The following is a 55,832-nucleotide window of genomic DNA, read 5'->3' on the forward strand; positions in this document are numbered from 1 at the left end:
GTCCCCGCCGGGGCCGTCGCGGTGCCGGGCGTCGCCGCCGGCCTCCCCCGGCCCGCCCCGGCGCCGGTCCCCGCGGGCGCCGGCGTGCCGACCGCGCCCGCCGCGCTGCCCGGCACCGCCGTCCCGGCCCCCGCGACCCCTCCGCCCGCGGCTCCCGCCGCGGCGGCGCTGCCCGCGGGGCTCGTCGTCGTCGCGGCCGACCCGCAGCCGGCGTCGGTCCCGGCGGCCGCCCTGCCCGTCCCCGCCGAGGCGGCGGCCGCACCGGCCGCCGCACCGGTCCCCGCGGCCGCGGACCCGGGCGCGCAGGAGCGCGACCCCGGCACCTCCGGTGGGACCCCGCTGTCGGCGGTCCCGGCGCCCGCCCCGGTACCGGCTCCCGCATCGGCGACCCCGGCCGCGGCCCCGGCCCGGCCCGACGTGCCCCAGCCGCCGGTGGCCGCCCAGGTCGCCCCCACCGTCGCCACGCTGGCCGCGGGCCCCGACGGCACCCACACCATGACGCTGGTGCTCACCCCCGAGACGCTCGGCCCGGTCGAGGTCCGGGTGACCGTCCACTCCGGCACGGTCGAGCTCAGCCTGCGCGGCGCCTCCGACGCCGGCCGCGCCGCCCTCCTCGACGCCCTGCCCGACCTGCGCCGCGACCTGGAGGCCTCGGGCCTGACCTGCTCGCGGCTGCAGGTGGACCGCGACGCGGCCGGCTCCGGCTCGTCGCAGGCGCAGGCCGGCTGGCAGCAGGCCCAGCAGCAGGCCGGCGAGCACGGCCGCGGGTCCGCGCAGGGCGGTGCCCAGGGTCGTGGCGCCGCCGACGACCGCGGCCGGCCGTGGCTGCGCACCCCCGACACCGACGGGAGCCGCCCGGCTGCCGCCGCCGACCACCCCGCGTCGAGCGTCCTCGACGTCCGGGCCTGAGAGGAGCCGACGATGACCGAGCCCGTGGGCGGCGTGGGCGGCAGCCCGGCCACGTACACGGCCACCACCGCGGTGGACCGCAGCGACCAGATGGGCAAGGACACGTTCCTGCAGCTGCTGGTCGCGCAGATGCGGTACCAGGACCCGAACAGCCCGACGAGCACGACCGAGTTCATGTCGCAGACGGCGACGTTCACCCAGGTCGAGAAGCTCGAGGAGATCGCCGCGCAGAACGCCGAGCTGCTGGCCCTGCAGCGCTCGCTCTCGGCCGGCGCGCTGGTCGGCCACAGCGTCAGCTGGACCGCCGAGGACGGCACCACGCGGACCGGGACGGTGTCGTCGGTCCGCTTCGGCGGCGACGGGCCGACCGCCGTCGTCGGGGGCACCGAGGTGCCCCTCGGCCGCCTCAGCGAGATCTCCCTCCCCGCCTAGCCCACGCTCCCCCCCTCCTGAGAGGACCTCCCCGTGCTCCGCTCGATGTTCTCGGCCATCTCCGGCCTGCGCGCGCACCAGACCAAGCTCGACGTGACCGGCAACAACATCGCCAACGTCAACACGGTCGGCTTCAAGAGCAGCCAGACCGTCTTCGAGGACACCCTGTCCCAGGTGATCCGCAACGGCTCCGCGCCGACCGCCGAGACCGGCGGCACGAACCCGGCGCAGGTCGGCCTCGGCGTCCGGGTCGCCGGCGTCACCACCAACTTCGGGCAGGGCTCCACCCAGAACACCGGCCGCGCCACCGACTTCATGATCAGCGGCGACGGCTTCTTCGTGACCCGCGCCGGCAACGAGAACCTGTTCACCCGCGCCGGGTCCTTCGACTACGACGGCGCCGGCAACCTGGTCACCCCCGACGGCGCCCAGCTGCAGGGCTGGACGGTCGGCGCGGACGGCACCGTCGACGCCAACGGCCCCATCGGCCCGCTGCGCATCCCCTTCGGCCAGGTCATGGCACCGACGGCGACGACCGGCGGGACGCTCGCCGGCAACCTGTCGACGTCGACCGCGGTCGACGGCGAGATCGAGACGCAGGTCACCGTCTACGACTCGGTCGGGACGGCGCACGAGATCGCCCTCACCTTCACGAAGGACGCCGCCAACCGGTGGACCGTGTCCGCGCAGGAGGGTGAGTCGGCTCCCCTCGCCTCGCAGGTCCTGTCCTTCGACCCGGGGACGGGCGAGCTCCCCCCGGACACGACGTTCTCCTTCACGGTCGCGGGTCAGAGCGTGGGCATCCGCCTCGGGGGGCTGACCGAGTACGGCGGGAAGACCTCGCTCACCCCCAGCGGCGTGAACGGCAACGCCATGGGCACGCTGCAGTCGATCTCGCTGAGCAACGACGGCACGATCATGGGCGTCTACTCGAACAGCCTGCGCGAGCCGATCGGCAAGCTGGCGCTGGCCACCTTCGCCAACCCCGGCGGCCTGTCCAAGGCCGGCAACTCCAGCTACCGGGTGGGCGACAACTCCGGCCAGGCCGTCATCGGCGAGGCCGGCACCGGCGGGCGCGGCTCGCTGACCGCCGGCGCGCTGGAGATGTCCAACGTCGACCTCGCCGAGGAGTTCACCGGCCTGATCGTCGCCCAGCGCGGCTTCCAGGCGAACAGCCGCGTGATCACCAGCTCCGACGAGATCCTGCAGGACCTGGTCAACCTCAAGCGCTGAGCGAGGACCTCCCCCACCAGGCCGCGGCCCGGCACCCGTTCCCCGGGGTGCCGGGCCGCGCCGCGTCGTGCCCCGGTGCGCGTGTGACGTGCGGGAACGCGGTGCCGGGCTCACCCCCGGGGGTGGTGCGGCGGGCCGGGTTCGGCTCAAGCAGTCCCCGCGCGGGACCGATGGTCCCTGTAGCCGGCGCCGCGCCGTCGCGGCCCTCCCCCTTCCCGAACGAGCCAGAGGACCCACCCGTGATCCGAGTGACGCGCCTGAACGGGGAGCACTTCGCGCTCAACCCCGACCTGATCGAGCGGGTCGAGGGCCACCCCGACACGGTCGTCTTCCTCGTCGACGGCACCAAGTACGTCGTCAGCGAGGACGTCGACGAGGTGCTCGACGAGATCCGCGAGTACCGGGCCAGCATCCTCGCGACCGCCTACGCCATGGACCGCGGCACCTACCGCTCCAGCACGACCGCCGGCCCGGGCGCCCCGGCGACCGACCCGGCCGGCGACACCCGCCGCGCGTCGGTCGTCCCCTTCCCGGCCCGTGAGGAGCGCTGACCCGTGGACCCGTCGACCCTGATCGGCTTCGTCATCTCGCTCGTCGCGCTCCTGGTCTTCATGGTCATGGAGGGCGCCGACCCGACGTCGCTGATCTTCCTCCCGGCCATCGTGCTGGTCATCGTCGCCACCTTCGGCGCGGCGATGTCCGGCCAGACGATGGGCGACCTCAAGAAGATGGGCGGCTGGTTCAAGGCCGGCCTGATGCCGGCCAAGGTCCCGGCGGCCTCCGAGCAGATCCAGACCCTGGTCACCCTCGCCGAGAAGGCCCGCAAGGAGGGCCTGCTCGCGCTGGAGGCGCAGGTCAAGCAGATCGAGGACCCGTTCCTCAAGCGCGGCCTGCAGATGGGCATCGACGGCACCGACCCGGAGGAGCTGCGCGCCGTCCTCGAGAGCGAGATCGCCGCCAAGAAGGCCGAGGACAAGGTCGCCGCCAAGTTCATGACGACGATGGGCGGCTACGCCCCGACCATCGGCATCGTCGGCTGCATCGTCGGCCTGATGAACGTCATGGGGAGCCTCAGCAACCCCGAGGCCCTCGGCCCGATGATCGCCTCGGCGTTCGTCGCGACCCTGTGGGGCGTCATGGCGGCCAACTTCTGGTTCCTGCCCATGGGCGCGAAGATCCTGCGGGTCAGCGAGCTGCAGGCCGCTCAGATGGAGCTGCTCGTCGAGGGCATCGCCGAGATCCAGGCCGGCACCAGCCCGCGCGCCGTCCGGCTCAAGCTCAGCGCCCTGATCCCGCCGAGCGAGGCCGCCAAGGAGGCGGCGTGACCACCCCCGGGGGCAGCGCGTGAGCGCCGGCGGCCACGGCGGCGGCAAGCGCCGCGGCAGGAAGCACCCCGAGCACGAGGAGCACGAGAACCACGAGCGGTGGCTGGTGTCCTACGCGGACATGATGACGCTGCTCCTGGTGCTCTTCGTGGTCCTCTTCGCGATGAGCCAGGTGGACAAGGAGAAGTTCGCCGCGCTGGCCAGCGGCCTGTCGGAGGCGTTCGGCGCCCCGGTGAGCGCGCTGAGCAGCGCGGGCACGAACTCCGACGCCTCGGTCCTCGACTCCCTCGACGCCGCCGTCGACGTGCAGATCCCGCCGGCCCCCGCCGCGGAGTCCGACGTCGACGCCGCCGCCGCGCAGGCCGCCGCCCAGGAGGCCGCGAACGTCGCGGCCGAGGCGCGGGCCGAGTACGACCAGCTCGCCGCCGCGCGCGACGCCATCGACGCCGCCCTCGCGGCGGCCGGTCACGCCGGGACGGCGCGGTACGAGATCGACGAGCGCGGCCTGACCGTGCACATCGTGTCCGACCCGGTGCTGTTCGGCCCCGAGGAGGCCACGCTGCAGCCCCAGGGCCGCACCATCCTCGACGCCGTCGCCCCGACCCTGGCCGCGCTGCCCAACGACCTCGCGATCGAGGGGCACGCCAACTCGCTGCCGGTGACCCCGGGCGGGCCGTGGCCCTCCAACTGGGAGCTGTCGGCCTACCGGGCCACCACGGTGGTGCGCCACCTGGCCGCCGCCGGCGTCCCGCAGGACCGGATGTCCGGGACCGGCTACTCCGACACCCGCCCGGTGGTGCCGGCGAGCGACCCGGACGCCCTGTCCCTCAACCGCCGCGTCGACGTCGTCGTGCTGTCCGACGCCTCCGCCGAGGCCCGGCAGCTCCTGCCCGGCCTCGACGCCCCCGCACAGGCCGCGCCCGCACCGGCCGCCGCCCCTGCCCAGGAAGGCACCCACGAGTGAGCACCAAGAGCAAGGCCAAGGAGAAGGAGAAGGACGCCCCGGCCGAGGGCGAGGAGGCGAAGGGCGGCGGCAGGAGGAAGCTGCTCGTCGTCGCCGCCGTCCTGCTGGTCGTCCTCGGCGCCGCGGCGTACCTCTTCCTGTTCGCCGGCGGCGAGGCCGAGGCCGAGGAGCCCGAGCACGGCGGCTACACCGCGCTGGAGCCCATCGCGGTCAACCTGGCCGGCGGCGGCTACCTCAAGATCGGCATCACCCTGGAGTACACCGCGGCCGCCGCCTCCGGCGGGCACGGCAGCGGCGGCGTCGACGGCTCCAAGGCCCTCGACATCCTCATCTCCACCTACTCCCAGGCCCAGCCGGCCGACGTGACCGGCGCCCGCGAGGCCCTCAAGGAGTCCCTGGAGCACCAGATCGTCGAGGCCTACACCGAGGACGGCGTCCCGATGGTCATGCACGTCTACCTCACGGAGTACGTCACCCAGTGACGCACCAGTCCCACTCGTCCCACACTCCCCGGCTGACCGGCGGCGCCCCGCGCCGCCGGTCAGTTCGCGTCCGGGCCCCGCCGATGAGGGGACCGTGACCCGCCCCGACACCGCGACCGCGCCCGCAGGGCCCGGGCCGCAGGCGCCGGCCGGTGGCGGCCGCAGCCGGCGCGGTGCGCCCCGCACCTACGACTTCCGCCGCCCCACCAAGCTCTCCCGCGAGCACGTCCGCGTGCTGCAGATCGCCCAGGAGGCCTTCGCCCGCCAGGCGACGACGGTCCTCACCACGATGCTGCGCACCGGCGCCCGGATGGAGCTGCACGGCATCGAGCAGCACTCCTACGACGACTTCCTCGCCACGCTGCCCGACCCCTGCTTCCTGACGACGTTCACCATCGAGCCGCTCGGCGGCAAGGGCCTGCTGGCCTACCCGCTGGACATGGCGATGGCCGGCGTCGACCACATGCTCGGCGGCTCCGGCGCCGCCCACCAGCCCGAGCGGCCGATGACGGCGATGGAGACCACCATCACCACGTCGCTGCTCACCCGGCTGCTGCAGGAGTTCGCCGCCTCCTTCGCGCACGTCACCGAGCTGCAGCCGGCCATCGACGGCATCGAGTACAACCCCGCCCTCGCCCAGGCCGCGGCCGGCTCGGACACCGTGATGGTGGCCCGCTACACGATGTCGATCGGCAGCCGCGAGGGCGCCGCGTCGCTCGTGCTGCCCTTCAGCTCCTTCCAGCAGGCCCTCGACAGCGCCGCCTCCCCGCAGCTGTCGGAGTCGGCCCAGCGCACCCGGCAGCGCGCCGCCGAGTTGCTCGCCGCCCGCCTGGAGCTGGTGCCGGTCGACGTCAGCGTCCGGTTCAGCCCGCTCGAGGTGTCCTCGGAGGACCTGCTCTCCCTGACCGTCGGCGACGTGCTGCTGCTGCGCCACCCGCGGGACGCGCCGCTCGAGGTCACCACCAACGACGCCGTCTTCGCCCACGCGATCGCCAGCAACCACCGGCGCCGGCTGGCCGCCGCCATCGTCCCCGCCCCGTCCGCCGTGAAGGACCCCGCATGACCGCCACGCTCGACACCACCCAGGCCGCCACTCACGCCGCTGCAGAGACCATCACCGCCGTCGTGGTGGCCGCCGCCCGCGCCGCGGCCGCGCTCGTCCCCTCCGGCGCCGAGCTGGTCCCGGGGCCCGCGGTCACCGACCCCGACGCCGTCCCGGTCCCGCCGGCCGCGGCCGCCGCGGTCGGCGCCCGGCTCTCCGGCGAGATCACCGGCGACGTCGTCCTGGTGCTGTCGGCGGAGGTGGTCGAGGCGCTCGACAACTCCCCCGTCGGCCCGATGGACGTCGCGACCGCGCTGCGCCCCGCGCTCGAGGCCGCCGCGGCCACCCTGGGCCGGGTCCGGGTCGACGCCGAGCGCACCGAGGACCCGGTGACCGCGCTCGACGGGCTGCGCGACAAGGGCATGTTCGTCGCCGTGCCGCTGGTCGCCGGCGCGGGGCACCCCTCCGCTGACCACATCGCGACGCTCGCGCTGCAGGTCACCCTGCCGACGGCGCCGCGCACCCCGCGCAACAGCCTGGACCTGCTGCGGCACGTGGCCATGGAGGTCACCGTCGAGATCGGCCGCACCCGGATGACCGTGGGCGAGCTGCTCTCGCTGCACCCGGGCGAGGTGGTCGAGCTCGACCGCGCCGCCAGCGCCCCCGCCGACCTGCTGGTCAACGGCACCCTCATCGCGCGCGGCGAGGTCGTCGTCGTCGACGAGGACTTCGGCCTGCGGATCAGCGAGATCGTCAGCGACGCCGCCGCCGAACTGGGGGCCGCGCAGGCATGACGTGGATGCTGATCCGGCTGGTGCTGTCGCTGGCCTTCGTCGGCGGGGTGCTGTGGTTCGCCGCGCGCCTGGCGAAGAAGCGCGGGCTGGGCTCCAGCGGCGGCCTCGTCGAGGTCGTGGCACGCCAGCGCATGGGCCGCGCCAGCACGGTCAACGTGCTGCGCATCGCCGACCGGGTGCTCATCGTCGGCGCCACCGAGGAGCAGGTCACCCTGCTCGCCGAGCTCGACGGCGACGCCGTGGAGGCCACGCTCGCGGAGCGCGCCGCCGCCGCGCCGACGGCCGCGGGCGGCCCGGCCGTCCCGGCGCCCCGCGTCGGCGGCGCGCTGGCCGGCTCGGTCTTCGACCGGTCGGGCTGGCAGGGCTTCGTCACCCAGCTGCGCGAGCGGACGGTCCGCCGCTGATGACCGCCACCGCCCCCGCGCGCGCCCTCGCGCGCCGGGCCGCCACCCTGCTGCTGACCCTGCTCGGCTGCGCGCTCGCCGGCGTGCTGCTCGCGGGTCCGGCCGCGGCGGCGCCCACCGCGCCGACCGCCCCCACGGCACCGACCGTGCCGGCGGTCGACGGCGGGGTCGACATCTCGGTCGGCAACGGCAGCCCGAGCACCTCGATCACGCTGATCCTCGCGGTCACCGTGCTGTCGGTGGCGCCGGCGGTGCTGCTGCTGTGCACGTCGTTCACCAAGATCGTCGTCGTCCTGTCGCTGACCCGGAACGCGCTGGGCCTGCAGTCCTCGCCGCCGAACTCCGTGCTCACCGGCATCGCGCTGTTCCTGACGCTGTTCGTCATGGGGCCGGTGCTGTCCGACGTCAACGACGTCGCCGTGCAGCCGTACGTGGACGGCGCGATGACGGTCTCCCAGGCCTACGACGCCGGCGTCGTGCCGCTCAAGGAGTTCCTGCTCGACAACACCCGCGACGACGAGCTGCAGCTCATGGTCGGCCTGTCCGGGGAGGAGCAGCCCGAGGACCGCGCCGCGGTGAGCATGACGACGCTGGTCCCGGCGTTCGTCCTCTCCGAGCTCAAGAGTGCCTTCATCATCGGGCTGGTCGTGTTCATCCCGTTCCTGGTGATGGACATGCTGGTCAGCGCCGCGCTCATGTCGATGGGCATGATGATGGTGCCGCCGTCGATCGTGTCGCTGCCGTTCAAGCTGCTGTTCTTCGTGGTCGTCGACGGCTGGGCGATGATCACCACGTCCCTCGTGGGGTCGTACGGATGACCGACGCAGACGTCACCGACATCGCCGTCCAGACCATGATGGTGGCCGCGAAGGTCGCCGCCCCGGTCCTGCTCACGGCCCTGCTGGTCGGTTTCCTCATCTCGCTGTTCCAGGCGGCGACCCAGATCCAGGAACCGACGCTGTCGTTCGTCCCCAAGATGATCGCGGTGAGCATCGCCCTGCTGGTCACCGGCAACTGGGTGCTCTCCGAGCTGGTCGACTTCACCCACACCCTCTTCGACCAGCTGCCGCGCCTGCTCGGGCGGACCTGACCGTCATGGACCTCGAGGTCCCGGCGGTCACCCTCGCGGCCCTGCTGCTGGCCACCGCCCGGGCGGCCGGCTTCGTCCTGCTCGCCCCGCCGTTCACCACCCGCACCATCCCGGCGCCGGTCAAGGGGGCGCTGGCCCTGGCGCTGGCGGTCGCCCTGGTCGACCGCGTGGCGCCGGGCCTGCCCGAGCCGACCACCGGGTTCCTCGTCGTCACCGCCGTCAGCGAGGTGGCCATCGGCGCGGCGCTGGGCTTCGTCGTCCAGCTGTTCTTCACCGCGGTGCAGTTCGCCGGCGAGCTCATCGACCTCACCGGCGGCTTCTCCCTGCAGCCGGCCTACGACCCGCTGGCGATGACCACCAACTCGGTCATCGGCAAGCTGCACTACCTGCTCGCGACGACGCTGCTGTTCACCAGCGGCGGGCACCTGGTGATCGTGCGCGGGTTCGCCACCTCCTACGAGGGGCTGCCGGTCAGCGGCGGGTTCCCGGCCGGGGACGTCGGCCAGGTCGTGCTGACGGCGTTCTCGATGATGTTCCTCGCCGCGCTGCAGATCGCCGGCCCGATGGTGGCCGTGCTCCTGCTGGCCGACGTCGCCCTCGCCCTGCTGTCCCGGGCCGCCCCGGCGCTGAACATCTTCGCCATCGGCTTCCCCGTCAAGATCATGCTGACCCTCGCGCTGCTCGGGCTGACCTTCCCGCTGCTGCCGCCGGCGCTGGACGCGCTGGTGGAGCAGGCCACCCGCGCGATCGTCGGCTTCCGGAGCGGGTGAGGCCGGGTGGCCAAGGACGGACCGGGCGGTGAGAAGACCGAGAAGCCCACTCCCAAGCGCCTCAAGGAGGCGCGCAAGGAGGGGCAGATCCCGCGGACCCAGGAGCTCGGCACCTGGGCGGGCGTGGCGGCGGCGAGCGTGTTCCTACCGGTGCTCGTCGCGAACGCCTTCGACGCCGTGGGCCGGTTGTTCGTGCGGTTCGGGTCGGTGGTCGAGCACCCGGAGCCCGACGCCGTCGGCGCGCTGCTCGGGGAGGCGCTGACGACCTTCCTCGAGACGGTGCTGCCGATGGCGCTCGCGCTCATGCTCGTCGGGGTGCTCGCCTCGGCCGCGCAGGGCGGGGTCGCGCTGGCCACCAAGGGCATGAAGCCGACGCTCAAGAAGCTCAACCCGTTCCCCGGGATGAAGCGGATGTTCGGCACCCACGGCCTGTGGGAGGCGGTCAAGGCGGTCGTCAAGACGGCGGCGCTCGGGACCGTCGTCGTCGTGACCAGCGGAAGGGCGCAGGCGCTGGTGTCGGCGTCAGGAGCGCTGCCGCTGTCGGCGGTGGTGGCGACGTTCGCCTCCTCCGCCGTGCTCATGTTCCGCGTCGTGGCGATCACCGGCCTGGTCATCGCGATCGCCGACTACGTCGTGGTGCGCAAGCAGACGATGACCAGGCTGAAGATGACCAAGTACGAGATCCAGCAGGAGCACAAGCAGTCCGAGGGCGATCCCCACGTGAAGGGCCAGCGCCGGTCGATGCAGCTGGCCCTGTCGCGCAACCGGATGATGGCCGAGGTCGCCACCGCCGACGTGCTGCTGGTCAACCCGACGCACGTCGCCGTCGCGCTGCGGTACGAGCCGGAGAAGGGCGCGCCGCGGGTGGTGGCCAAGGGCGCCGACGAGATCGCCGCGAGGCTGCGCGAGCGGGCCGCCGAGGCGCGGGTGCCGATGGTGCAGGACGTGCCGCTGGCCCGGGCGCTGCACGCCTCCTGCGAGCTCGGCCAGGAGGTGCCGCCGCAGCTGTTCACCGCCGTCGCCCGGGTGCTGGCCTTCGTCATGCAGCTCGGCGCCCGCGGCGTGCGCGGCGGCTTCCACCGGCCCGGGTTCGAGGCGCCCGACGTCGCCGGCCTGCCGCGGGCCGGCCGCCGGAGGACCCCGGTCGCCTCCTGACCCTGGGACGGCTGTGACTCGTGCGCCGTCAGCGGTCGGCCGGGCACCCCCGGCTGCCGATGGAGTGCCCGTGCGAGGGATGACCAAGGCCGCCGTGCCGATCGGCGTGGTGGCCATCGTCCTCATGCTGGTCGTGCCGCTGCCCGCCGCGGTGCTGGACCTGCTGCTGGGCCTGAACATCACCGCGTCGCTGCTGATCCTGCTCGTCGCGATGCAGATCAGGCGGCCGCTGGACTTCGCGGTCTTCCCGTCGCTGATCCTCGTCGCGACGCTGTTCCGGCTCGCCCTCAACGTCTCCTCGACGCGGCTGGTGCTCACCGACGGCTACGCCGGCAAGGTCATCGAGGCCTTCGGGCACTTCGTGATCGGCGGCTCGCTCGTCGTCGGCCTGGTGATCTTCGTGATCCTCACGATCATCCAGTTCGTCGTCATCACCAACGGCGCCGGCCGCGTGGCCGAGGTGGGCGCCCGCTTCACCCTCGACGCGATGCCCGGCAAGCAGATGGCCATCGACGCCGACCTCAACGCCGGCCTGATCAACGAGCAGCAGGCGCGCAAGCGGCGCACCGAGGTCACCGCCGAGGCCGACTTCTACGGCTCGATGGACGGCGCCTCGAAGTTCGTCAAGGGCGACGCCATCGCCGCCATCATCATCACGCTGATCAACCTCGTCGGCGGGTTCGCCGTCGGCGTCATGCAGCGCGGCATGGCGCCCGGCGACGCCGTCTCCACCTTCTCGCTGCTGACCGTCGGCGACGGCCTGGTCTCGCAGATCCCCGCGCTGCTGCTGTCGACCGCGACCGGCATCATCGTCACCCGCTCGGCCAGCGACGGCGACATGGGCAGCGACCTGCTCGCCCAGCTCGGCCGCTTCCGCCAGCCGGTGCGCATCGCCGGCGGCGGGGCGCTGGCGCTGTGCCTGATCCCCGGTCTGCCGAAGCTGCCGTTCCTCCTCATCGGCGGGCTGTTCCTGCTCATGGCCGCGCGGATGACGGAGGCCCCGGCCGAGGACGACGGCACGCCCGCGCTCGCCGCCGCCGAGGAGCCCGCGCCGGACTCCCCCGAGGCGATCGCCGAGCGCATGCGGGTCGACCCGCTGGAGCTCGAGGTGGCCTTCGACCTGGTCGACCTCGTCGACTCCTCCCGCGGCGGCGACCTGCTCGACCGGGTCAAGGCGCTGCGCCGGAAGGTCGCGATGGAGACCGGCCTGGTCATCCCGCTGGTCCGCACCCGCGACAACCTCGACCTGCCCTCGTCGCAGTACGTCATCTGGCTCAACGGCGTCCCGGCGGCCAAGGGCACCTCCCCCGCCGGCACCGTGCTGGCCATCGGGGACGCCCTGGACGGCCTGCCCGGCCGGCCCACCCGCGAGCCGGTGTTCGGCCTGCCCGCCAAGTGGGTGCCGGTGGAGCTGCAGCGGCAGGCCGAGATGGCCGGCGCGACCGTCGTCGACCGGTCCTCGGTCATCACCACCCACCTGGCCGAGGTCGTCCGCCAGAACGCCGCCGAGCTGCTCGGCCGCGAGGACGTGCGGCTGCTGGTCGAGATGGTCAAGCGGACCCACCCGGTCGTCGTCGAGGAGCTCACCCCGGGGCTGCTCACCCTCGGCGAGATCCAGCGGGTGCTGCACGCGCTGCTGGCCGAGAACGTCTCCATCCGCGACCTGGTGCGCATCTTCGAGGCGCTGTCGCTGCGCGCGAAGACCTCCACCGACCTGGACGGGCTGGTCGAGGCGGTGCGCGCGGCGCTCGGCGCGGCGATCAGCCACCCCTACGTCACCCCCGACGAGCGGCTGCACGTGCTCACCCTCGACCCCGCCTTCGAGCAGCGGCTGCTGGAGGCGGTGCGGCAGGGCGACGGCGGCCAGGTGCTGGCCCTGGACGCCGGCTCGGTCGACGCGCTGGTCACCGGGTGCAGCGGGCTGCTCGAGGACGCCGAGCAGCACGGCCTGTCCCCCGTCCTCGTCTGCTCCCCCCAGGTGCGGGCCGCGCTGTCCCGCCTGGTGCGTCAGGTCCTCCCCCGCCTGCCGGTGATCTCCTACTCGGAGGTCTCCCGGACGGCCCAGATCGAGTCACTGGGAGTGGTGAACGGTGCCGTTGCCATCCGTTGAGGCGCCCACGCCCGAGGCCGCCGTCGCCGCGGCCCGCGAGCGGTACGGCAACGCGGTGCGGATCACCGGCGTGCGCCGCATCCGGTCCGGCGGCGTGCTGGGCTTCTTCGCCACCGAGCGGTTCGTCGCCGAGGTGGAGGACGTCGAGCCGGCCCGGCGCGGCCCCGCGCCGAAGTCCGAGTCGGCCCGCCGGATCGAGGCCGCGCTCAGCCGCGACCCCGGCCCGCTCGCCGACACCGGCGCGTTCCTGCGCGCCACCGAGCTGCACCGCAGCCGGCCCGCGGCGGCCCGGCCCACCGCGCGCCCGACCGTCCCCACCGAGCGCCCGACCATCCCGACCGAGCTGCCGGACCCGGTGTCCGAGCTGGCCGGCCTGCTCGGGTCCGGCGACGGCGACCCCGGCATCGACCTGTACTCCCGGGCGTCCGTGGGCGCCACCCGCCGGCCCGCCGACGGGACCGCCGCCTTCCGCCCGGCCGCCGCCGTCCGCACCGCTGCCCCCCGCGCGGCCGCCGGCCCGTCCGCCGCCGCGCCCTCGGCTGCCCGCCGGCCCGCCCGGGCGGCGGTCCGGCCGCCGGCCGGGCCCGCCGGTCCCTCGCCGTTCACCGCCGCGCTGGCGCAGGTCGTCGCCGGTGACCGCGAGGTCCGCGAGGCGGTCGACGACGCCGTGCGCTCGGCGCCCGCGCTCGCCGGCGCCGAGGCGCTGCGGGCGGTCCAGGCGGTCGCCGCCGCGACCGCCGAGGCCACGGACGAGGAGCTCGCGCCCCCGTCGGTGCTGCGGACCCCGGAGCCCGCTCCGGCCGCGCCCGCGATGCCGCTGGCCGCCGCCCTCGCCGCCGCCATGGCCGCGCCCGCCCGCGCCGCCGCCCCTGCCCCGGCAGCTCCGGCTCCCGCGCCGGTGCCGGAGCCGGTCGCGCCCGTCGTCGAGGTCCCCGTCGTCGCCGAGCCCGTCGTCGAGACCCCCGTCGTCGAGGAGCCCGTCGCCGAGGAGCCGCTGCCCGAGACCCTGGACGCTCCCGCGGTCCCCGGGTCCGCCGAGGAGTCCGGACCCGGTGTGGACATGTGGGCCGACCCCGTGCCCGTGTCCCGCCCCGTCGCCGTCGCCGAGCCCGTCGTCGAGGAGCCCGTCGTCGAGGAGCCGGTCGTCGAGGAGCCCGACGTCGAGGAGCCTCCGGCCGACGAGGACCCCGAGGACGCCGAGGAGTCCCTGCTCACCGAGCTGCTCGGCCCGGAGGCGGACGAGACCGCCGCCGAGGACCCCGTCGCCGTCGAGTCCGCCGTCGAGGACACGGCCACCGAGGACACCGCCGCCGAGGCGCCGACCGCCGTCGCGCCGGTGCCGGAGGACGAGCCGGTCACCGACGTGCTGCCGGCCGTCGTCGCGGAGCCGATCGAGGTGCCGGCGCCCCAGCCGGTGGCCGCCTGGGCCGACCCGGACCTCACCGGCCCGGTCACCGGGCGCGAGGAGGCCATCGCCGAGGTGCTCCGCGCGGCCCTGGCCCACGACACCCCGGACGACGCGCTCACCGACATCCTCCGCGGCGTGCTCGCCAGCGCCTCCACCCAGGGCGGCGCGCACCGCGGCCGCCCGCCGGTCCCCGCGCCCTCGCAGCGCGTGGACCAGGAGCCGGGCTGGGTCGACGCCTCGGCCGAGTCCGACGAGTGGGAGGCCGACGAGGCGGTGCTCGCGCCGACCGCCAGCGACCCCGCCCCGCTGCCGCTCGACTCCACCGCCGTCCTGCCCCCGCTGTCGCTGCTGCCGCCGCCCACCCCCGGTGCCGAGCTGGCCGTGCCGCGGCTGCTCGGGCGCCCGCCGGTGCCGCCGGCGCGCCGCCTGCCGCCGGTGCCCGGTCAGGCCGTCGCCCGCGTCACCGCCCCGGCGCCGGGCCTGGCGACCGTGACCCGCCTGCCCGTCGACGCCCGCGCCGCCCGCGGGTGGACGCCGGCCCGCGTCGTCGTGCCGTCGGTGCGCGAGGCCGGTGCGGTGGCGCCGGGCCGCGGCTGGGTCGACCCGCGGATGGTCGAGGCCGCCGGCACGGTCGCCCGCCTGCGCGCGCTCGGCGTGCCGGTGGATCTGCTCGGCGGGGGCTTCCCCGCCGAGGTCGCGCGGTCCGGCACCTACGCGGCGCTGACCCGGGCGCTCGGCGCGGCGCTGCCCGCGGCGCCGTCGGCCCCGGCCGGTGCCGGGGAGGTGCTGCTGGTCGTCGGCCCCGGCGTCGAGACCCTCGCCGCCGCGCGCTCGCTGGCCGCCGGCATGCGGCTCGACGGCGACCGGCTGCAGTGGGCCACCCGCGGCGACCTCGCCGCGCTCGCGCCCGAGTCCAGCCGGATCACCTCGGTCGACACCGCGATCGCGCGCAAGCAGGAGGCCGCCGCCGCGGGGACGCCGACCGTCGTCGCGGTGGACGCCCCGATGCGCGCCGGGGGCCGGACGTGGCTCGAGCAGGTCATGGCGATCTTCTCGCCGGTCGCCGTCTGGGCCGTCGTCGAGGCGACCCGCAAGCCCGAGGACGTCGGCCCGTGGCTGGACGCCCTGCCCCGCGTCGACGCGCTCGTCGTCCAGGACTCCGACCTGACCGCCGACCCCGCCGCCGTGCTGGGCCGGACGACGGTGCCGGTGGCCCTCCTCGACGGCGTGCGGGCGACCGCGCACCGCTGGGCGTCGCTGCTGTGCGAGCGGCTGGAGACCGCTGAGGCATGAGCCCGCTGCGCTGGGACGTCCTCACGGCGGGGTTCGTGCTGGCCCTGCCGGTGCTCGCGCTGTACCTGCGCGGCGACTTCACGCTCGACGACGTCGCCACCCGGCTGCCCTGGTGCCTGCTCGCCGGCTGGGGCGCCGTCGCGCTGCTGCGCTACGCCGCGACGCCGCGGACCCGCCCGGCCCCGCAGCGCGCGTCCCGGACGCCGGCACTCCCGGACGAGGACCCCACCCCCGCCGCCTGACCCCGCTCCTGGGACGTTGTCCGGACCACTGGGGCCCTGCAGCACCCCGGTACCGCGAGGACCACCCCAGGAGCGGCCGTCCACAGGTAGGGCGTCGTCCACGACCGGGTCCGGTGAGCCCTGCCGGACGAGTGAGGACGCCACGGTCGCCCGGTGACCGACGTACCGCCCCGCCTCCTCCTCCGCCGCGACGCGCTCGACGAGGGCTTCACCGACGACGAGCTGGGCCGCCTGGCCCGGCGCCGGGAGTGGACCCGCCTGCGCCGAGGCGCCTACCTCGACGGCGCCGCACCGGACGCCGCGGCCGCCCGCCACCGCCTCCTGGTGACGGCGACACTCGGCCAGCTCCGGCGGCCGGCCGTCGTCAGCCACCAGTCGGCGGCGGTCCTGCTCGGCATGCCGCTCTGGGGTGTACCGCTGGGCCGGGTGCACGTCACCCGGCGACCGCCCGCGTGGAACGACGCCGGCCGCGTCCTGTTCGTCCACGTCGGAGGCCTGGACGACGACGAGGTCGTGGAGGTCGGCGGCGTTGCCGTCACCTCGCCGGCCCGGACCGCCGTCGACCTCGCTCGTGCGGTGCCGTTCGAGCCGGCCGTCGTCGTGCTCGACGCAGCACTGCACGCCGGACTCTGCACCGAGGCCACACTGACCGACGCCCTGGGACGGTGCCGCGGGCGGCCGGGCGCCCGGTCGGCCGGCCGCGCCGTCCGGTTCGCCGACGGCCGCAGCGAGAGCGTCGGGGAGAGCCGCAGCCGGGTGGTCCTGCACGCACTGGGTCTGGACCCCAGCGGCCTGCAGTTCCCGGTGCGGACGGCGGAGGACGTCCTGCTCGGCCGCACCGACTTCGTGTGGGAGGACCGCCGCGTGGTCGGCGAGTTCGACGGGCAGGTCAAGTACGGGCGGCTGCTCCGGCCGGGCCAGCACCCGGGCGACGCCGTGTTCGAGGAGAAGCGCCGGGAGGACGCCATCCGCGGCGAGGGCTGGGGAGTGGTCCGCTGGACCTGGGACGACGTGCAGGACCGGATCCTCCTGGGGGCACGGGTCCGGCGAGCACTAGTCCGCGGCGGAAGGTGAGCCCTCCTGGGGTGTTCTTCGCGCTCGAGGGGTGCTGCAGGACCCCAGGAGGACGAGGAACGCCCCAGGAGGGCCGCGCGGTCAGAGCTCGAGGTCCTCCAGCATCTCGGTGACCAGGGCGGCGATCGGCGAGCGCTCGGACCGGGTCAGCGTCACGTGGGCGAACAGCGGGTGCCCCTTCAGCTGCTCGACCACCGCGGCGACGCCGTCGTGCCGGCCGACCCGCAGGTTGTCCCGCTGCGCGACGTCGTGGGTGAGCACCACCCGCGACCCGCTGCCCAGCCGCGACAGCACGGTGAGCAGCACGCCGCGCTCGAGCGACTGCGCCTCGTCGACGATCACGAACGAGTCGTGCAGTGAGCGGCCGCGGATGTGGGTCAGCGGCAGCACCTCGATGAGGTCGCGCGCGGCGATCTCGTCGAGGACGTCCGTGGACACCAGCGCGCCGAGGGTGTCGTAGACCGCCTGCGCCCAGGGCGACATCTTCTCGCCCTCGCTGCCGGGCAGGTACCCGAGCTCCTGCCCGCCGACGGCGTACAGCGGCCGGAAGATCACGACCTTCCTGTGCGCGCGCCGCTCCATCACCGACTCCAGCCCCGCGCACAGCGCCAGTGCAGACTTGCCGGTGCCCGCCCGCCCGCCGAGCGAGACGATGCCGATCTCGGGGTCCAGCAGCAGGTCCAGTGCCACCCGCTGCTCGGCCGAGCGCCCGTGCAGCCCGAACGCCTCGCGGTCACCGCGCACCAGCCGCACCTGCTTGTCCGGGGTCACCCGTCCCAGCGCCGACCCGCGCGAGCTCAGCAGCACCAGCCCGGTGTGCGCGGGCAGCTCCGCGGCCGCCGGCACGTACACCTCGCCGGTGTCGTAGAGGCCCGACAGCTCGGCGTCGTCCAGCGACAGCTCGGCCATGCCGGTCCAGCCCTCGTCGACGGAGTCCAGCGCGCGGTACTCGTCGGTCTCCAGGCCGACGGCGGCCGCCTTGACCCGCAGCGGCACGTCCTTGGTGACCAGGCAGACGTCGCGGCCCTCGGCCCGCAGGTTCAGCGCGACCACCATGATCCGGCTGTCGTTGCTGTCGTTGCGGAAGCCGGCGGGGAGCACCGCGGCGTCGCTGTGGTTGAGCTCGACGTGCAGCGTGCCGCCGTCCTCCCCCACCGGCACCGGCGCGTCGAGCCGGCCGTGGGTGACCCGCAGGTCGTCGAGCAGCCGCAGCGCCTGGCGGGCGAACCAGCCGAGCTCCGGGTGGTGCCGCTTGTCCTCGAGCTCCCCGATGACGACCAGCGGGAGCACCACGTCGGCGTCGCCGAAGCGCAGCAGCGCGCGGGGGTCGGACAGCAGGACGGAGGTGTCGAGGACGTACGTGCGGCGAGTGGTCACGGGTCGTCTCCCCTGGGGCGCGAGACCGCGCCCCGCCTCGAAGGTGGCCGGGCCCCGGCGCAGGGGCCGGGCACCGGCCCCCCTGGTCGACGAGAACGTCAGCACCAACCGGGCCTCCCGTGGACGGCGGGGCGGGCCCGTCGTCCACCCCGGACGCTAGAGGCACGGACCGACAGGAGCGCGCGGTCACAGCGCGCCGAAACCCACTGTTCACCCGATGGGGTCCCACCCGTACCGCCCGTCCCGGCGACGGCCGGGCGCGCACGGCTCAGTACCGCTCGCGTCCCCGCGCGTCCGGCGGCCGGGGCAGCGGGCGCGACGCCGGGAGCTCCCACGTGGGCGGCGGCCCGCCGCGCTCCGGCGCCTCCCAGGTCTCCGGCCGCCGTCCCCGCCGCGGCCGCGCAGCCGCTGCCGCCCACAGCGCCGGCACCAGCAGGACCGGCCACTGGACGGCGAGGTCTCCGATCCACAGCAGGCCCGCGAGCAGGAGCGCGAACAGCCATCCCGCCGTCCACAGGCCGAGGGCGCGGGCCTCCCGGGGGTCGCGGCGGGGCACCGGTCAGGCGTCCGAGAGCTCGGCGGTGACGACGGCGGGGGTCAGCGGCTCGTCGAGCAGGCGCACGAAGCGGTCGGCGACGTCCTGGCCGGCCGGGCGGGCGCCGAGCCAGCGGTGCAGCAGGTCGTAGCCCTCGACGTAGGTGGTGATGTACGCCCGCCACAGCGGGTGGGTGAGGAACCGCAGCTGCTGGCGGGCCCGGTCGGGGCTGACCAGCGACCAGTGCTGGATGTAGGCGGCGACCTCGTCGGCGTCGGCCCCGCGGTCGTGCAGGAGCACGGCGGCGTCCTGGCGCACCCGGTTCAGCGGCGCGGCGGCCGCGGCGATCCGCTCGGCGAGGTGCCCGTCGAAGCGCAGCCCCAGGTCGCCGAGCACCTCGGCCGACCACGGCCCCCAGCCGTCGCCGACGGCGGCGTCGACGCCGAGGTCGGCCAGCCCCTCGGCCATCAGGCACTCGGGGGTGTTGACGAGGAACACCGTGTGCTCGAGGTGGCCGGCCCGCTCGACCAGCCCGCGTTCCTTGCGGCAGTGCTCGGTGTGGTGGCCGGGGTAGGACTCGTGCGCCACCAGGTGCACCAGCTGGCTGAGCCGGTGCGGCAGGTCGGCGTTGATCGCCACCCGGGAGCGGTAGTCGCCCTCGTAGTAGTTGAAGCCCGACCACGGCTTGTCGGTGACCACCTCGTAGCGCACCGTCTCGGCCTCGGGCAGCCCGTAGCGGCCGCGCACCCGGTCGCGCAGCGCGCTGGACAGCGCGTGCACCGCGGCCTCCAGCCGCTGCGGCGGGCACTCCTCGCGACGGCGGTGCGCGGCGTAGCGCTCGGCCAGCGACCCCTCGCCGGGCAGCAGCGCGTCCAGCTCGGCGTGCGCGGCGGCGTAGGCGGCCGGGTCGCCGAGGGTGAGGTCGACCTGAAAGTAGCCGCGGACCTCGTCGAGGAAGCCCACCGGCTCCCCGCTCATCTTCCGGGCGCTGCACTCCAGGCCGGTGAGCTGGCCGCGCAGGAACGCGGCGCGGTCGGCCGGGAGCACGGTCGAGTCCAGCTCCTGCAGCAGCGCCCGGGCCTGGGCGCGCAGCCCCTGCGGCGTCGGGGCCGGCTCGCTCTCGACCTCGGCGCGGATCCGCTTCTCGCCGGTGTAGGCGTCGACGAACCCGGACTCCAACCGGTCGAACCGCAGCCCCAGCCGCACGTACTCGAGGGGGACGTCGACCGCGCCGAGTGCCATGGGCCCGAGTCTGTCACCCACCGAAACGGCGGTGCCGCGCCGCGTAGGCCCGCAGCGCCCGCAGGAAGTCCACCCGCCGGAAGTCGGGCCAGTAGACGTCGGTGAAGTAGAACTCCGAGTGCGCCGTCTGCCAGAGCAGGAAGCCCGACAGCCGCTGCTCGCCGCTGGTGCGGATGACCAGGTCCGGGTCGGGCTGGCCGCGGGTGTAGAGGTGCTCGGCGATGTGCTCGACGTCGAGCACCTCGACCAGCTCGTCCAGCGACGTCCCCCGGCTCGCGTGCTCGGCCAGCAGCGAGCGGACGGCGTCGGCGATCTCCCGGCGGCCGCCGTAGCCGACGGCGAGGTTCACCGTCGCGCCCGGCCGGTCGCGGGTGGTCTCCTCGGCCTCCTTGAGGACGGTGACCGTCTCCGGCGGCAACAGCCCCAGCGCGCCGACCGGGTGCAGCTGCCACCGGCGGTCGGGCGCCGACAGGTCCTCGACGACGCCCTCGATGATCCGCAGCAGCGGCGTGAGCTCGGGCTCGGGCCGGGACAGGTTGTCGGTGGAGAGCAGGAAGAGGGTGACCACCTCCACGCCGGCCTCGTCGCACCAGGCGAGGAACGAGGCGATGCGGTCGGCGCCGCGGCGGTGGCCGGCGTTCGGGTCGAGCAGCCCGGTGGCGCGTGCCCAGCGGCGGTTGCCGTCGATGATCGCGCCCACGTGCCGGGGGACGTCGGCGCCCACCAGCTGCCGGGCCAGGCGACGCTCGTACATCTGCGTCAGGACGTCGCGGACCCACTGACGCGCCCCCACGGGGCCACACCCTAGGCGCCCGGGGACGCCGCCGTTCCGCTGCCTCCCGCCCGCGCGCCGCCCCTCCGGGGCGCTGCCGGGGAACTCACAGGTCGCTGGCGCTGCGGCCCCACCTACGCCTCCGTAACCTCGGGTGTGTGACCTCTGCTCCCGACGAACTCGAGCCGGTCCGGGTGGTGGCCGACGGGGCCGAGATCGAGGCCCCGCGCGGCCCCGCCCTCGCCACCGTCCTCGAGGAGGACGAGCGGGTCGAGCGGACCTGGACCGCCGCGGACTTCGCCGACGGCGACTGGGAGCACCCCGACACGCGACCGCGGATGCGCGGGTGGCTGCACCTGTTCGCCTTCTTCGGCGCGATCGTCGCCGGCGCCGTCCTCGTGCCGCTGGGCTCGGTGCTCGGCGCCCGCGCCGGCTTCTCGGTCGCCGTCTACTGCCTGACCATCTGCGGCCTGTTCGGCATCAGCGCGCTCTACCACCGCCGGCGCTGGTCACCGCGCGGCTGGAAGGTCATGAAGCGGCTCGACCACTCGATGATCTTCCTGTTCATCGCGGGCACGTACACGCCGTTCTCGCTGCTCGCCGTCGACCAGCCGCTGGGCTACTGGGTCCTCGGCGGCGTCTGGGCCGGCGCGCTGGCCGGCGTCTGCCTCAAGCTCACCTGGCCGACGGCACCGCGCTGGGTGGGCGTGCCGCTCTACGTGGGCCTGGGCTGGGTCGCCGTCTTCATCCTCACCGACATCCTGCACATCGCGGGCGTGACCTCGCTGGTGCTGCTGGCGGCCGGCGGCGTGCTCTACACCGTCGGCGGCGTCGCCTACGCGATCAAGAAGCCGAACCCGTGGCCGGGCGTCTTCGGCTACCACGAGGTCTTCCACGCGATGACCGTCGTGGCCGCGATCTGCCACTACATCGCCGTCTACTTCGCGATGTACAACAGCCCCTTCGTCTGAGCGCCGGTCAGCTGAACGGCGGCCGCCCGTCCCACCGGGTCGAGGCCCGGCCCGCCGCGCGCCAGGCGCGGGCGACGACGTCGCGGTCGGCCTCGGTGACCAGGTTGCCCATCACCCGCAGCGCCACGGTCATCAGCGACCGGGACCGCATCCCGACCGGGCCCGCCGAGGGCAGGAAGCGGGGCACCGTGAGCAGCCCGGCGAGCCGCCGGGCGATCGAGAAGGCCTCGCCGTAGTGACGGCGCAGCGTCGCCGGCCAGGCGCACGACCAGTCGTCCTCGGCCAGCAGGTCGACGACGGCGCGCCCGGTCTCGAGGCCGTAGTCGATGCCCTCGCCGTTGAGCGGGTTCACGCAGCCGGCGGCGTCACCGACCAGCGCCCAGTTCCGGCCGGCGACACCGGAGACGGCGCCGCCCATGGGCAGCAGCGCGGACGCGACGTCGCGGACCGGCCCGTCGAGCTGCCACTCCTCGCGCCGTGACCCGGCGTAGAACTCCAGCAGCGACTTCAGCTGCACCCCGGCGGGCCGCCGCGCCGTCGCCAGGGTCCCGACGCCGAGGTTGACCTCACCGGCGGCGGCACCCAGCGGGAAGACCCAGCCGTACCCGGACAGCAGCTCGCCCTCCTCGCCGCGCAGCTCGAGGTGGGAGGAGATCCACTCGTCGTCGCTGCGGCCGGAGCGGACGTAGCTGCGTGCGGCGACGCCGTAGGCGGTGTCGCGGTGCCACTCCCGGCCGAGCACCCGGCCCAGCGGCGAGCGCACGCCGTCGGCGACGACCAGCCGGCGGCAGGCGACGCTCACCCGGCTGTCGTCGGCGAGCTCGAACACCACCGCGCGGACCCGGTCGCCCTCGCGCTCCACGTCGACCGCCCGCGCGCCGTCGACCGGGACCGCCCCCGAGCCGACCGCCACCTCCCGGATCCGGGCGTCGAGCTCGGTGCGCGGCACCGCGCCGCCGTGGTCGGGGAAGGCGCCACCCGGCCAGGGCAGCTCCCACACCTGCCCGAACCCGGCGGCGCGCAGGCCGCGGTTGCGGGCGTGTCCGCGCACCCAGTCGCCGAGGCCGAGGTGGTCGAGCTCGGCGATGGCGCGGGGGGTCAGCCCGTCGCCGCAGGTCTTGTCGCGCGGGAAGACGGCGGCGTCGGCGAGCAGCACGTCGTGACCGGCGCGCGCGGCCCACGCGGCCGCCGCCGAGCCCGCCGGCCCGGCCCCCACCACGAGGACGTCGGTCGCGGCGGGGACGGCGGCAGCTGCTGGCACGCCCTCCAGTGTCCCTGCTCCGCGGCGGCCTCCCTGCCGGGTCCCGCCGCGAGCTCGCGAGGGGCGGGGGGGCAGGGAGGCCCTCCAACCGAACAGGGGGAACCGGGCGGCGGCGTCCCCAGCGCGGCGCGGTCGGCGTCGGACAGCGGCCCCCGGCCGGCGGCCACGAGCACCGCCGCGGCGGCCTCGGCGTGGCCGCGCTGCACCGCCGCGGAGCCGCCGTGGAGGCCGGCCCCCGCGCGGGTGGCCCACGGGCCGTCCTCGTCGTCGGGCGCCGGCGGGCGCCACGAGCGCCAGTGGTCCACCGCGGTCGTGTCCGGCGGGCCGCCCGCCGGGGTCGCCGGCGCGACCGGCGCCCGGCGGGCGTCCTGCGGCAGGTGGTGGGTCAGTCGACCACCGCCCGGCCGGTGCAGCCGGTCGGCGCCCACCGCTCGGCACGGGTGAGCGTGAGCAGCACCCGGGTGAGGTCCTCGTACGCCGTGTGCAGCAGCTCCCGCGGGCTCACCCCACCAGCCTGGCAGGGCTCACAGCTCCGGGCCGCGCGCCCGGACCTCCTCCACCGAGGCCATGGCGTCGCGCAGCTCGGTCAGCCAGGCGTCGGCGTGCTGCCCGACCAGGCGCACGGCCCAGACCAGCGCCTCCGAGCGGGAGCGGGCGACGCCGGCGTCGACGAGCGTGTCGAGCACCAGCCGCTCGGGCTGGCGGAGCCGGGTCATCACCGGCACCGAGGCGTTGGTGAACACCTCGCGGACGTCGCCGCACGAGGCGCCCCAGGCCACCGAGCGGCCGTAGCGCTCCTGGGCGGCGTCGGCGATGGCCATCCGCTGGCCGCGGGTGTCCTCGCGGAAGCGGGCGATGCGGCCGGCGCGGGCGGCGGTGGGGTCGCCCTCGCCGGCGTCGGGCTCGGCGAGCGGGCCGACGACGGTGATCTCGTCCCGGTCGACGGTGATCTCGGCCGGCCCGGTGAACCAGCCGTCGGGCAGCCGCCCGGCGAACCAGCCGGCGACCTCGGCGCGGTCGACCGGCGGGGTGTCGCCCCCGCGGCCGCCCGGGCCGCGGCGGCGCCAGCCGGGGGCGCCCATGCGGGCGAAGGGTGAGTCGGCGAAGCGGTGGTGGTGTCCGTGCACGACGGCCTCCTCCAGTGAGGTGCTTACGTGATTACACGGTAAGACCGCCGGGCGGGGTCAGGAAGGGGCCATCGCTGCGCTGAGAGCGGACACGTCCGTGACCGGCGCGGAGCAGACGAAGCCCCGGCACACGTATGCGGCGGGGCGCCCGCCGACGGGCGGCCGGTCGGCCAGCAGCGGCACCCCGGGGGTGTCCGGCTCCCCCACCACGACGACGGCGCCCGGGCTGGCCGAGCCCCGCGCGGCCGCGGCGAGCGCGTCCCGCTCGGGCCCGGCCGGGCCGCTGACGGCGACCTCGAGCGGCCCGGCCAGCAGTGCCTCCCCCACCGCCGCGGCCCAGCCCGCCGCCCGCGGCGCCCGGCGCACCAGCACGCCGAGCTGCCCGGTCGCGGCCTCGCCGAGCTCGCGGTGCCGCGGCGACCCGGCCAGCGCCGCGTAGGTGACGAACGCACCGGCGGCCGCGGCGACCCCGGCCGGCGTCGGCCCGTCGGCAGGGTCGAACGGGCGGTGCACCAGCGCCTCGGCGTCGGCGGCGGTGTCGTGCCACCCGTCGGCGTCGAGGAACTGCTCCGCGACGACGTCGAGCAGGTCACCGGCCCAGTCCAGCCACCGGCCCTCCCCGGTCGCCTGGTGCAGCGCGAGCAACCCCTCGGCGAGGTCGCCGTGGTCCTCGAGCACCCCGGCCGGCGTCCCGGCGACGCCGTCCCGCGAGGCCCGCCGCAGCCGCCCGCCCACCCAGTGGACGTCCGCGAGGAGCTCCGCCGCGCGGCGGGCGGCGTCCACCGACGCGGGGGTGCCGGTGAGCACGCCGTGCTCGGCCAGCGCGGCGACGGCCAGCCCGTTCCAGGCGGTGACCACCTTGTCGTCGCGGGCGGGCTGCGGGCGCCGGGCGCGGGCGGCGAGCAGCCGCTCGCGCACGGAGGCGAAGCGGGCGGGGTCGTCGGGATCACGAGGCAGCTGCAGCGTGGAGGTGCCGTGCTCGAACGTGCCGCGCCCGGTCACCGCGAACAGCTCTGCGGCCCAGCGGCCGTCGTCGTCGCCGAGCACCTCGGTGAGCTGGGCCGGCGTCCACACGTAGGTCAGGCCCTCGACGCCGTCGGTGTCGGCGTCTAGCGCGCTGGCGAAGCCGCCCTCGGGCGTGCCGAGGTCGCGGACGAGGAAGGCGGCGGTCGCGTCGGCCACGCGCCGCGCCCACTCCTCGCCGGTGGCCCGCCACAGGTGCAGGTAGACGCGCAGGAGCAGGGCGTTGTCGTAGAGCATCTTCTCGAAGTGCGGCACCACCCAGCGCTCGTCGACCGAGTAGCGGGCGAAGCCGCCGGCCAGCTGGTCGTGGATGCCGCCGCGGGCCATCGCCTCCAGCGTGCGGCGGGCCACCTCCAGCGAGCGCGCGTCCCCGCTGCGGGCGGCGTGCCGCAGCAGGAACTCCAGCAGCATCGACGGCGGGAACTTCGGGGCGCCGCCGAACCCGCCATGCCGGTCGTCGTGGTCGGCGGCGACCGCGGCCGCGGCGCCGTCGAGGTCGGCGGCCGACAGCGGCGTGGGCGGCCCGAGGTCCAGGCGGCGGGAGATGCCCTCCGCGATCCGGGTGCCGGCCTCCTCGAGCTGGTCGCGGCGCTGCGTCCAGGCCTCGGAGACGGCGGTGAGCACCTGCCGGAACGCCGGCACGCCGCCGGCGGGGCGCGGCGGGTAGTAGGTGCCGCAGTAGAACGGCCGCCCGTCGGGGGTGGTGAAGACCGTCATCGGCCAGCCGCCGGAGCCGGTGAGCGCCTGGGTGGCGGTCATGTAGACGCTGTCGACGTCGGGCCGCTCCTCCCGGTCGACCTTGACGCACACGAACCCGGCGTTCATCTGCGCCGCGGTCGCCTCGTCCTCGAACGACTCGTGCGCCATCACGTGGCACCAGTGGCAGGCGGCGTACCCGACGCTCACCAGCACCGGGACGTCCCGCTCGCGCGCCTCGGCGAAGGCCTCCTCGCCCCACTCGCGCCAGTCGACCGGGTTGTCCGCGTGCTGCAGCAGGTAGGGGCTGGTCGCGGCGGCGAGGCGGTTCGGCACGGTCCGGGGATACCCATCGTCACCCGGCGGCAACGGGAAGGCGATGTGCCATGTCGTGTCGCGCCCGGGACGCCGTTTCCTGTCACTTCTCCACATCGGACGGTGTCCCGGATCGACGCCCGTGGGCGATCAGAGCCATGGCATCTGCGCCGCCGTCGGCGCATCCTCCCCGCGTCCGCATCCCCCTGACCCCGGGAGCCCACCATGAGCACCACCCGCACCCGCACCGCCGTCGTCCTGGCCGCCGCCACGGCCGCCCTCGGCCTCGCCCTGCCCTCCGCCTCCGCCGCCTCGTGCAGCACGGCGTGGGGCTCCCAGCCGGAGACCGTCTCCGACGGCGGCGGCGGCACCCTCGACGACGTCCGCGCCGGCCGCCACGACTGCTACGACCGGCTGGTCCTGGACCTCGACGGGATCGACGCCGCCGACGTGGGCTACGACGTCCGGTACGTGCCCCAGGTCGTGCAGGACGGCTCGGGCCGGCCCGTGCCCCTGCGCGGGGCGGCCGACCTGCAGGTCGTCGTGCACACCCCCGGGCACACCGACGCCGGGGCGGCGACCTACGACCCGCGCACCGACGCCGAGGCCGTCGCCGTCGGCGGCTACCGCACCTTCCGGCAGGTCGCCTACGCCGGCTCGTTCGAGGGCAGCAGCACCGTCGGACTCGGCGTCCGCGCCCGCCTGCCGTTCCGCGTGCTGGTCCTCGACGGTCCCGGCGACGGCTCGCGCCTCGTCGTCGACGTCGCGCACACCTGGTGAGCACCACGACCGGGCCGGGACCACCCCCGGCCCGGTCGGCCCGCCGGCGTCAGCGCGCCGGCGGGTCCGTCCGGTCGTCGCGCCCGGGGGCGCTCCGCTTCGGTCCCTCGATGGCGCGGGGCGCGCGGCGCAGGTCGTCGAGCAGGTCCTGACCGGGCCGGCGCGGCGGGTCGACCAGCTCCGCCGGGGTGTCGGGGACGACGACCTGCGGGTGGTCGTCCTCCGGCTCGAAGCTGCGCGGGATCCGCTTGAGGTGCCGGTTCATCGACCGGACCAGCAGGAACACGGCGAGCAGCAGGACCAGGGTGAGGAACAGCCCGAACGGGCCGGACTTGCCGACGTCCTCGGGCAGCTGCTCCTCGGCGGCCAGGACCGCCCCGGCCAGCGCGCCGCTCACCAGCCCGGTGGTCACGGGACCGGCACCTCGCTGCGGATGCCGGCGAACAGGTCGTCCTCCGGCAGCGTCGAGTCCACCAGCGAGCGGGCCAGCTCGTAGTCCTCGGTCGGCCACACCCGCTGCTGCAGGTCCATCGGGCAGGCGAACCAGCGGCCGTTCGGGTCGATCTGGGTGGCGTGCGCGATCAGCGCGGCGTCCCGCACCGGGAAGTACTCGGCGCACGGGACGCGGGTGGTGACGCGGTGGCTCATGTCGCGCTCCGGGTCCCAGTTCGCCAGCCACTCGGCGTAGGGCGACTCGGCTCCGGTCTCGAGCATCGCCTCGTGCAGCGCCCGCGTCCGGGTCAGCGTGAAGCCCATGTGGTAGTAGAGCTTACTCGGCTGCCAGGGCTCGCCCAGCTCGGGGTAGCGCTCCGGGTCACCGGCCGCCTCGAAGGCGTGCACCGAGACCTCGTGGGTCTTGATGTGGTCGGGGTGCGGGTAGCCACCGCGCTCGTCGTAGGTGAGCACGACCTGCGGGCGGAACCGGCGGATCAGCGCCACCAGCGGCGCGGCCGCCTCCTCGGTGGGGACCAGCGCGAAGCAGCCCTCGGGCAGCGGCGGCAGCGGGTCGCCCTCGGGCAGGCCGGAGTCGACGAACCCGAGGAACTCCTGCTGGACGCCGAGGATCTCCCGGGCCCGGGCCATCTCCTCGACGCGCAGCTGCGGCAGGCGCTCCCAGATCTCCGGGCGGTCCAGCGAGGGGTTCAGCACCGAGCCGCGCTCACCGCCGGTGCAGGTCGCCACCATCACCTCGACGCCCTCGGCGACGTACTTCGCCATCGTCGCCGCGCCCTTGCTCGACTCGTCGTCGGGGTGGGCGTGCACGGCGAGCAGGCGCAACTGGTCGGCGTCGGTCACCTCCCCAGTGTCCCCCGACGCGCCGACGGAACGCCGCCGACGGGTCCCCCGGAGGGCTGGATGTGGTGCCTGTCACGGGATGCTCCGGTACCGTCCGCTCCCCGGCAGGGAGCGGATCGCGTCCCTGCACGGGCCGCCCGGCCGGTGTTAGCTTGGCCGGATCGACGTCGCCGCCTCCCGACCGGGACGCGGCTCCCGAGCTGTGCAGGAGTACCCCGCGTGACCACCCCCACTGAGAACGAGCAGGGCATCTGGCTGACCCAGGAGGCCCACGACCGGCTGAAGGCCGAGCTCGACCAGTTGGTGGCCGGCCGGCCCGCCATGGCCGCCGAGATCAACGCCCGCCGCGAGGAGGGCGACCTCAAGGAGAACGGTGGCTACCACGCCGCCAAGGAGGAGCAGGGCAAGCAGGAGGGCCGGATCCGGCAGCTGACCGACCTGCTCCGCAAGGCGCGCGTGGGCGAGCCGCCGACGACGGCCACCACCGCCGAGCTCGGCACCGTCATCACCATCCGCTTCCAGGGCGACGACGAGACCGAGAAGTTCCTGCTCGGCTCCCGCGAGATCGCGGGCACCACGGACCTCGCCGTCTACTCGCCGGAGTCGGCGATGGGCTCGGCGATCCTCGGCGCGAAGCCGGGCACCTCGGTCACCTACCAGGCGCCCAACGGCCGCGACATCACCGTCGAGGTCGTCGCCGTCGAGCCGTTCGTCCCCTGACCCGGCCCCGCGTCGTGGCCCGCTCCCGGCGGGCGGAGAACACCGGCTTCGTCTGCGTGCACTGCGCCGCCGACGTCCCCGCGAACACCGACGGGCACTACCGCAACCACTGCCCGGTGTGCCTGTGGTCGCTACACGTCGACGACCTGCCCGGCGACCGCGCCAGCGACTGCCGGCAGCCGATGCAGCCGATCGGCCTGGTGGAGAAGTCCGGCAAGGGCTGGCAGGTGGTGCACCGCTGCACGGCGTGCGGTCACCGCCAGCCCAACCGGCTCGTCCGCGACGGCGACGCCCCCGACGACCTGGACCTGGTCCTCTCGCTCCCCTGGTTGTAGGCCGCCGCTCCCGGGGCGTTCCTCGCGGTCCGGCGGTGCTGCAGGACCCCCGGAGGACGAGGAACGCTCCAGGAGCGGACGCGCTCAGGCGGGCGCCAGCCCGCGGCGGCGGAGCAGGGGTGCCGGGTCGGCGTCGCGTCCGCGGACGGCGCGGAAGGCCTCCAGCGGATCCACCGACCCGCCGCGGGACAGCAGCCGCTCGCGGAAGACGTCGCCGTTCTCCCGCCGCAGGCCCCCGTTCTCCCGGAACCACTCGACGGTGTCGGCGTCGAGCACCTCCGACCAGATGTAGGAGTAGTAACCCGCCGCGTAGCCGCCGGCGAAGACGTGCTGGAAGTACGTCGTCCGGTAGCGCGGCGGCACCAGGTCGGAGGCGACGCCGGCCGCCTCGAGCGCCCGCCGCTCGAACTCCGCCGGGTCGCCGATCTCGGTCTCCGGGGTGATCCGGTGCCAGGCCTGGTCCAGCAGCGTCGCGGCGAGGTACTCCAGCGTCGCGAACCCCTCGCCCCACAGCCGGGCGGCGTCGAGCGCCTCGACGGCGGACGACGGCAGCGGCTCCCCCGTCTCGACGTGCCGCGCGTAGTGCGCGAGCACCTCCGGCCACAGCGCCCACACCTCGTTGACCTGGCTCGGGAACTCGACGAAGTCCCGCGGCACCGCGGTCCCGGCGAAGCGCGGGTAGGTCACGGCGGAGCTCAGCCCGTGCAGCGCGTGGCCGAACTCGTGGAACAGCGTGTCGACCTCGTCGAGGGTCAGCAGCGTCGGCCGCCCCTCGGGCGCGCGGGCCACGTTGAGGTTGTTGACGACGACCGGCCGGGTGCCCAGCAGCCGCGACTGGGAGACGAACGAGCTCATCCACGCGCCGCCGCGCTTGCCCTCGCGCGCGGTGAAGTCGCCGAGGTAGAGGCCGACCGCCTCGCCGTCGGGACCGCTGACCTCCCACACGCGGACGTCGGGGTGGTAGCCGGCGAGGTCCGGGCGGGGGGTGAACCGGAAGCCGTAGAGCAGCTCCGCGGCGCGGAAGACGCCGTCGACGAGCACCCGGTCCAGCTCGAACCACGACCGCAGCGCGGCGGTGTCGACCGAGTACCGCTCCGCGCGCACCCGCTCGCTGTAGAAGGCCCAGTCCCAGGGCGCGAGCTCCGCGACGCCGTCGCGGGCGGCGACCTCGGCCAGCACCGCGGCCTCCGCCCGCGCGTTCGCCGTCGACGGGCCGACCATCGGGGTGAGCATCGCGTCGACGGCGGCGGTGCTGCCGGCGGTCTGGTCGGCGAGGACCAGGTCGGCGTGGGTGGCGAAGCCGAGCAGCCGGGCGCGCTCGGCCCGCACCCGGGCGATCCGGACGGCCACCGGCCCGTTGTCGTGCTCTCCGGACGACGCGCGGGTCACCGACGCCTCGAACACGCGGCGGCGCAGCTCCCGGTCCCGCAGCTTGGCCAGCACCGGCTGGCCGGTGGGCAGCAGCAGCGGCAGCACGTACCCGTCCAGGCCGCGGTCGGCGGCGGCGGCGACCTCCTCCTCGGACAGCCCGTCGAGCTCGGCGGCATCCGCGACCCGGACGGCGGCGGCCTCGGTGGCCAGCTGCAGGTTCTGCCCGAACTGCGTGGACAGCTCCGACAGCTCCCGGTTCAGCCCCGACAGCCGGGCGCGGCCGGCCCCGTCGAGCCGGGCGCCGGCCAGCACCCGGTCGAGGTGGTGCCGCTCCACCAGCCGGACCGCCTCGGGGTCCAGGTCCGCGGAGTGCCGGTCGGCGTGCACGGCGTCGACGCGGGCGAACAGCGCGGGGTCCAGCCGCAGCGCGTCGGCGTGCGCGGCCTCCAGCGGCGCGAGCTCGCGCTCGATCTCCCGCAGCCGCGGCGAGGACAGCGACGAGGACAGGTTGCCGAACACCGCCTCGGCCCGGCGCAGCAGCGCGCCGGAGCGCTCGAGGGCCTCGATCGTGTTCGCGAAGGTCGGCGGCTCGGCCGAGCCGGTGATCGCGGCGATCTCCGCGCGCTGCTCGGCCATCCCGGCCAGGACCGCCTCGCGGCAGTGCTCGAGGGTGATGTCGGCGAACGGCGGCAGCCCGTACGGCAGCGGCGACTCGGCGAACAGCGGGTTGTCAGCGGACACGGCGGGGGCGGACTCGGCGCTCATCGCCGTCCATCCTGCGCCGCCCCGGAGCGTCGGACACGGGTGACCCGGAACCGGCGAGGTCCCGGGCCACCCGTGTCCAGGCATGACACCGCGGTCCTGACACCGCGGTCCTCCCGGACCGCACCGCGACCACGTGCCGTCCCGGCTGCCGCCGAGCCGGACCCGCCGCTCCTCGCGGAGGCCTCCGGCCCCCACGCGTCCCGGCGACGGCGGCTCCGCCGCCGGGACGAGCGCGCGGATCAGCGGCTGGCGGTGCGCTGGTAGAGGCGGACCGACAGCGGCACGAACACCGCGAGGATGACCGCCGTCCAGATCAGCGTGTACAGCACCGGGTTCTGCAGCGGCCACGCGTCGGGCACCGGGTAGCCGGCGGGCACGTTGCCGAACAGCTCCCGCGCGGCCAGCGTCACCGAGGAGACGGGGTTCCACTCGGCGAAGGTGCGCAGCACCGCCGGGAAGGTCTCCAGCGGCACGAAGGTGTTGGCGATGAACGTCAGCGGGAAGATCACGATGAAGCTGGCGTTGTTCACCACCTCCGGCGTGCGTACCAGCAGCCCCACCACCGCCATCAGCCACGAGATCGCGTAGGCGAACACGAGCAGCACGAGGAACCCGCCCACCGCCTCGCCGATCGAGGAGTTGATCCGCCACCCGACCACCAGGCCGGTCAGCGCCATCACCGTGATCGAGATGACGTTGAGCCCGGAGTCGGCGATCGTGCGCCCGACCAGCACCGCCGACCGGGACATCGGCAGCGACCGGAACCGGTCGATCAGCCCCTTCTGCAGGTCCTCGGCGATGCTCGCGCCGGTGACGGTCGACCCGAAGACGACGGTCTGCGCGAAGATGCCCGGCAGCAGGAACTCCGCGTAGCTGATGCCCGGCGGCAGCCCGCCGATGGCGCCGCCGAACACGTAGCGGAACAGCACCACGAACATGATCGGCGACAGCGTCGCGAACACGATCAGGTCGGGCACCCGCTTGACCTTGATCAGGTTGCGCTTGGTGATGACGACGCTGTCGGACAGCGTCGCGGCCAGCGAGGTCATCGCACGCCTCCCGTGGGGACCGGCTCGGCCGGGGTCTCGTCGGTGGCGCCGGCGTCCCCGCCCTCGGCGGCGTGGCCGGTCAGCGCCAGGAACACGTCGTCGAGGTCGGGGCGGCGCAGCCCGACGTCGAAGATGTCGGCGGTGTGGCCGTCGAGCCGGCGCAGCGCGTCGGCCAGGACCTCCGCGCCGCCGCTGACCGGGATGCTCAGCCGGCGCGCCTGCTCGTCGACGTGCGGCTCGTCCACCGCCAGCGGCCGCAGCCGCGCGACCATCTCCGGCAGGGCGCCGGCGTCGGTGACCGCGAACTCCAGCCGCTGCCCGCCGACCTGCGCCTTGAGCTCGTCGGCCGTGCCGCGCGCGATCGCCCGGCCGCGGTCGATGACCACCATCCCGTCGGCCAGCCGGTCGGCCTCCTCCAGGTACTGGGTGGTGAGCAGGATCGTCGTCCCGCCGTCGGCGAGGTCGGCGATGAACTCCCACATCGCCAGCCGGCTGCGCGGGTCGAGCCCGGTGGTGGGCTCGTCGAGGAAGAGCACCCGCGGCCGGGCGATGAGCGAGGCGGCGATGTCCAGCCGCCGGCGCATGCCGCCGGAGTAGGTCTTCGCCGGCCGGTTCGCGGCGTCGGTGAGGTCGAACCGCTCGAGCAGCTCCCCCGCCCGGGCCCGCGACTCCCGCTTCCCCAGCCGGTACAGCCGGCCCACCATCTCCAGGTTCTCGAAGCCGGTCAGGTACTCGTCGACCGCGGCGTACTGCCCGGTCAGCCCGATGACCGAGCGCACCCGGTCCGGCTCCCGGACGACGTCGACGCCGGCCACCTGCGCGCGCCCGCCGTCGGGCTGCAGCAGCGTGGTCAGGATGCGGACGACGGTCGTCTTGCCCGCGCCGTTGGGCCCGAGCAGGCCGAGCACCGTGCCCTCGGGAACGGCGAGGTCCACCCCCGCCAGCGCCGTGTTCGACCCGAAGCGCTTCTGCAGTCCCTCGACGAGGATCGCGTCGTTCATGACAGGGAAACTAGGTGTGAGCACCGACACTTCCCGAGTCCTTTTCGCGACCCGCGAACGACCCGACGCCTGCTGTTCTCTCCCACGACACCTCTCCCTGTCCGACGGTCCCGGAGGGCAGACCGACGGACGCGGGAGAAGTGAGCGCTAGGCCTCCGAGACGGCGAAGCCGGCCTGCTCGAGCGCGCCGGCGACGGTCCGCGCGTGGTCCGGGCCGCGGGTCTCGAGGACGACGAACACCTCGACCTGCCCGAGGTCCAGGCGCGTCGCCGTCCGCTCGTGCTCGACCTCGAGGACGTTCGCGCCGGCCTCGGCCAGGACGGCGAGCACCGCGGCCAGCGACCCCGGCCGGTCGGGGACGGCCAGGCGCAGCCGCAGGTACCGGCCGGCGGCGGCCATGCCGTGCTGGACCACCTTCATCATCAGCACCGGGTCGACGTTGCCGCCAGACACCACGGCGACCACCGGCGGCCGGAACACCTCCGGCTCGGCCATCACGGCCGCGACCGCGGCCACCCCGGCCGGCTCGACGACGAGCTTGGCCCGCTCCAGGCAGAACAGCAGCGCGCGGGAGAGGTCCTCCTCCCCCACCGTGCGCACGTCGTCGACCAGGTCGCGGACGTGCGCGAGGGTGAGGTCGCTGGGCGCGCCGACGGCGATCCCGTCGGCCATCGTGGACACCCCGGTCAGCGCCACCGGCCGCCCGACGGCCAGCGACCCGGGGAAGGCGGCGGCCCCGGCCGCCTGCACCGCCACGACCCGCGCCTCGGGCCGCCGTGCCCGCACCGCGGCGGCCACCCCGGACACCAGCCCGCCGCCGCCGGTGCAGACGACGACGGTGGCGACGTCGGGGCACTGCTCGAGCAGCTCCAGCCCGACCGTCCCCTGCCCGGCGATGACGTCGGGGTGGTCGAAGGGGTGGATGAACACCGCCCCGGTCGCCCCGGCGTGCTCGACGGCGGCCGCCAGCGCCGCGGTCAGGTCGACCCCGACCAGGCGCGCGTCGGCGCCGTAGCCACGGGTGGCGGCGACCTTCGGCAGCGGCGCGGACTCGGGCATGAACACCGTGGCGCGGACACCGAGCATCCGGGCGGCCAGCGCCACCCCCTGCGCGTGGTTGCCGGCGCTGGCCGCGACGACCCCGCGGGCCCGCTCCTCCGCGGTCAGCCGGGACAGCCGCACGTAGGCGCCGCGGAACTTGAACGAGCCGGTGTGCTGCAGGTTCTCGCACTTGAGGTGCACCGGACCGCCGACCCGCTCGGCCAGCGCCCGCGAGTGCTCCAGCGGCGTGCGCCGGGCGACCCCGTCGAGCAGCCCGGCGGCGGCGACGACGTCGGCTCCGGTGACCAGCTCCGCTCCCATGCCCCGATCCTCGCAGGGAGCGCGATCCCGACCCGGCCGACGCAGCGGCTCCCGCATCGTGCCTGGTCGTCGTACCGTGGCTGAGGTGACGGACGTCGCCCCAGCGCAGACCCCACCCGCACCCACGACCCTCGGCGAGCTCCGTGCCAGCGGAGCCGTCGCCCGGCCGGTCAAGGCCGAGATCCGCGCCAACCTGCTCGCCCGCCTGGGCGCCGGCGAGCCCACCCTCCCGGGCATCGTCGGCTTCGAGGACACCGTCGTCCCCGAGGTCGAGCGGGCCCTCATCGCCGGCCACGACCTCGTCCTGCTGGGCGAGCGCGGCCAGGGCAAGACCCGCCTCATCCGCACCCTCGTCGGCCTGCTCGACGAGTGGACGCCGGTCCTCGCCGGCAGCGAGCTCAACGAGCACCCGCTGCAGCCGATCAGCGTGTGGGCGCACCGTCAGATCGCCGAGCACGGCGACGACACCCCGGTCGGCTGGCTGCACCGCAGCGAGCGCTTCGGCGAGAAGCTGGCCACCCCCGACACCAGCGTGGGCGACCTCATCGGCGACGTCGACCCGATCAAGGTGGCCGAGGGCCGCACGCTGGGCGACCCCGAGACGGTCCACTACGGCCTGGTCCCGCGCACCAACCGCGGCATCTTCAGCGTCAACGAGCTGCCCGACCTCGCCGAGCGGATCCAGGTCGCGCTGCTCAACGTGCTCGAGGAGCGCGACATCCAGATCCGCGGCTACCGCGTGCGGCTGCCGCTGGACCTGCTGCTCGTGGCCAGCGCCAACCCGGAGGACTACACCAACCGCGGGCGGATCATCACCCCGCTCAAGGACCGCTTCGGCGCCGAGGTGCGCACCCACTACCCGCTCGAGCTCGCCGACGAGATCCGCCTGCTGGACCAGGAGGCACGGACCAGCGGCCTCGGCGCCCCCAGCGGGCACGACGCGTTCGACGCCCCCGTCGTCCCCCAGCACCTGGTCGAGATCGTCGCCCGGTTCACCCGGCTGGTCCGCGAGTCCAGCCACGTCGACCAGCGATCCGGCGTCAGCGCCCGGTTCGCGATCGCCGGGCTGGAGACGGTGGCCGCCTCCGCCGTCCGCCGTGCCGCGATCGCCGGGGAGACCCGGCCGGTGGCCCGGGTGGTCGACCTGCCGGGGGTCGTCCCGGCCAGCCGCGGCAAGGTCGAGTTCGCCGACGCCGGCAGCGACCCCGACGACGACCGGGAGGTGGAGGTGCTGGAGCACCTGCTGCGGCAGGCGACCGCGCAGACCTTTCGGGCCCGGTGCGGCGGGCTGGACCTGACCGGCCTGCAGGAGCACTTCACCGGCGGCGAGACCGTCGAGTCCGGCGAGCTGGTGCCGGGCGCGGCGCTGCTGGGCCAGCTGGGCACCATCCCGCGGCTGGCCGAGCTGCTGGGCCGCCTCGGCGTCCCGGAGGGCGAGGAGTCCGCCGAGCAGGCGGCCGCCGCGGTCGAGTTCGCCCTCGAGGGGCTCTACCTCACCCGCCGGCTGGCCAAGGACACCGACGGCACCCGCACGGTGTACGGGGCCTGACGGTGGCGCGCCCACGCCCCGGCAGGGGGTACCGGTACGGCCGCTGGCGGGGCGGGCCCGACCCGCTGGCCCCGCCCTACGACCTGGGCAGCGCCGTCGACGAGATCGGCGACTCGGTGCTCGGCGGGAGCGGCGTCCGCGAGGCGCTGCGGGAGCTGCTGCGCCGCGGCATGGACGGCCGGCGCGGGCTCGACGAGCTGCGCCGCTCGGTGCGGGAGCGGCTGCGGCAGGCCCGCACCGCGGGCCGGATGGACGGCACGCTGCAGGAGGTCCGCGAGCTGCTCGACCGGGCGCTCGCGGCCGAGCGCCGGGAGCTGTTCCCCGACCCCGACGACCTGGCCCGGCTCAAGGAGGCCGAGCTCGACGCGCTGCCGCAGGACACCGCGGGCGCGGTCCGGGCGCTCAAGGAGTACGACTGGGCCTCGGCCGAGGCCCGGCAGACCTACGACCAGATCCAGGACCTGCTGCGGCGGGAGGTGCTCGACAGCTCCTTCGCCAACATGAAGCAGGCGCTGCAGAACGCCACCGAGCAGGACGTGCAGGCGGTCAAGGACATGGTCGCCGACCTGTCGCAGCTGGTGGACGCGCACAACCGCGGTGAGGACACCGAGGAGCGCTTCCGCGAGTTCATGGAGAAGCACGGGCAGTTCTTCCCCGACGACCCCCAGTCGGTGGACGAGCTGATCGACTCCCTCGCCCGCCGGGCCGCCGCGCAGGAGCGGATGATGGCCGGCCTGTCGCCCGAGCAGCGGGCGGAGCTGGCCGACCTGATGGCGCAGACCATGTCCGACCTGGGGCTGGCCAGCGAGATGGCCCACCTGCAGGACGCGCTGCGCCAGGCCCGTCCCGACCTGCCCTGGGGCCAGCGCGGCCAGGTGCCCGACGGCGAGCAGGGCCTGGGCCTCGGCGACGCCACCAGCGCCGTCGCGGAGCTGGCCGACCTCGAGGCGCTGTCCAACCAGCTCTCGCAGGGCTACGCCGGCGCCTCGCTGGCCGACGTCGACGAGGAGCTGCTGGAGCAGGCGCTGGGCCGCGAGGCCGTCGACGACCTCGCGGCGCTGCGGCAGATGGAGCGCGAGCTGGAGCGGCAGGGCTACCTCAACCGCTCCGACGGCAAGCTGGAGCTCTCGCCGAAGGCGGTGCGCCGGCTGGGCGCCACCGCGCTGCGGCGGGTGTTCGCCAAGCTCGACGCCACCGGCCGCGGCGAGCACGACGTCGCCGACGCCGGCGCCGCCGGGGAGCTCACCGGCAGCTCGCGGGAGTGGCAGTTCGGCGACGAGCAGCCGCTCGACGTCGTCCGCACGGTCCGCAACGCCGTGCTGCGCACCGCCGGCGACCCGCACGGGGACGGCGACCGCCGGGTCCGCATCGCCGTCGAGGACTTCGAGGTCGTGGAGACCGAGCGGCGCACCGGCGCCGCGGTCGCGCTGCTGGTCGACCTGTCCTACTCGATGGCGCTGCGCGGCACGTGGGGGGCGGCCAAGTCGACGGCGATGGCGCTGCACTCGCTGGTGACCACCCGCTTCCCGCAGGACGCGATCCAGATCATCGGGTTCTCGTCGACCGCGCAGGTGCTCAAGCCCGAGACGCTGGCCGAGCTGAGCGTCGACACGCTGCAGGGCACCAACCTGCAGCACGGGCTGATCCTCGCCCGCCGGTTCCTGGCCCGGCACCGGGACGCGGAGCCGGTGGTCCTCGTGGTCACCGACGGCGAGCCGACGGCGCACCTGGAGGAGGACGGCACGCCGTACTTCTGCTGGCCGCCGATGCCCGAGACGATCGCCCGGACCGTCGCCGAGGTGGAGCGGGTGGCCCGGTCCGGCGCGACGCTCAACGTGTTCGCGCTCGACCCCGAGCCGGGGCTGGTGCACTTCGTCCACGACATCACCGCGCGCGCCGGCGGCCGGGTCTTCACGCCCGACAGCGAGCGGCTCGGCGAGTACGTCGTCGCGGACTACCTGCGCACCCGTCGGGGACGCCGGGCCCGCTGAGGGGAGGGGTCGCCGCGGGCCCCGGGCCCGCGGCGGCCCTACCCGGACCGGCGGGCGGCCACCGGCCCTCAGCGGCGGCGCAGCACCCGGCCGTCGGGAGGGTGCGACCGCTCAGGAGCGCGACCAGCGGGCCGCTGTCCGCGCGGACGACCTCACCGTCGCCCCGGCTCCACGCGGTGTCGGCGGCCTCGAGGCGGACACCGGTCAGGTCGAGCCCGAAGACGGCGCCGTCCGCGGCGGCGAGCCGGTCGAGGACGGCGACCACGGCCCCGGCCGGTGCGACCGGCGGCCGCCCGAGCGCGACGGTCACGTCCAGGGAGTGGATGACGGCGTGGCTCAGGGCCCCGGCCGCGCCACCGCCCGGCGGCTGCCACCCGTGCAGGACCGGCGAGCGCAGGGCGTCCAGCAGCTCGGCTGCCGGCAGGGAGGCGTCGCGGTCCGCCACGGTGTCGGAGAGCCGGGCGAAGTCCCCGCCCGCGGCCGCCATCTCGGCCCCGAACTGCTCGGCCGACAGCCGCGCGGGCATCGTCACGTGCGCCACCACGTGCCGGACCCGCCAGCCCGCGCACAGCGAGGGGGCGTCCCAGGTGCCGGCCGGCCCGGAGGCCAGCAGGTCCGCCAGGCCGTCGTACGTCTGCCCCACCCAGGACCGGAGGTCGTGCGCGTCCACCTCGTGCAGGCTCTCCGCCATCTCGTCCCCTTCTCTCGTCCGGCTGGTCAGGGTGCCGGGTCACGGGCGCCCAGGGGTGGACGCCCCGCGGCGGAGGAACTCATCGGTCCTGGCCCGGACGGGGCTGGGCCGCTGGGCGCCGGGGGCGGCCGCGGTCGGTCGGCTGCTCGTCGGCGGCGCACGTGCGTGGGTCCGGGGCGCCGCGTTGCGCCGGGCAGCCGGTGACCGGGCGCCGGCCCCTCCCGGCCGCGGTCCACGCTCGGTGCTCGCCCGATAGCGTGGCGCCGTGTCCCGATCGACCCGGCTCCTCCGCGCCGGCCTGCTCACCGCGGCCGGCGCCCTGCTGATCGCCGGCTGCGGAGGCGGCGGGGACGACTCCTCCGCGGCGTCGAGGCCACCCCGGTCGTGACGCAGCTGAGCGCCGCCCTCGAGGCGGCCGAGACCCGGGGCGTCGCGGCCCTGCCGCCCCTGCTCGACCAGGCCGTCACCGCGTTCGACGGCGTGACCGCCCCCGGGGAGGTCGCCGCCGACCGGCAGGCGGTCCGCGACGGGCTCGCGCGGCTGCGCGCCCAGGTCGGCGCCATCGACCCGGACAGCCCGGACGCCGACGGGCGGGTGGACGGCGCCGTCACCGCCGTCGAGGGCTCGGCGGCCGGACCGGCGCTGTCGCGCGTCGGGGCCCACCACGACCGGAACTGCGGCTCCGGGGCCGCGCCCACGAGGTGACCGTCACGGTCGAGGAGGTCGGCGTCGACGTCGTCCTGCCGCTGCGCAGCGCCGTCCTGCGCGACGGCGGGCCGGCCGCGATGCCCGGCGACGACGACCCCGCGACCGTGCACCTCGCGGCCCGGACCGCCGACGGGCGGGTGGTCGGCGTCGTCCGGCTGTCGCCCGCTCCCTGCCCGTGGCAGCCGGCCCGGGCGCCGTGGCAGCTGCGCGGCATGGCCACCGACCCCGCCGTGCGGGGCACCGGGGCCGGCCGCGCGCTGGTCGCGGCCGGCCGGGAGCTGCTCGCCGCGCGGGACGCGGACCTGCTGTGGTGCGACGCCCGCGTCCCCGCGGCCGGCTTCTACGAGCGGATGGGCTTCCGCGTGGTGACCGCGCCGTTCGACGTCGCGGGCATCGGCCCGCACGTCGGCATGCTCACCCCACTCGGAGCGGGTGGGCGCCGCTCGAGCTGATCCCGGGGATGCGTCCGGCGCGGAAGGCGTCGACGAACAGCCGGTGGTCCTCCTGCGTCTGCCGCGCGTAGGAGTGCGCGAAGTCGACCAGGTCGGCGACGAACTCCTCCCGCCGGCCGCCGACCATCGCCGACACCGCGTCCTCGGTCTGGAAGTCGACCAGCGTGTGGTCGCTGTCGACGTCCCCGACGCAGTGCATCTTCGCCGTCGCCCGGCCCAGCTGGGCCACGACCGGGGCGATCTCCTCGGGCTCGGTGAGGTCCTCCCAGTCCAGGTCCACCTCGTAGGGCGAGAGCTCCTGGACGACGAACCCGACGCCGTCGATCTCGGTGTGGCCGAGGAACTGCGAGGCGTTGGCCTGCAGCGCCCGCTGGCTGACCGCGGTGCGGTGCCCGTGGTGCTCGAAGTAGGAGCGGATCCGCTCGTCGCGGACGATCCGGCTGGGCGCGGCCACGTTGCCCTGCTTGAGCGACAGGACGACGTCGTTCTCCAGCGCCTGGTCGTAGCCCTCGAGCAGCACGTTGTAGGCGGGCAGGCCGGCGCTGCCGATGCCGAACCCGCCCGTGCCGATGACGTCCTTGACGTCGTAGGCGACGTCGCGGCGGCGCACCGGCGGGACGACGGTCTCCCGCCAGCGGTCCAGCGCGGCGAGCACCCGGTCGCGCTCGGCGTCCTCGAGCCGGCGGGTGCGGCCGCCGTCGGCGAACCGCCGCTGGTAGGTCTCGACGACGGTCGTGCGGTCGAGCAGCGCGGCCCGCGTGCGGGTGGTCGTCTCGAGGATCGCCTCGCGGACGGCGCCCTCGGTGTTCGCGGCGGTCAGCGCGAACGAGCGGTCGTCGTCGGAGCGGCGGAACGCCTCCACCTGGTCCAGGTAGGCGCCGAGGTAGGTGCCGACCAGCTCCCCGATCACGTCGTCGCCCAGGGCCTTGCGCCACGCCAGCAGCGCGAAGCTGGCGGCGAACCGGCGCAGGTCCCAGGTGACCGAGCCGACGTAGGCCTCGTCGAAGTCGTTGACGTCGAACACGATCCGCCCGGCGCCGTCCATGTAGGTGCCGAAGTTCTCCGCGTGCAGGTCGCCCTGGATCCACACCCGGCTGGTCCGCTCGTCGCACCAGGGGTCCTCGAGGCGGTCCATGTCGGCGTAGAAGAGGCAGGCGCTGCCTCGGTAGAACGCGAAGGGGTCGGCGGCCATCTTGCGGAACTTGGTGCGGAAGGCGTCGGCGTCGACGGCCATCAGCTCGGAGAAGGCCTCGACCAGGACGTCGACGATCAGCTGCGAGCGGTCACCGGGAGTTCGATCGGGGGCCACCCGTCGGGGGGATTCGGACACGGGGCGCACCGTAGGGGCCGACTAGCCTGCAGGACAGACGGTTGCGCGGCGCGACGGGCGGGGTGGCGGTGACGAGGGCGAGCAGGGCGCGACGGCTGGCGGCCGGCGCCGCCTACGGCGGCACCGGGCTGGGCCTGGCCGGGGCCGGGCTGCTCGGGCTGCTCCGTCTCCAGGCCCTCGCGGCCCGCCGCCGGGTGGAGGCGCGGACGTCGAAGCAGGACCCGCCCTCCGGCGACGGCGTCTACGGCCGGGGCCGCGGCAAGCCGATCGTGTTCACCGTGCTCGGCGACTCCAGCGCCGTCGGCCTGGGCGTCACGCGCGCCACGGAGACCCCCGGCGTGCTGCTCGCCGCCGCGCTGACCGAGCTCGCCGAGCGCCCTGTGCGGCTGGTCCGGCTGGCCGTCTCCGGCGCCGAGTCCTGCGAGCTGGACCCGCAGGTCGAGGCCGCGCTGGTCCAGCGGCCCGACGTCGCGCTGATCATGATCGGCGCCAACGACGTCACCACCCGCACCCGGCCGTCGGTGTCGGTGCGCCACCTGGCCGACGCGGTGCGGCGGCTGCGCGAGGCGGGCGCGCAGGTCGTCGTCGGCACCTGCCCCGACCTCGGGACGATCCGGCCGATCGGGCAGCCGCTGCGGCTCCTGGCCCGGCGGTGGAGCCGGCAGCTGGCCGCGGCGCAGACGATCGCCGTCGTGGAGGCCGGCGGGCGGACGGTGTCGCTCGGCTCGGTGCTCGGGCCGAGCTTCGCCCAGGACCGCTCGCTGTTCAGCGTCGACGAGTTCCACCCCAGCGCGGCCGGCTACGCGCAGGCCGCCGCGGTCATCCTCCCCGCGCTCGCCGACGCCATCGGCGTCTGGCCCGCCCGGGCCGAGCGCGGCCGGCTGCGCCGCACCTCGGTGCGCCCGGTGGCCCAGGCGGCGGCGCGGGCCGCCGGGCGCCCGGGCACCGAGGTGCGGGCCACCGAGGTCCGCGGCTCGGGCACCGGGCCCCTGGGCCCCTGGGCCCGGCTGCTGCGCCGCCGGCCCAGCGAGCTGCCCACGCCCGAGGAGGCCGGCCAGGCCAGGGAGGCGTCGGTCGGCTGAACGCCGCGTGACCTGCAACACAGCGGCGTCCTGTTCCGGGCGCACCCGCGACCGGCCGCGTACCCGGGGGTAGTTTCCGGGGTGACCCGACACCCGGCACCCCCGGCCGGGAGCCCCTCACCGTGGAGGACCCCATGCCCGAAGCCGTCATCGTCGCGACCGCGCGCTCCCCCATCGGGCGCGCGTTCAAGGGGTCGCTCAAGGACCTGCGCCCCGACGACCTGACCGCCACCATCGTCCGCGCGGCGCTGGACAAGGTCCCCGCCCTGGACCCGACCGACATCGACGACCTGATCCTCGGCTGCGGCCTGCCCGGCGGCGAGCAGGGCCACAACATGGGCCGCGTCGTCAGCGTGCTCCTCGGCATGGACCACCTGCCGGGCACCACGATCACCCGCTACTGCTCGTCGTCGCTGCAGACGACCCGCATGGCCATGCACGCGATCAAGGCCGGCGAGGGCGACGTCTTCATCTCCGCCGGCGTCGAGATGGTCTCCCGCTTCGTGAAGGGCAACAGCGACTCGCTGCCCGACACCCACAACCCGGTCTTCACCGACGCCGAGGCGCGCGTGGCCAAGACCGCCGAGAGCGGCGCCGACTCGTGGACCGACCCGCGGGAGAACGGCGAGATCCCCGACATCTACATCGCCATGGGGCAGACCGCCGAGAACCTGGCGCTGCTCAAGGACGTCTCCCGCCAGGAGATGGACGAGTTCGCGGTCCGCAGCCAGAACCTGGCCGAGAAGGCCATCGCCGAGGGCTTCTGGGAGCGGGAGATCACCCCGGTCACCACCCCCGACGGCACCGTCGTCAGCAAGGACGACGGCCCGCGTCCCGGCACCACCCTCGAGGGCATCTCCGGCCTCAAGCCGGTCTTCCGCCCCGACGGCCGGGTCACCGCCGGCAACGCCTGCCCGCTCAACGACGGCGCCGCCGCGGTCGTGGTCATGAGCGACACCAAGGCCCGCGACCTCGGCCTCACCCCGCTGGCCCGCATCGTCTCCACCGCGGTGACCGGCCTGTCGCCGGAGATCATGGGCTACGGCCCGGTCGACGCCTCGAAGCTGGCGCTGCAGCGGGCGGGCATGACCATCGACGACATGGACCTCGTCGAGATCAACGAGGCCTTCGCCGCGCAGGTCATCCCGAGCTACCGGGACCTGGGCATCGACATCGACAAGCTGAACGTGCACGGCGGCGCGATCGCCGTCGGTCACCCCTTCGGCATGACCGGCGCCCGCATCACCGGCACGCTGCTCAACGGCCTGCAGACCACGGACGGCACCTTCGGCCTGGAGACCATGTGCGTCGGTGGCGGCATGGGCATGGCGATGGTGCTGGAGCGCCTCTCCTGAGCCGCTCCCGGCACGCCACGGCGGCCCGGTCCCCTCGGGGGGCCGGGCCGCCGTCGTCCCCGGCGCGGGATCAGCCGCGCAGCGGCCGGAAGGCCGCGCGGACCTCGGTCGCGAACAGCTCGGGCTCCTCCCAGGCGGCGAAGTGCCCGCCCCGGTCGACCTCGTTGAAGTAGGTGAGGGTCGGGTAGGACCGCTCGACCCAGCTGCGCGGGGCGCGCCAGATCTCGCCCGGGAACGTGGTGAAGCCGGTCGGGACCGCGACCGGAGGGGGCGCCTGGCCGGCCGCCGCGGCGGCGGGGGCGTCCGGTCCGTAGCTCTCCCAGTAGGACCGGGCCGACGACGCGCCGGTGCCGGTCAGCCAGTACGTCGTGACGTTGTCCAGCACGTGGTCGCGGGTGAGGTTGCCGGTGGGCTGCCCGTCGGTGAAGGCGCGGGCGATCTTGTAGTAGGAGTCCGTGTCGTGGTCGAGCATCCAGGCCGCCAGCGCGACCGGTGAGTCGAGCAGGGCGTAGCCGATCGTCTGCGGCCGGGTGGCCTGCTCGAGGAAGTAGGCGAAGCCGCTGGTCCGGAACGTCTCGACCGCGGCGGCGGCCTCGCGCTCCTGCTCGGTGTCGGTCGGCTGGGGACCGGCCAGCGCGGTCACCAGCAGGTTGAGGTGGATGCCGAGCAGCCCCTCGGGCGCCTGCCGGCCCATCGCGTCGGTGACCCCGGCACCCACGTCGCCGCCCTGGGCCACGTAGCGGGTGTAGCCGAGGCGGCGCATCAGCTCGGCCCAGGCGCGCCCGACGCGGGCGACGTCCCAGCCCAGCTCCCGCGGCTCGGCGGAGAAGCCGTAGCCGGGCAGGGACGGCAGCACGAGGTGGAAGGCGTCCTCGGCGCGGCCGCCGTACGCGGTCGGGTCGGTGAGCGGGCCGACGGTCTCGAGCAGCTCGACGACCGAGCCCGGCCAGCCGTGCGTCATGACCAGCGGCAGCGCGTCCTCGTGCCGCGAGCGCACGTGCAGGAAGTGGACCTCCACCCCGTCGATCTCGGTGGTGGCCTGCGGCAGCGCGTTGATCCGCGCCTCGCACGCGCGCCAGTCGTAGTCGGTGAGCCAGTGGCGCACGAGGGCCTGCACCGTCGCCAGCTGCACGCCCTGCGACCGGTCCGCGACCAGCTCCGCGGAGGGCCACCGCGTCGCGGCGACGCGCCGGCGCAGGTCGAGCAGGTCCGCCTCGGGGACGGCGATCCGGAACGGGCGGATGGCGGTGGGGTCGGCTCCGGCGGCGGTCCGCGGCGGGGGCACGGCCCCGGGGACGGAGACGGTGGTCGGGTCGGTGGGAGCGGACATCCGGGCCTCCTGGCGCGGGCTGGGGGTGGACCCGCTCGCGGGCCCTCCCCACCCCAGCGCCGTCCGGCCGTCCCCGCATCGTCCGTGGCGGACGATCCGGCGTCGTCCGGCCCGGCAGACGCCGGTGGCCCGGCCCCCCGAGGGGGACCGGGCCACCGGGACGTGCTGCGGGTCAGTTGTCCTGGAAGTAGGACAGCAGCCGCAGGATCTCCAGGTACAGCCAGACGACCGTGACGAGCAGGCCGAAGGCGATGTACCAGGCGAACTTGGCCGGGGCGCCGCGGCGGATCGCCTGGTCGGCCATGTCGAAGTCGAGCAGCAGCGAGAAGGCCGCCACACCGATCACGACGAGGCTGAAGACGATGGCCAGCGGGCCGCCGTCACGCAGGCCCAGGCCGCCCGGGACGAAGAACGACACGAGCAGGTTGACCAGGACCAGGGCCAGGACGCCGAACAGGGCGCCGACGATCCAGCGGGTCAGCTTGGGGGTGACCCGGATGGCGCCGGTCTTGTAGACGACGAGCATGCCGGCGAAGACACCGAAGGTGCCGATCACCGCCTGGATCACGATCCCGGGGTAGACCGTGTTGAAGGCCTCGCTGATGGCGCCGAGCGCGACACCGTAGAGCGCGCCGTAGGCCAGCGTCGCCGCCGGGTTGGCGATCTGCTTGAAGCTGATCACCAGGCCCAGGACGAAGGCCACGAGCACCGCGGGCAGCGCCAGGCCCCACGCGGCCTGGCCGGGCAGCGCCCAGACGGCGGCGGCGGCCAGGACGGTGACGAGGAACGACAGGCCCGTCTTCTGGACGACGTCGTCCATCGTCATGTAGCGGGTGGCCGGCGGCCCGTACGGCCCGGCGGGGGCCGGGGCGCCGTAGCCCTGGGGCGCGCCGTAGCCCTGCGGGGCGCCGTAGCCCTGCGGGGCGCCGTAGCCCTGGGGCGCGCCGTACTGCTGGCCGTGGGGCTGGCCGTACTGCTGCTGACCGGGAGCGGCGTAGCCCTGCTGGCCGTACTGCTGGCCGTAGCCGGGAGCGCCGTAGCCCTGGCCGTACGGCTGGCCACCGCCGGACGCGGCGTTGGCGAAGCCCCGGCCGAAGACCGGGTTGGAGCTGGGCATCGTCATCTCCTCGAGGTGACTGGTCGGTCGGTGGGCTGCTACCTCGCACCCCACTCGGTTCCTACAACGCCGCAGGTGGCCTGCGCGTTCCTGACCCTGCCAGTACCCCCGACCGGGTGGGAAGACGCGCCGGGGGCGCGACACCGTGCGGTGCCGCGCCCCCGGGTCGTGCGGGGAGGTGCAGGTCAGGCCTCGACCCCGCCGTGGTCGTGGTCGTGGTCGTGGTCCGGCGAGAGGCCGCCACCGCCGGCCTTCTGCTCCGGGGTCACCCGGAACTGGCGGTCGGTCGGGTCCGCCTCGAACGTGCCACCCGGCACCGGCCGGCCGGCCACGCCGTTCACCCGGGACGTGTCGTAGCCCAGGGTCAGCACCGAGTAGGCGATGGCGTCGGAGTTCGTCTCGAGTGCCTTCGGGTCGACGTTGTCGATCGTGTCCCCGGCCTGGTGGTAGTTCGGGTCGTAGGCGACCCCGGCGGTACCGCCGTACAGCGGCACCTGGTACGCCTGCTTGAGGACCTCGGCGCCGGTGAACAGGCCACCGGAGGGGATGCCGTTCTCGATGAACGCCTGGTAGTCGCTGCGGCCGCTGAACTCGCTGCCCTCGTACCACAGGCCCTGCGCCTCGAAGTAGTCCTCGAGGACGTACTCGATCTGGGCCGAGCCCTCGGGGACCGTCACCGGCGCCCGGAAGTCCGACTGGTCGCCGTCGTAGACGAACCGGGCGAAGTTCGGCGAGCCGACCATGTCGAAGTTCAGGTACAGCCCGATGTCGGCCTTCTGCTGGTCGCTCAGCTGCGAGACGTAGTGCTCGGAGCCGAGCAGGCCGAGCTCCTCGGCGCCCCACCAGGCGAACCGGATGGTGTTCTCCGGCTTCAGCTTGGTGATGTTCTCGGCGACCTCGAGGATCGCCGCGCTGCCGGAGCCGTTGTCGTTGATGCCCGGGCCCGCGAGCACGGAGTCGAGGTGCGCACCGGCCATGACCACGTTGTCCGAGGTGCGGCCGGGCAGTTCGGCGACGACGTTGTAGGTGTCGCGGATCTCGCTCTCCGCGTCGACGGTCAGGTCGACGGTCGTGCCCGCGGCGGCGAGCTCCTGGCCCAGGGCCGTGGGGACGCCGATGACCGGGATGGTGATCCCGGGAGCGCCCAGGGTGCCGTTGAGCGGGCCGGCCGTGTTGTTGAAGACGATGACCGCGGAAGCCCCGGCGGCCTCGGCGTTCTGCGCCTTGACGGCGAAGGCGCAGCCGCCCCGCTGGACGAGGGCCACCGACTCGGCTGCGAGGCCGGCGAAGTCAGCGGCCTCGCAGCCGCTGCCCAGACCCGTGCCGGCGAGGTCGACCGGGGCGACGACGCCGTCGTCGACCGTGCCCGGGCCGGTGTAGGTCATCGGCGCGTAGTCGGTGCCCACCGTGTACGTCGTCGCCGTGGGCGCGACGCGGCTGAACGAGCTCTCACCCAGCCGGAAGAACGGGAACTCGAACCCCTGGACGTGGACGGTGTAGCCGACCGCCTCCAGCCGCTCCTCCACGTAGTCGACCGAGGCGTCGTAGCCCGCGGTGCCCGAGGCGCGGTTGCCGCCGTTGGCGTCGGCGATCGCCTGGAACGCCTCGAGGTGCTCCGTGACGCCCTCGAGCGTGACGCACTCGGTCAGCTTGGCGACGGTGTTGTTGGTGCGGGTCTCGCAGCCGCCGGCGGCACCGGCGGGCAGCGCGGCGACCACGCTCCCGGCCAGCGCGATGGCGCCGGCACTGCCGATCACGGCGAGCCGCGACCGGCGGGACGGGTGGACCTGGGTCATGGACGACGTCCCCTCGAACGTTGGGTGTGAGCTCCGTTGCTCAGGGTCACCTTGTCAAGACGGTCACGGGGGACGTCAACCCCTGGATTTCCTCGCCCGCATGCGCTATGGGGCCGGAAGAACTGCGGGTGCGGACCGGTGCCCCCGGTGGGACTCGAACCCACACTGCGACCCTTTTAAGGGGCCTGCCTCTGCCGATTGGGCCACGGGGGCGGGCGCGCTGCGGACGGCTGCCCGGTGCCGCCCAGCCTAGGGCGGCCCTCCGGCCGCGCTCCGGCTCAGCCGGTCCCGGCGAGCTCCGTGGCCCGGGACAGGACGGCGTCCAGCATCGGCTCGGTCAGCCGGCCGGTGAACGTGTTCTGCTGGCTGACGTGGTAGCTGCCGAGCAGGGTCAGCGGCCCGCGCGGCCCCTGCAGCGCCACCTCGACGCCGTGGCCGAACGCCGGCCGCGGGCGGGGCAGGACGTACCCCGCCCCGGCGAGGACCGGCCACAGCGCCGTCCAGCCGAACCCGCCGAGGACGACGACCACCCGCAGGTCGGGCAGCAGCGCCAGCTCGCGGGCCAGCCACGGCGAGCAGGTGTCGCGCTCGGCCGGCGTCGGCGCGTTGTCCGGGGGCGCGCAGCGGACCGCGGCGGCCACCCGCACGCCGGTGAGCTCGAGGCCGTCCCCGACGTGCGTCGACGTCGGCTGGCTCGCCAGGCCCGCCCGCCACAGCGCGGCGAAGATCCAGTCGCCGCTGCGGTCGCCGGTGAAGACCCGCCCGGTGCGGTTGCCGCCGTGCGCGGCCGGCGCCAGCCCGACGACGGCGATCCGCGCGTCGGCCGGGCCCAGGCCGGGCACCGGGCGGCCCCAGTAGTCCTGGTCGCGGAAGGACGCGCGCTTGACCCGGGCGACCTCCTCGCGCCAGGTCACCAGGCGCGGGCAGGCCCGGCAGCCCGAGATCCGGGCGTCCAGGACGGCGAGGTCGCGGGCCGCGCGCGCCGACCGGGCCACCCCCGCCGGCGTCCGCGTGACCGGGAACCCCTGCGCGTCGACCGCCACCCGCCCAGTGGACCACCCGCCCGGGGGCGCGCGGAGCGCGGGGGCGCCAGGCATGATCACCCCATGGCCCGCAAGCAGAAGGCGCCGCTGACCTGGAAGCTCCTCGGCACGGGGACGGCCACCGTGTCGGGCATCGCCGTCCGCAAGCTCACCGACGCCGCCTGGTACGCGGCCCGCGGCACGACCCCGCCGAAGAACCCGGCCGCGCCCGGTGTCTCCTGGCCGGACGCGCTCGCCTGGGCCGCGTTCTCCGGGCTGGCGGTCGCGGCCGGCCGGCTGCTGGCCGCCCGCGGCGCGGCCACGGCCTACCAGCAGCTGACCGGCAAGCTGCCGCCCGGCCTCAACGAGGCCGGCTGACGGTCACCCCCGGGCGAGCCGCAGCGCGATGCCGTCGAGGATGTCGTGCTCGCTGACGACGACCTCGTCGAGCGCGAACGCGTCCATGACCACCCGCAGCACCAGCGCGCCGGCGCCGATGACGTCGACCCGCCCGGGGTGCATGACCGGGTACGCGGCCCGGCGTTCGCAGGTGGCGGTCAGCAGCCCGGCGGTGACCGAGCGGACCGCCGAGACCGGGACGCGCGAGCCGTGGATGGCCTCGGCGTCGTAGGCGGGCAGCCGCAGCGCGAGGGCGGCCACCGTGGTCACCGAGCCGGCCAGGCCGACCAGCGTGACCGCCTCCTCCACCGGCACCGCCGCGGCCACCTCGGCCAGCGCCGCGCGGATGTCGGCCTCGCTGGCGCCGATCTCGTCCGCCGTCGGCGGGTCGCCGTGCAGGTGCCGCTCGGTCAGCCGCACGCAGCCGACGTCGACGGAGCGGGCGGCGCGCACCCCGGAGGCGTCGCCGAGGACGAACTCGGTCGACCCGCCGCCGATGTCGACCACCAGGTAGGGCGGGCGCGGCGGCGGGCCGCCGTGCGCGGCGGCCGCGGCGGCGAGGGAGGCGGTGGCGCCGAGGAAGGACAGTCGCGCCTCCTCGTCGCCCGGGACGACGTCCGGCGGACGGCCGAGCGTGGCCAGCACCATCGCCTCGAAGTCCGCGCGGTTGGCGGCGTCGCGGGTGGCACTGGTGGCCACCATCCGCACCGCGGTGGCGCCGAGGTCGCGGGCCTGCGCGGCGTACTCGGCGAGCACCACCCGGGTGCGCTCGATCGCCTCGGGGGCGAGCCGGCCGGTGGCGTCCACGCCCTGGCCCAGCCGCACGACCTCCATGCGGCGCAGCAGGTCGGTGTGCGCGCCCTCGGGCGGCACGTCGGCGACGAGCAGGCGGATGGAGTTGGTGCCGCAGTCGATCGCGGCCACCCGGGTCACGGCCGCTCCTCCGGCTGCGCGCAGGGGCCGGCGGCCCACCACTCCCCCATCCCGGCCACCGCGCGGTCGCCGATCGGGTTGACGCCGGGCCCCGCGGCCAGCGCGTGGCCGGCCAGGGCGTGCAGGCACTTGACCCGGTCGGGCATGCCGCCGGCGGTGTTGCGGGTGGGCAGCTCGCCGAGGGCGTCGCGCTCGGCCAGGTAGGCCTCGTGCGCCGCCCGGTAGGCCGCGGCGAGGTCGGCGTCGGTGCCGAGGTCGGCCTGCCACTCGCGCATGCGCCCGGTGGACTCCAGCCGGCTGGCGGCCGCCGACGCCCGCGGGCAGGTCAGGTAGTACAGCGTGGGGAACGGCGTGCCGTCCTCCAGCCGCGGCGAGGTCTGGACGACGTCGGGCTGGCCGCACGGGCAGCGGTGCGCGACCGCCCGCACGGCGCGCGGCGGCCGGCCCAGCTGCCGGGCGACGACCTCGCGCTCCTCCGGCGTGATCGGCTCGTGCACCCGGCGTCCCGGGGTGGTCGGGGTGGTCACCAGGGAAGTCTGCGGCAGCGGCTCGACGGGCCCGACGGCGCCCCTCAGCCGTCGGCGCCGGCCACCGAGCCGAGCAGCTCCTCGTACCAGGGCCGCGGCGCGGCGTCGACGGCGTCGGGCAGCGTGCCGGCGTCGCCCTCGGCCGCCTCGCCGTCGACCACGACGACGAGCCGGTCGCCGGGCAGCACGTAGGCCAGCCGCTCGCGGGCCTCGCGGGCGGTCCACGCCGGGTCGGCCTGCCGCTCGAGCTCGGCCTGCAGGTCGGCGATGCGCTCGTCGTAGGCGGTGCTCTCCGCGGCCAGCCGGGCGATCTCGGCACGGCCGTCCAGCCACTGCCGCACCGGCCCGGCCAGCGTGAGCGACAGCAGCAGGAGCAGCCCGACGAACACCACGGTGCGGCCGGTGAACAGCGGCCGGCGCGCCGCCGCGGGACGCGCGGGCGTCCGCGGCGGCGTGCGCCGGCCGGGGCGGCGGGCCTCGGGACGGCTGCCGGCGCCCGACCGCGTCCCGGCCGGGACCGGCCGCGACGCCGCGTGCGACAGCGGGCGGCCGGTCGAGCGCCGCCGCCCCGAACCGGCGCTCACCGGGTCAGGAGGTCCGCAGGCGCGGGAAGGCCGCCGCGCCGGCGTAGCGCGCGGCGTCGTCGAGCTCCTCCTCGATGCGCAGCAGCTGGTTGTACTTCGCCACCCGCTCGCTGCGCGCCGGCGCGCCGGTCTTGATCTGCCCGCAGTCGGTGGCGACGGCGAGGTCGGCGATCGTGGTGTCCTCGGTCTCGCCCGAGCGGTGGCTCATCATGCAGCGGTAGCCGTTGCGGTGCGCCAGGTTCACCGCGTCGAGGGTCTCGGTCAGCGTGCCGATCTGGTTGACCTTCACCAGCAGCGCGTTCGCGGCCCCGCGCTCGATCCCGTCGGCGAGGCGGGCCGGGTTGGTGACGAACAGGTCGTCGCCGACGATCTGCACGCGGTCACCGAGGGCGGCGGTCATGGCGACCCAGCCGTCCCAGTCCTCCTCCGACAGCGGGTCCTCGATGGAGACCACCGGGTAGGCGTCGACGAGCTCGCGGTAGTAGTCGACGAGGTACTCCGCAGAGCGGGTCTGCCCCTCGAAGTCGTAGCCGCCCTCGCCGTGGAACTCGGTGGCGGCGACGTCGAGGGCGAAGGCGATGTCGGTGCCCAGGGAGTAGCCGGCCTTCTCCACCGCCTCGGCGATGAGGTCGAGCGCGGCCCGGTTGGTCGGCAGGTCGGGCGCGAAGCCGCCCTCGTCACCGAGGCCGGTGGACAGGCCGCGGCCCTTCAGCACCGACTTGAGCGCGTGGTAGGTCTCCGTGCCCACGGCCAGCGCCTCGGCGAAGGTCGCCGCCCCGATCGGGGCGATCATGAACTCCTGCACGTCGACGTTGCTGTCGGCGTGGGCGCCGCCGTTGAGGATGTTCATCATCGGCACCGGCAGCAGGTGGGACGACGGCCCGCCGACGTAGCGGAACAGCGGCAGGCCGGTGGACTCGGCGGCGGCGCGGGCGACGGCGAGGCTGACGCCGAGGATCGCGTTGGCGCCCAGCCGCGACTTGTCCGGGGTGCCGTCGAGGTCGAGCAGGCGCTGGTCGACCAGCCGCTGCTCGGTGGCCTCGTAGCCGACCAGCTCGGGGCCGATGACGTCGAGGACGCCGTCGACGGCCTTGGTGACGCCCTTGCCGCCGTAGCGGTCGTCCCCGTCGCGCAGCTCCACCGCCTCGAAGGCGCCGGTGGAGGCGCCGCTCGGGACCGCGGCCCGCGCGATCGTCCCGTCGTCGAGGGCGACCTCGACCTCCACGGTGGGGTTACCGCGCGAGTCCAGGATCTCCCGCGCGCCTACGGCATCGATGCTCGGCACGGTGAGCAGCCTAGCGAGGCGGGCGGGGTTCACCCGGGACGCGTGGTCCCCGGGACTCCGGTAACGGAGCAGTCACGGTGCGGCCTCGGCGGAACCGATCCGGCGATAACCTCGTCGTGGCGGGCGTCTTCCCCACGTCTGCGCCGTCGGAGGACCCGATGACCGAGCGCCAGCAGCAGCGACCCCCCGGGTACGGCGCCGGAGCCGCGCCGCCACCACCCCCCGTGGACGTGGCCGCGGAGGCGGCTCCCTCCGTCCTCGGGTTCGCGCCGGACCCCGCCGAGGACGACGACGAGGACGTCGAGCCGGTCCCGGACGGCACGACGGTGGCCGGGGTGGCGGCCGGCCCCGGCCGGCTGGCCTACGTGCGGCGCCCCGACGTCGTCGGCGGGGTGCTCCTGCTGCTGGCCGGCGTGGCCGACGGGGCCAGCGTGTGGCTGCCGTGGGAACGGGGGGAGGAGACCACCGGGCTGCACCTGGTGGTGCGCGCCGTCGACGCGGCCCGGGAGGGGGTCGACGAGCTCGGGCGCACCGGCCTGTGGCAGCCGGCGGCGGTGGCGCTCGGCGGTGCGGTGCTCGTCGTCCTCGGGCTCCTGCTGCTCCGCCCCGCGCGCGGCCACCGGGTGTCCGGGGTGCTGGCGCTGGGGGTCGCGCTGGCCGTGGCCGCCGCGGTCGTCGCACGCCTGGTGGACGCCGGCTGGGACGTCCACCGGCTCGGGCCGGGCGTCTGGTGCGCCGCCGCGGTCGCCGGGCTGGGCGTGCTCGGCGCGCTGAAGGCCATGCTCACCGCGCCACGGGTCACCACCGCGCCGGCCGAGCGACTCCCCGTCGGCTAGCCGCGGCGGCGGGCCTCGGCGTCGAGCTCGCCGGCGTAGCGGCGGACCGCCTCGCGCAGCGCGTCCTCGGCGTCCCAGCCGCGCTGCACGGCCGCGGCGACCACGGCCAGCAGCCGCTCCCCGAGCTCCTCCGGCGACGTCGAGCCCAGCTCGGCCGGCTCCGGCGTCGGGAACCCGGCCCGGGCGGCCCGCCGCACCAGCGCCGTCCCCCACGCGGTGGCCGGCTGCGAGCGCGAGACGCCCTCGGTGGGCGAGCGCCGCTGCTTCTCCGCCTTCTTGATCTCCTCCCAGCCCGCCTCGACGCCGGCCACGTCGCGGGGACCGGCGTCGCCGAACACGTGCGGGTGCCGGCGGACCAGCTTCTCGACCAGGTCGCGGGCCACGTCGTCGACGTCGAAGCGCCGGTCCGGGCCGGCCTCGGCGGCGACGCGGGCGTGGAAGACGACCTGCAGCAGCACGTCGCCGAGCTCCTCACGCATCGCGACCGGGTCGTCGTCGACGATGGCGTCGTAGGCCTCGTGGGCCTCCTCGAGGAGGTAGCCGCGCAGCGAGGAGTGGGTCTGCTCGGCGTCCCAGGGGCAGCCGCCGGGCGAGCGCAGCCGGTCCATCAGCGCGACGACGTCGAGCAGGTGGGCGCCGGGCGGCTCGGGGGCGCCGTCGACGACCGGCCGCCCGGCCACGTCCTCCCCCGGGGCCGCGAGGCAGGCGACGTCGCAGTCCAGGCCGGCCGCGTCGGCGGCGTCGGCGACCTGCCACCCGGCGGCGCGCAGCACGTCCGCGGTGGCCGCGGCGCCGGGCAGCGCGGCGATCCGGCGCCCGGCCAGCGCGGCCCAGCCGGCCGGGCCGAGCAGGCCGGGCAGCCGCGGGCTGACCGTGACGACGACGGCCGGGGGCACCGGGTCAGCCCTCGCCGGTGGTGGGGGCCGCGGCACCGGCGTCGTCGAGCAGGTCGACCACGCCGCCCTCCGCCTCCTGCACCACGTCCTGGTCACCGAACTCGCCGTAGCGCGGGTTGACGGTGACGCCGACGTCGTCGCGGACCTCGTCGACCACCGCCGCCCCGGCCTCCTCGGCGCCCTGCGCGGCCTCGTCCTCCAGCTGCGGCCGGACCTCCTCGAACGACGGCGTCGTCCGCTGCCCGACGAAGGCGACCACCACGCCGGGCACGTCGCCGACGGTGACGCTGAAGCCGGTGTTCGGCGGGGCGGCGGCCACGCCCTCGGCCAGCGGCGCGGGGACGTCGGCGGTGCCGGTCGGCTGCAGCGCGGGCAGGGTGATCTCGCCCGGGTACCGCGCCGCGACCGCCGGGTACGAGGCGGGCGCGGCGGCCAGCTCGGCGACGACGGCGTCGGCGGTGGCCTGGTCGGGGACGGCGAAGTAGCCGAGCTCCACCTGCTCCAGGCCGGCGCGGACCTCCTCGTACCGGGCGCGCAGCGCGGCCTCGTCGGTCCCGGGGTCCTCACCGGCGGCGACGCCGAGCTCCCGGCGGAGCAGCTGCTGGCGGGCGCTCTCCCGGATGTCCTCGCGCGAGTAGCCCTGCGAGGCGGCCTGCGCGTAGAGCTCCTCCACGTCGCGGCCGGCCAGCGCGGTCTCGATGAAGGCGCCGACCTCGGCGTCGCCGACCTCGACGTCGCTGCGCCGGGCCGCCTCGGCGTAGAGCTCCTGGCGCACGAGCAGGGTGAGCACCTGGCGGGTGTAGTCGGTGCCGCCGCCCCCGACGGCCTCGGCGATCGCGGGGTCGGCCAGCCGCTCGTCGACGGCGGCCTGCAGCTCGGCCACGGTCACCTGCTGGTCCCCGACGTAGGCGGCGACGTTGGGCGAGGTCCGGCAGCCGGTCACCGTGACGGCGGCGGCCACGAGCCCGAGGACGACGGCGGCGGGACGGCGGGTGCGCACCCGGGCAGGCTGCCACATGGGGTGTGACGGTCGTCGCAGGCGCCGCCTCAGGCGGCGACCGGCTGCTCGACGACCGCCTTCAGCAGCGAGTGCAGGTGCTCGAGCAGCGCGACGTCGCGGAGCGGGGTGCGCCGGTCGGGGCCGACCGGGACCTTGAGCGACACCGTCTGGACGGCGGACTTGTAGGTGGCGCCGTCGGCCAGCCGGGCCAGCCGCATCTGCTG

Annotated in this window: 57 protein-coding genes and 1 tRNA gene (1 of these 58 running past the window's edge); 31 read left to right on the plus strand and 27 right to left on the minus strand. The window is 75.5% G+C overall.

The window, feature by feature from the left end; genetic code table 11:
- The 18 genes from ACFO3M_RS06990 to ACFO3M_RS07075 form a co-directional block, all read left to right on the plus strand.
- Window positions 1–909: flagellar hook-length control protein FliK (locus ACFO3M_RS06990; RefSeq protein ID WP_387987852.1), on the plus strand; the 909-nt coding region annotated here is incomplete at its 5' end.
- A gap of 12 nt (window positions 910–921) precedes the next feature.
- Entirely contained in the window at window positions 922–1,341 is a 420-nt protein-coding gene (locus ACFO3M_RS06995) for a flagellar hook capping FlgD N-terminal domain-containing protein (protein WP_387987853.1), read from the plus strand.
- Between the two features lie 33 nt (window positions 1,342–1,374).
- Window positions 1,375–2,574: a flagellar hook protein FlgE gene (locus ACFO3M_RS07000; RefSeq protein ID WP_387987854.1), complete on the plus strand. Its 1,200-nt coding sequence runs from the start codon at window positions 1,375–1,377 to the stop codon at window positions 2,572–2,574.
- A 239-nt stretch (window positions 2,575–2,813) separates the two neighbouring features.
- Window positions 2,814–3,125, plus strand: coding sequence for a flagellar FlbD family protein (locus ACFO3M_RS07005; protein ID WP_387987855.1), 312 nt, complete (start codon window positions 2,814–2,816; stop codon window positions 3,123–3,125).
- A 3-nt stretch (window positions 3,126–3,128) separates the two neighbouring features.
- Entirely contained in the window at window positions 3,129–3,899 is a 771-nt protein-coding gene (locus ACFO3M_RS07010) for a motility protein A (protein ID WP_387987856.1), read from the plus strand.
- A gap of 19 nt (window positions 3,900–3,918) precedes the next feature.
- Complete coding sequence (locus ACFO3M_RS07015; RefSeq protein ID WP_387987857.1) at window positions 3,919–4,863, plus strand: flagellar motor protein MotB; 945 nt, start codon at window positions 3,919–3,921, stop codon at window positions 4,861–4,863.
- Window positions 4,860–5,345 carry a flagellar basal body-associated FliL family protein gene (locus tag ACFO3M_RS07020; RefSeq protein WP_387987858.1) on the plus strand — a complete coding sequence of 162 codons (486 nt, stop codon included), beginning with the start codon at window positions 4,860–4,862 and terminating at the stop codon, window positions 5,343–5,345. Before ACFO3M_RS07015 ends, ACFO3M_RS07020 begins: the two co-directional genes overlap by 4 nt.
- Before the next feature lie 94 nt (window positions 5,346–5,439).
- Window positions 5,440–6,408, plus strand: coding sequence for a flagellar motor switch protein FliM (locus ACFO3M_RS07025; protein ID WP_387987859.1), 969 nt, complete (start codon window positions 5,440–5,442; stop codon window positions 6,406–6,408).
- Window positions 6,405–7,181, plus strand: a complete 777-nt coding sequence (gene fliN / locus ACFO3M_RS07030; RefSeq protein WP_387987860.1) for a flagellar motor switch protein FliN — start codon at window positions 6,405–6,407, stop codon at window positions 7,179–7,181. The genes ACFO3M_RS07025 and fliN overlap by 4 nt, the downstream gene beginning before the upstream one ends.
- A complete protein-coding gene (locus ACFO3M_RS07035) occupies window positions 7,178–7,585 on the plus strand; it encodes a FliO/MopB family protein (RefSeq protein ID WP_387987861.1) in 408 nt (135 codons plus the stop codon). Before fliN ends, ACFO3M_RS07035 begins: the two co-directional genes overlap by 4 nt.
- Complete coding sequence (gene fliP / locus ACFO3M_RS07040; RefSeq protein ID WP_387987862.1) at window positions 7,585–8,403, plus strand: flagellar type III secretion system pore protein FliP; 819 nt, start codon at window positions 7,585–7,587, stop codon at window positions 8,401–8,403. The genes ACFO3M_RS07035 and fliP overlap by 1 nt, the downstream gene beginning before the upstream one ends.
- Window positions 8,400–8,675: a flagellar biosynthesis protein FliQ gene (gene fliQ, locus ACFO3M_RS07045; RefSeq protein ID WP_387987863.1), complete on the plus strand. Its 276-nt coding sequence runs from the start codon at window positions 8,400–8,402 to the stop codon at window positions 8,673–8,675. The genes fliP and fliQ overlap by 4 nt, the downstream gene beginning before the upstream one ends.
- A gap of 5 nt (window positions 8,676–8,680) precedes the next feature.
- Window positions 8,681–9,445: a flagellar biosynthetic protein FliR gene (gene fliR / locus ACFO3M_RS07050; RefSeq protein WP_387987864.1), complete on the plus strand. Its 765-nt coding sequence runs from the start codon at window positions 8,681–8,683 to the stop codon at window positions 9,443–9,445.
- Window positions 9,446–9,451: 6 nt separating this feature from the next.
- On the plus strand, window positions 9,452–10,600 hold the full coding sequence (locus ACFO3M_RS07055) for an EscU/YscU/HrcU family type III secretion system export apparatus switch protein (protein ID WP_387987865.1): 1,149 nt from the start codon (window positions 9,452–9,454) through the stop codon (window positions 10,598–10,600).
- Between the two features lie 79 nt (window positions 10,601–10,679).
- Entirely contained in the window at window positions 10,680–12,710 is a 2,031-nt protein-coding gene (gene flhA, locus ACFO3M_RS07060) for a flagellar biosynthesis protein FlhA (protein ID WP_387987866.1), read from the plus strand.
- Window positions 12,691–15,411 (plus strand): hypothetical protein, encoded by a 2,721-nt coding sequence (locus ACFO3M_RS07065; protein WP_387987867.1) that lies wholly within the window; start codon window positions 12,691–12,693, stop codon window positions 15,409–15,411. The genes flhA and ACFO3M_RS07065 overlap by 20 nt, the downstream gene beginning before the upstream one ends.
- Complete coding sequence (locus tag ACFO3M_RS07070) at window positions 15,408–15,653, plus strand: hypothetical protein (protein WP_387987868.1); 246 nt, start codon at window positions 15,408–15,410, stop codon at window positions 15,651–15,653. Before ACFO3M_RS07065 ends, ACFO3M_RS07070 begins: the two co-directional genes overlap by 4 nt.
- Before the next feature lie 153 nt (window positions 15,654–15,806).
- Entirely contained in the window at window positions 15,807–16,727 is a 921-nt protein-coding gene (locus ACFO3M_RS07075; protein WP_387987869.1) for a hypothetical protein, read from the plus strand.
- An 81-nt stretch (window positions 16,728–16,808) separates the two neighbouring features.
- Here the strand turns inward: ACFO3M_RS07075 and ACFO3M_RS07080 are convergent, their stop codons facing one another.
- The 4 genes from ACFO3M_RS07080 to ACFO3M_RS07095 all read right to left on the minus strand — a co-directional run bounded on the left by ACFO3M_RS07080 (window position 16,809) and on the right by ACFO3M_RS07095 (window position 20,674).
- A complete protein-coding gene (locus tag ACFO3M_RS07080; protein ID WP_387987870.1) occupies window positions 16,809–18,104 on the minus strand; it encodes a PhoH family protein in 1,296 nt (431 codons plus the stop codon).
- Between the two features lie 268 nt (window positions 18,105–18,372).
- The gene (locus ACFO3M_RS07085; protein WP_387987871.1) at window positions 18,373–18,660 is read right to left on the minus strand and encodes a hypothetical protein; all 288 of its coding nucleotides are present in this window, start codon (window positions 18,658–18,660) and stop codon (window positions 18,373–18,375) included.
- A 3-nt stretch (window positions 18,661–18,663) separates the two neighbouring features.
- Complete coding sequence (locus tag ACFO3M_RS07090; RefSeq protein ID WP_387987872.1) at window positions 18,664–19,881, minus strand: DUF885 domain-containing protein; 1,218 nt, start codon at window positions 19,879–19,881, stop codon at window positions 18,664–18,666.
- Window positions 19,882–19,894: 13 nt separating this feature from the next.
- Entirely contained in the window at window positions 19,895–20,674 is a 780-nt protein-coding gene (locus tag ACFO3M_RS07095; RefSeq protein ID WP_387987873.1) for an isoprenyl transferase, read from the minus strand.
- Window positions 20,675–20,811: 137 nt separating this feature from the next.
- Between ACFO3M_RS07095 and trhA the strand changes: the two genes are divergently transcribed.
- Window positions 20,812–21,624, plus strand: a complete 813-nt coding sequence (gene trhA / locus ACFO3M_RS07100) for a PAQR family membrane homeostasis protein TrhA (RefSeq protein WP_387987874.1) — start codon at window positions 20,812–20,814, stop codon at window positions 21,622–21,624.
- Between the two features lie 7 nt (window positions 21,625–21,631).
- Here the strand turns inward: trhA and ACFO3M_RS07105 are convergent, their stop codons facing one another.
- The 3 genes from ACFO3M_RS07105 to ACFO3M_RS07115 form a co-directional block, all read right to left on the minus strand.
- A complete protein-coding gene (locus ACFO3M_RS07105; protein ID WP_387987875.1) occupies window positions 21,632–22,885 on the minus strand; it encodes a geranylgeranyl reductase family protein in 1,254 nt (417 codons plus the stop codon).
- A gap of 524 nt (window positions 22,886–23,409) precedes the next feature.
- Window positions 23,410–24,012 (minus strand): hypothetical protein, encoded by a 603-nt coding sequence (locus ACFO3M_RS07110; RefSeq protein ID WP_387987876.1) that lies wholly within the window; start codon window positions 24,010–24,012, stop codon window positions 23,410–23,412.
- A gap of 57 nt (window positions 24,013–24,069) precedes the next feature.
- A complete protein-coding gene (locus ACFO3M_RS07115; protein WP_387987877.1) occupies window positions 24,070–26,067 on the minus strand; it encodes a thioredoxin domain-containing protein in 1,998 nt (665 codons plus the stop codon).
- Between the two features lie 204 nt (window positions 26,068–26,271).
- On the opposite strand from ACFO3M_RS07115, the gene ACFO3M_RS07120 reads away from it, so the two are divergent.
- Window positions 26,272–26,826 carry an AMIN-like domain-containing (lipo)protein gene (locus ACFO3M_RS07120; RefSeq protein WP_387987878.1) on the plus strand — a complete coding sequence of 185 codons (555 nt, stop codon included), beginning with the start codon at window positions 26,272–26,274 and terminating at the stop codon, window positions 26,824–26,826.
- A 49-nt stretch (window positions 26,827–26,875) separates the two neighbouring features.
- Here ACFO3M_RS07120 and ACFO3M_RS07125 read toward each other — a convergent pair whose 3' ends face one another.
- Window positions 26,876–27,238 carry a hypothetical protein gene (locus ACFO3M_RS07125; protein ID WP_387987879.1) on the minus strand — a complete coding sequence of 121 codons (363 nt, stop codon included), beginning with the start codon at window positions 27,236–27,238 and terminating at the stop codon, window positions 26,876–26,878.
- Window positions 27,235–28,122 (minus strand): mycothiol conjugate amidase Mca, encoded by an 888-nt coding sequence (mca, locus tag ACFO3M_RS07130; protein ID WP_387987880.1) that lies wholly within the window; start codon window positions 28,120–28,122, stop codon window positions 27,235–27,237. Before mca ends, ACFO3M_RS07125 begins: the two co-directional genes overlap by 4 nt.
- Before the next feature lie 219 nt (window positions 28,123–28,341).
- Here mca and greA point away from each other — a divergent pair, with 219 nt between their 5' ends.
- A complete protein-coding gene (gene greA, locus ACFO3M_RS07135) occupies window positions 28,342–28,842 on the plus strand; it encodes a transcription elongation factor GreA (RefSeq protein ID WP_110907602.1) in 501 nt (166 codons plus the stop codon).
- A 14-nt stretch (window positions 28,843–28,856) separates the two neighbouring features.
- Window positions 28,857–29,177, plus strand: coding sequence for an RNHCP domain-containing protein (locus tag ACFO3M_RS07140; protein WP_387987881.1), 321 nt, complete (start codon window positions 28,857–28,859; stop codon window positions 29,175–29,177).
- Window positions 29,178–29,261: 84 nt separating this feature from the next.
- Here ACFO3M_RS07140 and ACFO3M_RS07145 read toward each other — a convergent pair whose 3' ends face one another.
- The 4 genes from ACFO3M_RS07145 to ilvA form a co-directional block, all read right to left on the minus strand.
- Window positions 29,262–31,313: a M3 family metallopeptidase gene (locus tag ACFO3M_RS07145; RefSeq protein WP_387987882.1), complete on the minus strand. Its 2,052-nt coding sequence runs from the start codon at window positions 31,311–31,313 to the stop codon at window positions 29,262–29,264.
- A gap of 239 nt (window positions 31,314–31,552) precedes the next feature.
- Window positions 31,553–32,362 carry an ABC transporter permease gene (locus tag ACFO3M_RS07150; protein WP_387987883.1) on the minus strand — a complete coding sequence of 270 codons (810 nt, stop codon included), beginning with the start codon at window positions 32,360–32,362 and terminating at the stop codon, window positions 31,553–31,555.
- Window positions 32,359–33,363, minus strand: a complete 1,005-nt coding sequence (locus ACFO3M_RS07155) for an ATP-binding cassette domain-containing protein (protein WP_387987884.1) — start codon at window positions 33,361–33,363, stop codon at window positions 32,359–32,361. Before ACFO3M_RS07155 ends, ACFO3M_RS07150 begins: the two co-directional genes overlap by 4 nt.
- Before the next feature lie 147 nt (window positions 33,364–33,510).
- Window positions 33,511–34,725, minus strand: coding sequence for a threonine ammonia-lyase (gene ilvA / locus ACFO3M_RS07160; protein WP_387987885.1), 1,215 nt, complete (start codon window positions 34,723–34,725; stop codon window positions 33,511–33,513).
- Window positions 34,726–34,810: 85 nt separating this feature from the next.
- On the opposite strand from ilvA, the gene ACFO3M_RS07165 reads away from it, so the two are divergent.
- Window positions 34,811–36,274, plus strand: a complete 1,464-nt coding sequence (locus ACFO3M_RS07165) for a sigma 54-interacting transcriptional regulator (RefSeq protein ID WP_387987886.1) — start codon at window positions 34,811–34,813, stop codon at window positions 36,272–36,274.
- 2 nt (window positions 36,275–36,276) lie between these two features.
- Entirely contained in the window at window positions 36,277–38,265 is a 1,989-nt protein-coding gene (locus ACFO3M_RS07170) for a VWA domain-containing protein (protein WP_387987887.1), read from the plus strand.
- Here ACFO3M_RS07170 and ACFO3M_RS07175 read toward each other — a convergent pair.
- The gene (locus ACFO3M_RS07175; protein ID WP_387987888.1) at window positions 38,186–38,956 is read right to left on the minus strand and encodes a maleylpyruvate isomerase family mycothiol-dependent enzyme; all 771 of its coding nucleotides are present in this window, start codon (window positions 38,954–38,956) and stop codon (window positions 38,186–38,188) included. The two genes, ACFO3M_RS07170 and ACFO3M_RS07175, sit on opposite strands and share 80 nt — an antisense overlap.
- A 265-nt stretch (window positions 38,957–39,221) precedes the next feature.
- On the opposite strand from ACFO3M_RS07175, the gene ACFO3M_RS07180 reads away from it, so the two are divergent.
- Genes ACFO3M_RS07180 through ACFO3M_RS07190 form a run of 3 tightly spaced genes read left to right on the plus strand, consistent with a single transcriptional unit; the run spans window position 39,222 to window position 40,116 of the window.
- Window positions 39,222–39,344 carry a hypothetical protein gene (locus ACFO3M_RS07180; protein WP_387987889.1) on the plus strand — a complete coding sequence of 41 codons (123 nt, stop codon included), beginning with the start codon at window positions 39,222–39,224 and terminating at the stop codon, window positions 39,342–39,344.
- Entirely contained in the window at window positions 39,341–39,661 is a 321-nt protein-coding gene (locus tag ACFO3M_RS07185) for a hypothetical protein (RefSeq protein ID WP_387987890.1), read from the plus strand. Before ACFO3M_RS07180 ends, ACFO3M_RS07185 begins: the two co-directional genes overlap by 4 nt.
- The gene (locus ACFO3M_RS07190) at window positions 39,658–40,116 is read left to right on the plus strand and encodes a GNAT family N-acetyltransferase (RefSeq protein WP_387987891.1); all 459 of its coding nucleotides are present in this window, start codon (window positions 39,658–39,660) and stop codon (window positions 40,114–40,116) included. Before ACFO3M_RS07185 ends, ACFO3M_RS07190 begins: the two co-directional genes overlap by 4 nt.
- Here ACFO3M_RS07190 and ACFO3M_RS07195 read toward each other — a convergent pair.
- Complete coding sequence (locus ACFO3M_RS07195) at window positions 40,079–41,446, minus strand: DUF2252 domain-containing protein (protein ID WP_387987892.1); 1,368 nt, start codon at window positions 41,444–41,446, stop codon at window positions 40,079–40,081. The genes ACFO3M_RS07190 and ACFO3M_RS07195 overlap by 38 nt on opposite strands.
- Before the next feature lie 41 nt (window positions 41,447–41,487).
- Here ACFO3M_RS07195 and ACFO3M_RS07200 point away from each other — a divergent pair, with 41 nt between their 5' ends.
- Together ACFO3M_RS07200 and ACFO3M_RS07205 are read left to right on the plus strand one after the other, a co-directional pair.
- Window positions 41,488–42,528, plus strand: a complete 1,041-nt coding sequence (locus tag ACFO3M_RS07200; protein ID WP_387987893.1) for an SGNH/GDSL hydrolase family protein — start codon at window positions 41,488–41,490, stop codon at window positions 42,526–42,528.
- 134 nt (window positions 42,529–42,662) lie between these two features.
- Entirely contained in the window at window positions 42,663–43,883 is a 1,221-nt protein-coding gene (locus ACFO3M_RS07205; protein WP_387987894.1) for an acetyl-CoA C-acetyltransferase, read from the plus strand.
- A gap of 70 nt (window positions 43,884–43,953) precedes the next feature.
- On the opposite strand, the gene ACFO3M_RS07210 is transcribed toward ACFO3M_RS07205, so the two are convergent.
- The 5 genes from ACFO3M_RS07210 to ACFO3M_RS07230 all read right to left on the minus strand — a co-directional run bounded on the left by ACFO3M_RS07210 (window position 43,954) and on the right by ACFO3M_RS07230 (window position 49,169).
- Window positions 43,954–45,213 carry an epoxide hydrolase family protein gene (locus ACFO3M_RS07210; protein WP_387987895.1) on the minus strand — a complete coding sequence of 420 codons (1,260 nt, stop codon included), beginning with the start codon at window positions 45,211–45,213 and terminating at the stop codon, window positions 43,954–43,956.
- Between the two features lie 172 nt (window positions 45,214–45,385).
- Entirely contained in the window at window positions 45,386–46,330 is a 945-nt protein-coding gene (locus ACFO3M_RS07215) for a Bax inhibitor-1/YccA family protein (protein WP_387987896.1), read from the minus strand.
- A 185-nt stretch (window positions 46,331–46,515) separates the two neighbouring features.
- The gene (locus ACFO3M_RS07220) at window positions 46,516–48,126 is read right to left on the minus strand and encodes a M28 family metallopeptidase (RefSeq protein ID WP_387987897.1); all 1,611 of its coding nucleotides are present in this window, start codon (window positions 48,124–48,126) and stop codon (window positions 46,516–46,518) included.
- 139 nt (window positions 48,127–48,265) lie between these two features.
- A tRNA-Leu gene (locus tag ACFO3M_RS07225) sits at window positions 48,266–48,339 on the minus strand.
- 65 nt (window positions 48,340–48,404) lie between these two features.
- Complete coding sequence (locus tag ACFO3M_RS07230; protein ID WP_387987898.1) at window positions 48,405–49,169, minus strand: uracil-DNA glycosylase; 765 nt, start codon at window positions 49,167–49,169, stop codon at window positions 48,405–48,407.
- 63 nt (window positions 49,170–49,232) lie between these two features.
- Here ACFO3M_RS07230 and ACFO3M_RS07235 point away from each other — a divergent pair, with 63 nt between their 5' ends.
- Window positions 49,233–49,526: a DUF4235 domain-containing protein gene (locus ACFO3M_RS07235; protein WP_387987899.1), complete on the plus strand. Its 294-nt coding sequence runs from the start codon at window positions 49,233–49,235 to the stop codon at window positions 49,524–49,526.
- Between the two features lie 3 nt (window positions 49,527–49,529).
- Here ACFO3M_RS07235 and ACFO3M_RS07240 read toward each other — a convergent pair whose 3' ends face one another.
- Genes ACFO3M_RS07240 through eno form a run of 4 tightly spaced genes read right to left on the minus strand, consistent with a single transcriptional unit; the run spans window position 49,530 to window position 52,876 of the window.
- Window positions 49,530–50,480: a Ppx/GppA phosphatase family protein gene (locus ACFO3M_RS07240; protein ID WP_387987900.1), complete on the minus strand. Its 951-nt coding sequence runs from the start codon at window positions 50,478–50,480 to the stop codon at window positions 49,530–49,532.
- The gene (locus tag ACFO3M_RS07245; RefSeq protein WP_387987901.1) at window positions 50,477–51,007 is read right to left on the minus strand and encodes a DUF501 domain-containing protein; all 531 of its coding nucleotides are present in this window, start codon (window positions 51,005–51,007) and stop codon (window positions 50,477–50,479) included. Before ACFO3M_RS07245 ends, ACFO3M_RS07240 begins: the two co-directional genes overlap by 4 nt.
- Window positions 51,008–51,051: 44 nt before the next feature.
- Window positions 51,052–51,591: an FtsB family cell division protein gene (locus ACFO3M_RS07250; protein ID WP_387987902.1), complete on the minus strand. Its 540-nt coding sequence runs from the start codon at window positions 51,589–51,591 to the stop codon at window positions 51,052–51,054.
- A 4-nt stretch (window positions 51,592–51,595) separates the two neighbouring features.
- On the minus strand, window positions 51,596–52,876 hold the full coding sequence (eno, locus tag ACFO3M_RS07255) for a phosphopyruvate hydratase (RefSeq protein ID WP_387987903.1): 1,281 nt from the start codon (window positions 52,874–52,876) through the stop codon (window positions 51,596–51,598).
- Between the two features lie 158 nt (window positions 52,877–53,034).
- Here eno and ACFO3M_RS07260 point away from each other — a divergent pair, with 158 nt between their 5' ends.
- Window positions 53,035–53,712, plus strand: a complete 678-nt coding sequence (locus ACFO3M_RS07260; RefSeq protein WP_387987904.1) for a hypothetical protein — start codon at window positions 53,035–53,037, stop codon at window positions 53,710–53,712.
- On the opposite strand, the gene ACFO3M_RS07265 is transcribed toward ACFO3M_RS07260, so the two are convergent.
- The 3 genes in view from ACFO3M_RS07265 to mfd are tightly spaced (at most 29 nt apart) and all read right to left on the minus strand, a layout consistent with a single transcriptional unit that may run on beyond the window.
- Window positions 53,709–54,608: a MazG family protein gene (locus ACFO3M_RS07265; RefSeq protein ID WP_387987905.1), complete on the minus strand. Its 900-nt coding sequence runs from the start codon at window positions 54,606–54,608 to the stop codon at window positions 53,709–53,711. The two genes, ACFO3M_RS07260 and ACFO3M_RS07265, sit on opposite strands and share 4 nt — an antisense overlap.
- 4 nt (window positions 54,609–54,612) lie before the next feature.
- A complete protein-coding gene (locus tag ACFO3M_RS07270) occupies window positions 54,613–55,626 on the minus strand; it encodes a SurA N-terminal domain-containing protein (RefSeq protein ID WP_387987906.1) in 1,014 nt (337 codons plus the stop codon).
- Window positions 55,627–55,655: 29 nt separating this feature from the next.
- Window positions 55,656–55,832, minus strand: the end of a protein-coding gene (gene mfd / locus ACFO3M_RS07275; RefSeq protein ID WP_387987907.1) for a transcription-repair coupling factor. The gene runs 3,354 nt beyond the window's last position; 177 of the gene's 3,531 nt are visible here — the last part of the coding sequence; the start codon falls outside the window, past its right edge; it ends in the stop codon at window positions 55,656–55,658.

Origin of the sequence: Geodermatophilus arenarius (assembly GCF_042654585.1) — a bacterium.
Lineage (GTDB): Bacteria > Actinomycetota > Actinomycetes > Mycobacteriales > Geodermatophilaceae > Geodermatophilus > Geodermatophilus arenarius.

What these genes read in the sequence shown, in the direction of transcription:
- ACFO3M_RS06995 (WP_387987853.1), top strand. Translation starts at nt 922, where the DNA reads ATGACCGAGCCCGTGGGCGGCGTGGGCGGCAGCCCGGCCACGTACACG.
- ACFO3M_RS07150 (WP_387987883.1), bottom strand. Translation starts at nt 32,362, where the DNA reads ATGACCTCGCTGGCCGCGACGCTGTCCGACAGCGTCGTCATCACCAAG.
- ACFO3M_RS07205 (WP_387987894.1), top strand. Translation starts at nt 42,663, where the DNA reads ATGCCCGAAGCCGTCATCGTCGCGACCGCGCGCTCCCCCATCGGGCGC.
- ilvA (WP_387987885.1), bottom strand. Translation starts at nt 34,725, where the DNA reads ATGGGAGCGGAGCTGGTCACCGGAGCCGACGTCGTCGCCGCCGCCGGG.
- fliN (WP_387987860.1), top strand. Translation starts at nt 6,405, where the DNA reads ATGACCGCCACGCTCGACACCACCCAGGCCGCCACTCACGCCGCTGCA.
- ACFO3M_RS07155 (WP_387987884.1), bottom strand. Translation starts at nt 33,363, where the DNA reads ATGAACGACGCGATCCTCGTCGAGGGACTGCAGAAGCGCTTCGGGTCG.
- fliP (WP_387987862.1), top strand. Translation starts at nt 7,585, where the DNA reads ATGACCGCCACCGCCCCCGCGCGCGCCCTCGCGCGCCGGGCCGCCACC.
- ACFO3M_RS07070 (WP_387987868.1), top strand. Translation starts at nt 15,408, where the DNA reads ATGAGCCCGCTGCGCTGGGACGTCCTCACGGCGGGGTTCGTGCTGGCC.
- flhA (WP_387987866.1), top strand. Translation starts at nt 10,680, where the DNA reads ATGACCAAGGCCGCCGTGCCGATCGGCGTGGTGGCCATCGTCCTCATG.
- ACFO3M_RS07215 (WP_387987896.1), bottom strand. Translation starts at nt 46,330, where the DNA reads ATGCCCAGCTCCAACCCGGTCTTCGGCCGGGGCTTCGCCAACGCCGCG.
- ACFO3M_RS07145 (WP_387987882.1), bottom strand. Translation starts at nt 31,313, where the DNA reads ATGAGCGCCGAGTCCGCCCCCGCCGTGTCCGCTGACAACCCGCTGTTC.
- ACFO3M_RS07210 (WP_387987895.1), bottom strand. Translation starts at nt 45,213, where the DNA reads ATGTCCGCTCCCACCGACCCGACCACCGTCTCCGTCCCCGGGGCCGTG.
- ACFO3M_RS07270 (WP_387987906.1), bottom strand. Translation starts at nt 55,626, where the DNA reads ATGTGGCAGCCTGCCCGGGTGCGCACCCGCCGTCCCGCCGCCGTCGTC.
- ACFO3M_RS07175 (WP_387987888.1), bottom strand. Translation starts at nt 38,956, where the DNA reads ATGGCGGAGAGCCTGCACGAGGTGGACGCGCACGACCTCCGGTCCTGG.
- ACFO3M_RS07035 (WP_387987861.1), top strand. Translation starts at nt 7,178, where the DNA reads ATGACGTGGATGCTGATCCGGCTGGTGCTGTCGCTGGCCTTCGTCGGC.
- ACFO3M_RS07220 (WP_387987897.1), bottom strand. Translation starts at nt 48,126, where the DNA reads ATGACCCAGGTCCACCCGTCCCGCCGGTCGCGGCTCGCCGTGATCGGC.
- fliQ (WP_387987863.1), top strand. Translation starts at nt 8,400, where the DNA reads ATGACCGACGCAGACGTCACCGACATCGCCGTCCAGACCATGATGGTG.
- fliR (WP_387987864.1), top strand. Translation starts at nt 8,681, where the DNA reads ATGGACCTCGAGGTCCCGGCGGTCACCCTCGCGGCCCTGCTGCTGGCC.
- ACFO3M_RS07235 (WP_387987899.1), top strand. Translation starts at nt 49,233, where the DNA reads ATGGCCCGCAAGCAGAAGGCGCCGCTGACCTGGAAGCTCCTCGGCACG.
- ACFO3M_RS07120 (WP_387987878.1), top strand. Translation starts at nt 26,272, where the DNA reads ATGAGCACCACCCGCACCCGCACCGCCGTCGTCCTGGCCGCCGCCACG.
- ACFO3M_RS07090 (WP_387987872.1), bottom strand. Translation starts at nt 19,881, where the DNA reads ATGGCACTCGGCGCGGTCGACGTCCCCCTCGAGTACGTGCGGCTGGGG.
- ACFO3M_RS07260 (WP_387987904.1), top strand. Translation starts at nt 53,035, where the DNA reads ATGACCGAGCGCCAGCAGCAGCGACCCCCCGGGTACGGCGCCGGAGCC.